Below are 57,671 nucleotides of genomic sequence, written 5' to 3'. Positions count from 1 at the left end.
CTTTTAAATGCTAAAGTAGTCGAGTAATTCACCTTTAAAATGGTGAAAAATTTGATTATCTTTGTAAGAAATTTTATATAAATGAAAAATAATGATAAAATTTCTGAGTTAGCGATTACGTTTGATGACGTATTGTTAGTCCCCTCAAAATCTACAGTTTTACCTCGCGAAGTTGACCTAAAAACACGACTTACCAAAAACATCGAACTTAACATTCCGATTCTATCTGCGGCGATGGATACCGTTACCGAAAATGAAATGGCTATAGCGCTTGCCCGAGAGGGCGGCATCGGCATAATTCACAAAAATATGTCAATCGAAAGACAGGCAAGTGAAGTCGATAAAGTTAAACGAAGCGAGAGCGGAATGATTTTAAATCCGGTTACACTTACATCCGATAAAACAATTGGCGAAGCTCTGCGAATGATGGAGCAGTTTCAAATTTCAGGTTTTCCGGTTATAGATAATAACGGAATGCTGATTGGAATATTAACAAACCGCGATTTAAGGTTCGACCCTGACTTAAACGCTAAGGTCGGCGATATCATGACCAAGACAAATTTAATCACAGCGCCTGTCGGTACAAACCTCGAGCAAGCAGAAAAAATTCTTCAAAGATTTAAAATAGAAAAGCTACCCGTTGTTGATAAGAATGGAAAGATAAAGGGTCTCATTACATTTAAAGACATTATTAAGCGCAGAAAATTTCCTTTTGCATGCAAAGATAAATTCGGACGCCTGCGCGCAGGCGCGGCTGTCGGAATTGCTGCCGATACGCTTGACCGTGTTGGCGAGCTTGTGAAAGCCGGAGTCGATGTTGTGATTGTCGATACCGCTCACGGGCATTCGCAGGGTGTTGTCGATATGGTGAAGAAAATTAAAAAACGGTTTGACGTTGACTTGATTGCAGGTAACGTTGCAACAGGCGAGGCGACTTATGACTTAATTGAGGCAGGTGCCGATGGAGTGAAAGTCGGAATCGGCGCAGGTTCAATCTGCACGACACGTGTTATCGCAGGGGTTGGTGTTCCGCAGATGACAGCGATTATTGAGTGTGCAAAGATGGCACAAAGATATAAAATTCCTGTCATCGCTGACGGGGGCTTAAAACAGACGGGCGATGTTCCGAAAGCAATTGCAGGCGGGGCGGACTCGGTTATGATTGGCGGTATGTTCGCCGGAACTGATGAGTCACCGGGCGAGAAAGTTTTATATGAAGGACGTTCGTTCAAAGTATACCGCGGAATGGGCTCGCTTGAAGCAATGAAAGAGGGAAGTAAGGACAGGTATTTTCAGGATGTAGAAGACGACATTAAAAAACTTGTTCCTGAAGGTATCGAAGGAATTGTTCCTGCAAAAGGTCCGATTGGTGATACGATTTATCAGCTTATCGGCGGATTGCGTGCAGGAATGGGTTATTGCGGCGCAAAGAACATAAAGGAAATGAAATACAAAACCCGTTTCGTTCGGATAACAAACGCCGGATTAAAAGAATCACATCCTCACGACATCCGCATAACAAAAGAAGCCCCGAATTATTCAATAAAATAAATTATGAAGAAAAAATATATAAATAATAATTTGACAGAATTTTCTGTGATGGAGCAATTGGTTGCTTATGTAAGTCATAATGCAAACGAAAACAAAGAAAAATGTGTACCTGTTTTTAAAACTTCAGATTTTTGTTTATATAATTCCGATTGTTTAAATGTTCTTGCTCATTTCCCTGATAATTATGTTGATATGATATTTGCCGATCCACCTTATATGCTTTCAAATGATGGTTTTACATGTCAAGCGGGACGGATGGTTTCTGTTAATAAAGGAAAATGGGATAAGAGTAAAGGGTTTGAAGAAGATTTAAAATTTCATGAAGCTTGGTTAAGTGATTGTAAAAGAGTTTTAAAGCCCGAAGGGACAATATGGGTAAGTGGTACTTACCATAGTATATATCAATGTGGTTTTTTGTTGCAAAAATTAGGTTATCACATTTTAAATGATATAAGTTGGTTTAAACCAAATGCTGCCCCGAATTTGAGTTGTAGGTTTTTTACAGCAAGTCACGAAACTTTAATTTGGGCTCGGAAAGATATAAAAGCAAAACATATTTTTAATTATGAAGTAATGAAGAATGGTAAGTTTGGGAAAGATTTTTTAAAAATTCAGGATAAACAAATGCGATCTGTCTGGGCAATAGGTACTACAAAACCTGAAGAAAAAAAATTTGGAAAACATAATACTCAAAAACCGTTGGAATTACTAACTCGTATTATATTAGCTTCAACCAAAAAAGATAATATAATTCTTGATCCCTTTAACGGTTCAGGAACAACCGGAATTGCGAGTAAGATTATTGGAGAAAGAAAATATATTGGAGTTGAGTTAGAGAAGAATTTTATTGACATAACTATAAAAAGATATAATGAATTATCATTTAATGAAGAAAGCTCATTAAATTTTAAGTCTGCATAATGATAACAAGAGTTAAAGCTGTAGAAATATTAAACGGTCTGATTGGAATCGATTTATATGAAAAAGCTCAATCCTTTGGTGTAACAGTTCAAAAAGGTGACAAGATAAATAAGGGATGGAAAGGGCATACGTTAGAATTATTAGCAGGATTAACAAACAATAGTTCAAGAGCGCCTAATGGATTAGATTTTGAATTAAAATCAGTTGCATATATTGAAAAAAATGGGATATTAATTCCAAAAGAAACAATGGCTATAACTATGATAAATCCAAGCGAGTTAGAAAAATATGAATTTTATGAAAGTGCTTGTTGGAAAAAATTAAAATCAATTGTCTTTTGCGCTTGTAGATGGAATGGTAAACATAATATATGTTCTGAATTATTAAAAGTTACATCATTCGATTTTGCGGATTCAAGATTATTATTAGATGAGATAAAAGCAGATTATGATTTTATAAGAAATAAATTAATTACTCAAGGGTTTGATGCATTAACTGGCAGGGATGGAAAATGGATTCAAGCTAGAACGAAAGGTCCCGGACACGGTTCTAAATCTAGAGCTTTCTATGCTCGAAAATCTTTATTAAAAGAAATTATTAATTTTACATAGTTCAACAAACAAAAGCGGCACATCACCGCTTTTATGTTTTCTATAGATTAAATTTTTAATCTAACAATTTTATTTAATCAACATTCCCGCCAAGTCGGGATTTCTGTCTATATGATTTTCTTATTTAATCAACAACATCTTTTTCGTTTCAACGAACTTATCCGTCGTCATTCTGTAGAAATAAATTCCCGATGAAAAGTTTTCAGCGTTCCAGTCGAAGCTATAGCTTCCGGCAGTTAATTCTTTATTGATTAATACTGCAACTTCTTTTCCTAATGAATTATATACAGCAAGTTTAACATTCGATTTTTCTTTTAAATCAAATTTTATGTTTGTTGTAGGGTTAAAAGGATTTGGATAATTCTGATATAAGGAATGCTTATCAGGCACAACATTGCTTACCGGGTCAATGCCGACAATATCAGTATATTCTCTTCGCCAGACCGAGCTTCCCATTGTTCCTGCAATTATGTATCCTTCGTTTATTAATAAGCTGTTAATGGTTTTATCTTCTATTCCCTGATTTTTTTGAATCCAGCTCTCACCGTTGTTCTTTGATAAATAAACTCCCGTGCTTGTTCCTGTAAAAATGGTAGAACCGTAGGTTGCAAATGTAAGCACCGACATATTGCTCAATCCTCTCGGAATCCATGTTGAACCATTATCTTGAGAAAAATATAAACCTTCTCTTGTCCCTGCAAAAATATTACCGCCGAATACAAGTAAATAGTTTATCCATTTATCATTTAATCCGGATGAAAACCAGTTCACACCCTCATTTGTAGTTGCAAGGATTCCGTTCGGTGTTCCTGCAAATAATTTATTTCCCGAAATGCAAATAGTTTTTATTATAATATCAGGAAGTGGAATAATTGTCCATGACCATTGAGTTCCTCCGTCTGTGCTTTTGCGTATACCCCAAAGTTCAGTACAATAATATATGTCGGGACCATTTTTGATAATTTGATTTACAAATGGAATTCCGGATCCCACCCAGGTATAACCATAATTTGTAGAACTATACATGCCTAAATTAGAAGCGGCAAATATTTTTGATTCTGTTGTAAGTAACGATTTAATCGGTCCATCCCCAACTCCATAGTACCAGTGTGTATTGTTTACCCATGATAACCCATTGTCTTTAGAAGTATATACACCTCGGTTATATGTACCTGCATAAATCAATCCATTAGTTTGAGCAAGTGAATATACGCTCTGATTATTTAATGAAGTCTGCGACCAGTTAACTCCATTGTTCGACGAAAAAAATATTCCAAAATTAGTTCCGCCAAAAAAAACATTATTATGAATATAAACCTGGTTAACAGATGAACCAATTATTGAAGTTTTCCAGTTTAGACCATAATTTGTCGATACATAAATTCCCGGGTGAATGCCTCCCATTAATATATTTGGACCATTTGATGTTAATGATTTTATGAAACTAGTTGGAGCATTCGCATCTGACCAATTAGCTCCATTGTTTGTAGAATAAAACAAACCGTCTCCATAAGTTCCGGCATATAATATGGAATTTGTTGCGGTAATGCATAAAACATTAAAAGAATTTAAAGAAGTTGAAGTCCAATCTAAGCCGTTATCGGATTTTTTTACACCTCCGGGAGTTCCTGCAAAAATAGTTGAACCTGAAACTGTAAGAGAGTTAATCATGCCGCTTGCCAATGAAGTTTGATGCCAGCTTATTCCCATATCAGAAGTATATAGAATTCCGTTGTTATAGGTGCCTGCAAAAATATTAGAGCCTGAAATTGCAAAGCAAAAAACACTTACATTGTTTAAAGATGACTGGTCCCAGGTCTGTCCTTCGTTTGTTGAGGTATATATTCCGTTTGCATCCGTGCCGATAAATAGTTTATTGCCCATTATGGTCATGCAATTTGCTGCAAGGTTATACATTCCTTTCTGTATCCACGTCACTCCGTTATCAGAAGAATACGAAACTCCTCCTCCGCTTTTTGTGCCGGCAAAAATTTTATTTCCAATTGCTGCGAAACAAGTTGCGCTGCCGCCGGGTATTCCCGTTGCCTGTTCCCATTGAGAGTATGAAGTTGAAGTGATAAAAAGAACTGCTAAAAGAATTAATAACCTTTTCATTGTTTTACGGGGTTTAGTTAATAAAAAGATTAAAAGAGTAAAATAAAAAACCCTCTTTTTTGCGAATTTTAAAAAAGAGGGTTTAAAGAAGTTCAGGAAAATATTTTATTTAATCAACATCATTTTCCGTGTCTCAACAAATTTGTCGGTCGTCATTCTGTAGAAGTAAATTCCTGATGAAATATTTGTTGCGTTCCAGTCGGCAGTATAACTGCCCGGATTCATTTGATTATTCACCAATGTTGCAATTTCTCTTCCGTTTATGTCATAGATGCTTATTTTTACATTTGATAATTCAGGAACATCAAATTTAATATTTGTAGTCGGATTAAAAGGATTCGGATAGTTATGATATAACGCAAACTTATCAGGTATTAATTCCGAAATTTGCTGAATGCCAACGCTTGTTCTCTTAAGAGAAACGATTATGGTATTGTTGGTTTGACTGGAGTCGAGACTTGTAAATACCCATGCCCTGCTTGAAATCCATACGGAATCACCAACCGTTCCGATTGCTGCTGCGAGTGAATCCAACTGGCTGATTCTTAAACTTGCTATTGTATCATTTCCATTATTGTTGCTTGTGTATTCATAGTCTGGATTGTTTCCTGCTTTTCTTAATCTCAGTTTATATGTGAATCCCGAAAGTGTGCCCGGTTTTGTCCAGATAAAATGAACCAATGTTGAGTTATTCGGAGATGTTTGTATTTGTGTAAACTGTGTCGGTGTAACAATTCCGAAAGATGAAAATTGGAATTTTACAGTAAAAGCATCGCTTGTGTCTGCAATTGATGGATTAGATGAATTAACAATTCTGATTTTACACTGATTAGACGTTGCAATATAAGGAGCAGTCCAGTTATAAAATCCTAAATCTGCATTTACATTGGAAGCAATTGGGTTCCAGTTATTTCCGTTATCGGATGAAAAGAACAGGTTAACCGTTCCACCTGCTGCAGCTGTAACCCACATAATTCTGCAAGAACTATTGACTCCCAATTGTAAATTAGCAACCGGATAAGATAGAATAATTTGCTCTGAGGCAGTTGTCATGCAGGGAGCTGATTCAGCTCTCAATCTTATAAGCTCTTTTGGCAACGGACCGAATCCTTTATCAAGGTCAATACCTGCTGCAGTTAAATGGCAATAGCTCATTATCGTGCCGACTCTTGCAATCGGAGGTCCTGAATAACAACTTCCTTCTACTTCATAGCATGAATCAATTGCACCGCCTGGCCAGCTGCAGCTATGGGTATGAGGTGAGCCGAAGTTATGACCAAGTTCGTGTGCAACTACCATTATATCCCATGAATAAACCGGGAAGTTGCTGACAGTTCCCGTTGTGTTGCTGTAACCGTATCCCATTCCTGTTGATGTCGAAGCGCATAACACATTTAACCAGGCAATCCCTCCCAATCCGCCAAATTTTCTTGAAATCATATGTGCAACGGTTCTTTGAACACCTTGCTGCGTAGAATTCCATTGTGTTCTGAACTGGTTAAGATACGCATTTGATGTAGTCGCGGTATAAGGGTCTGCAGTAGTCCAGATTCTTATATAAGGTACTTCGAGTTTCACCCGCGCTTCTCTCAGGTAAATAGCAGAAACGGTTGACATAATAGACATAACATAATTAGTTACGTTAACCGTGGAGCTGTTATACATTGAATAAGTAAAATTATCTATCTCAAGCGCAATTTTTGCGGTAAGAATATTATTACCCATTTCGCTATCGCGCATTTCTTGTAATTTTTTCCCGACATCAGCGCTTATGTTATCTTCTCCTGCATAACAAATGAAAGGATTGTTAACCTTCATTTTATTTGCCTGATAAAAAACATAATCGTTTTCAGAAGTGCGGTTGTCTTTAATTTTCCCCAATACAAACGTCGCAGATTTAGTAATTAAAATACCTCTTACCTCATCATTGCCGATTGTTAGGGTAACGAGGGAATTTTCAAATCCCGGTATATTTCCGGTATATGCAACAAAGCTGTTTTTAACATCAGCTTCAGTTTCACCTTCAGAAGATTTTTCCACGACTTTTGCATCATGAGTAAAAACATTGAATTTTTGAAGAGTGATATTTATTGACTCAGTTGAAGAAACAGGAAAATTAACGTTAATGTTTTCGGGTTTCGTATTTAAAATTGAATTTTTATCGGAAATGTTTACACTGATGATTTTATAATCATCCGCATATTGATTTAATTCATTAAATACAGGACTTGACGAAGAATTAATTGTAAAGAATTGTGAAAATGATGCCTGCTGACCATATGTACTTCCGGAAATCAGCAGCACTAAAATAAGAATGATTTTTTTCATAGATTAAAGAGAGTAGTTAAAATAGGTTAGGCTTTTAACAGGTTAAAGGTTGTTTTTAATTAGTTATTCCGATTAAACTACTGCTTTTTAATAAATTATACAATCCTTTTAAATTATTATAAATAGCTTCCTTAATATAAAAATTGACTACTAATAAGAATTTTTAAAGAAGTTTAGTTGTGTTTTAAAATCTTTATATTTATTAAAATTAAATTTTAAAAAATGTATCATTCTCTCGAAGAATTTTATAAGGATTGGGCTTATGAAAGCTCGGCTACATTAAAGTTGTTGAATTTGCTAACTGATGAGTCGTTAAATCAGCGGGTAACTCCTGACAGCCGCTCACTAGGATTTCTTGCCAATCATCTTGCGCATACAATTGTCGAGATGCCTGCTCTTACCGGAATAAAGGTTAAAGTTGATTGCTCGGCCACAGAGCCGCCATCTTCTGCTAAAGAGATTGCCGAAATTTATAAAAAGGCATCGGATTCCTTAATCGAGGAGATTAAAAAGAACTGGAACGATAAAACATTGGAACAAGAAGACAATATGTATGGTGAAATATGGAAGAGGGGATATACTTTGTATTGTCTTATTCTTCACCAAACTCACCACCGCGGACAAATGACCGTATTAATGAGACAGGCAGGATTGAAAGTTGTTGGAATGTATGGTCCTGCAAAAGAAGAATGGGCAGAAATGGGTATGCCCGCGATGGAATAAAATTCACAAATAAATTGTTAGTATTATAAAATAAAAATTAATTATGGCAGAAAATTTTGGAACAACACGTTATGAAGCGCCGGGACAAGTACTGGCAAGCTCAACCGTATCGAGAACTTTCTTATTCAACGTATATAACTGGATGGCTCTGGGTCTGGCTATCACAGCTCTTATTTCGTATTTCGTTGCGCGAAGCGAAACATTAATGACCTTATTTTTTGGAAATCCTGTATTGTTAATCGGTGTTATAATAATGCAGTTTGTAGTTGTGCTTGCGCTGAGTTTTGCATTAAATAAAATTCCGCCGGTTGCTGCGGTGGCAGCATTTTTCTTTTATGCCGCATTGACAGGGATAACTTTTGCGTCACTGTTTATTGTTTATACCGGCGCATCTATAGCTTCGACGTTTTTTATCTGCGCAGGAATGTTTGCAGGAGTGAGTGTATTCGGATACATAACCAAAATGGATTTGTCAGGAATGGGAACATTTCTTTTCATGGCATTGATTGGTTTAATCTTAGCTTCGGTTGTTAATATATTCCTAAGCAGTTCAACACTTTACTGGATTATTTCTTATGCGGGAGTTTTAATTTTTGTCGGCTTGACAGCATATGATACACAGCAGATTAAAAAAATGTCTATGAATATCGATGCTGATTCAGATACCGGGAAAAGAGCTGCGATTTTCGGAGCATTAAAACTTTATCTCGATTTCATTAACCTGTTCTTGTTGTTACTCAGAATAATGGGTGACAGAAGATAAAACTATTTTTTGTAGAGACGCAAAATTTTGCGTCTCTACATTTTTATTCCGCCCATCTTCTGATTACAAATCTCTTTCCTGAAGTTGTTTCCCAATCATTTACAGCTGTTCGTTCACTCATAACGCTCTGCAAGCGTGAGAGCAAATCTGATTTATGAACTCCCGGGTCAGGTGTGCTTTCGATTACTGTGTTTTCATCGAGAACGATTATGACATGACCGTTCCACACAATTAAATCAAGGGGTCGAAGCTTTGATTTAATTTCGCTTGCCGATAGTCCCTGAATTTCGACAGGTGAACCATAGGTTATCAATGAAGAAGTATTTCTTGGCGTAGTTCCGCCCGTTGCCTGATAGATTAATCCCGAACAGTCAACTCCGCGAAGTTTCCACAGGGATTCTGTATTCTCGGATAAATTTGTTTTCGGCTGGTAATATTCAAGCATTTCTGAAATTCCGTCTGCAACATTTCCGCCCCACATATACGGGTAACCATCCATTGTTTTCAGATTTTCAAGTATAATTTCATTTTTTGGACGAAGCTGTTCTCTATCCTGAATTTTGGTATCAATTAAGGTAACAAATCTGCTGTCAATATAAAAATCTCCTTTATATTGATAATCGTCCGTTGTCACTCTATACATATCATATCCGTTTTTGGGAATAACTTCGAGAATGTTAAATACGGTATTGGGAAATGCAATAAATTCCATTTCACGTATCAACCCTTTGTTATCAAGCTTGACACGATTGCCTTTATTTCCGCCGAATACCGACTCAAAATCAGGTGTATTCAAAACAGGCGTAAAAATTTTTGCAACGGCATATTGCTGCGCCGATGCATCCTGAAAAAACAATAGGAGAAGAAAAAGGGATAAAAAAATATTAGAAGTTCGCTTCATAAGTAAATATTATTTCTTAAATATTAATATTAAATTGTTAATTATTTTGTTCCGCTTCAATGTAAAATTAAGCGTAATTAACTGTAATAAATGAATTTTTAACCGAAATTATTTGAATGAAAAAAAATATTTATAATTATCTCATAATCATTGTTTGCGTTGTTGCCGCTTATTATAATTCGCTTCAGAATACTTTCGTATTTGACGATGAAAGCGTAATTCTCGGTAACCAGTCATTGACTTCCTTATCAAACATTCCGAAATTTTTCACCGGAGAAGAAGGGTTTCATAAGATAATAGGGAAATATTACCGTCCTATAGTTTCATCTTCATATAATATTGATTATGCAATATGGCAGTTAAATCCGTTTGGGTATCATCTTACAAACCTGCTCATTCATTTAATCGCTACATTAATTTTATTCAGGTTGCTTCAGATTTTATTTTATAAATATAAATACGGCGCATTAGCAGCTTTGCTTGGCACAATCATTTTTGCGGTTCATCCCATTCATACCGAAGCAGTAAGCTGGGTAAGCGGAAGGACTGACTCCTTCGTAACGCTGTTTTTCTTCGCAGCGTTTTTATATTATCTTAAATACATAAACTTTGATAACACAAACAAACAGGATGAGCCGAAATATCTGGCGCTCTCGCTGATTTTTTACGCGTTGGGTTTGCTTACCAAAGAAATGATAATAACGTTTCCGGTTGTAATTATTTTATTTGATTGGATTTACAGACAACAACCATTAAGCAGTGTATTAAAAAATTTCAAGACGTATTTGTATTTTATAGTACTTTCAATTGTTTATCTTATTGTCCGTTATTTCGCTCTGGCAAATGTTCCGGACAGGTTGAATTATATGTATTTCATTAATGATAATTTTGTAACTGTGGCGGGAACGATGCTGAAAACAGTTCCGCTTTATTTTAAGCTATTGTTTTATCCGCATCCGATGCTTTATCATTATAACGGTGTTCTATCCGACGCAAATTCATTTTCTGAACTAACTGTTATACTCTCGTTTGTATTCCTTCTGAATCTTATCATAGGAGCTGTTATTTTATATAAAAAATTCCCGGAAATTTCTTTTTGTATTATATTTTTCATTATATCACTGCTGCCGGTTATGAATATCATTCCGACAATGAATTTAATGGCGGAAAGATTTTTATATATTACGTCATTTGCAGTTTCTTTACTGATTGCATATATATTTGCCAAGGTCATCAATAATGAAAATAAAAATGTTTTAGTTGTGATTGTTCTGATTATATCCGGAATATATTTTTATTTAACTGTCCAGCGAAATATGGATTGGAAAGACAATGATACTTTATACGCAACGGGAGAAGGAATTGATGGTTCCGTTTTGCTTGTCAATGCCGGGAACTTATACGCAAATAAACAGCAGTATGATGAAGCTGAAAAACGTTTTAGAAAGGCAATTGAGGTTAGATATAATTCAGTTCTCGCTCACCATAATCTCGGATTAGTATATTTATTGAGAAACCAGCTTGATTCTGCCGAGATGGAAATTAAAAAAGGAATTGAAATAGATTCACTTGCGCCTGACGGTTATTTTCAGCTTGCGCAGATTTACAAGACACAGGGAAAAATTGATAAAGCTATTGAACAACTTGAACGGCTTCAGAGCTTCTCGCCAAATTACAAAGAATCCATTATGCTTATCGAGACACTCAGAAGAGTGCCTCAAGATTCAACTACGAAATATTTTGATATGAATTCAGATCAGATGCAGATATTCAATCTTGAAAGAAAATCTTTTGAAAGTTATCAGCAGCAAAAATATACAGAAGCAATAAGCTATCTTGAAGAATTAATAAAGCTTGACCCGAGTAAAAAATCGGGATACCTGAATAATATGGGCTTATGCTATAGAGAAATGGGTGATTTAGATAATGCAGAAAAGTGTTTTAATGAAGCATTATCGCTTGACGAAAAAAATGTTAATGCAATTAATGGGCTTGCCGAAGTACTTTTGCGGAGAGGCAAAAAAAGCGAGGCAATTAATTATTACAAAAAAGTTTTAGAGATAAATCCAACCGATGCTTATGCAAAACAGCGGCTGGATTCTCTTTCTCAATAGCTTAGAAAGCTTAGAACTCTTCTATGTCCGGTTCTTGTTCTTGCTGCTCACGTCTTGGTTTTTTTGTTCTTGTGCGGTTCTTGTCTTCGGTTCCGAATTTATAAGTTACCGATAAAGTAAACACTCTTGAATCGCGCAGTCTCGAAAATGTTTGTGAATATAATCCTGTATTAATTGTGCTGTTGAAATTCCCTGCATTAAACAAATCTGAAACACGGAAATTGAAGCTCAATTTTTTGTCAAGAAAATCTTTTCTTAAAGCAACATCAAATATATTGAAACCATCCATTTGTCCCTGCGGTGTTATTCTGTCACCTGTATAAAAATAAGTTATCTGCAAACCCGCATCCCAGGGTAAAGTCACATTTGCAAACATTCTTCCGCTAAAGGTGAATCCGCTGTTAGTGCCGAGAGTGTCGGATTCAATTTCCTGTTTATAATAACTAACACTACCATTCAAATTAATTATTTTCGCAATTGAAGCATTTAAAATTAATTCTCCTCCGTATGATTTTTCTTCTGATGCGTTAATAGGATAGCTAAGTATAACATTACTGTCGATAAGCTCGGTTACTCTCGTGATTTTATCTGTCGTCCATTTATAAAATACGGAAGGAATTACGGCAACAGTGTTAAAAAATTTCGAAAAGTTAAGTTCAAATGAATTTACAAATTCAGGAGTCAAATCGGGATTGCCTCTCGACTGCGAAATGGGACTCTGAATTCTTGTGACAGGTGAAAGTTCACGGTAACCCGGTCTTCTGACTCTTCTTGAATAACTTAGGTTTACTTCTTCGGTCATGCCCAAAGTTTGCGATAAGCTTATGCTCGGAAAGACATCGAATCTGTTTCTGCTGGCTTCGGAATTAAAATTAAACTGCTGGACTTTAAATGTAGAATATTCGCCGCGAAGTCCGACTGAATATGCAAAGTTATCTAATCTGCTTGTATAAATTCCATAAACCGCTCCGATGTTTTCAGTAAACTTAAAATTATCTGATAATGCCGGGTCTAAAACATACTGGCTTGTTGTGTTATCAAAATTATAATAAAAATTCTGACCTTCACGGTCTCTCCAGTTATATCTTATACCCGTTTCGAACCGTGTTTCTTTGCTGAACGGATGAACATAATCGCTCTGCAAAACAACCTGATTATTTTTATCGGTTGAGTTATTTTGTGTAATTTCATTCTGCTGACCTGTAGGAAAAATATATTGAGTCGTTTTTGTTTCTAAATCATTGTCCTTATCAAATGAATAACTTAAGTCTGTTATGAAAGTCTGCTTTGGGTTTTTAAATAACTTGTTAAAGGTAATATTAGCGCCGTAATCTTCTCCATCATCGGTTCCTTCTGACTTAGTAATTGAATTTTCGGTCAGAGCATTGCTTGTATTATATATGAACAGGTTATCCGTGTCACCATTTTTGCGGTTGCTCTTTCCGTAGTTTCCACCGAGTGATAGAATGTCATTTGGGCTTAAGAAATACTCAAATTCTGCCCGCGCATTATGTCCTTCACGCCGCATTCTTCCGTCGGAATTTTGATTTGATAAATACTCATCAGGATTAAAAAAACTTGTGCGCGATGAAGTACCTGAAAAAGGCATGTTCCTTATCCTGTAATCATACGAACCGGATAAATTATATTGGTTTGTTTTTCTATAGTTCATATTAAAATTCGAACCATATTTATCGCCCGTCCCGCCGTTTAAACCTATCTGACCGTTAACACCTGAATCATCAAACTTCTTCAGAACTAAATTTATAACACCTGTTGAACCTTCAGCTTCGAATTTAGCAGATGGATTTGTAATCACTTCAACAGATGAAAGCTGGTCTGCAGGCATTTGTTCTAGAATCCTTGTAATATTTCCATGAACAGGTCTGCCGTTAATCATAAATTTTATTTTTTGACCTCCGCGCAAGCTCACGTTGTTATCTATGTCGACACTTATTGAGGGCAAATTTTTAAGAACGTCTATCACCGTTCCGCCGGTTACATTCATGTTGTTTTCAACATTAAAGATTTTCTTCTCGGCATCGAACTCTATGAAGCTTTTTTCGCCTTCGACGACAATTTCTTCAGTCTCTGTTCCTGAGTTCATATAAATCGTATCAAGGTTAATTATTTTTTGTGAAGCATCCGTCAGGTTTATATTGGTCCCTTTGCGGTTATATCCTGCAATGCTGAGTATGAGGCGATACCTTCCCTGCGCGATGTTCTCGATAATAAAATATCCCGTTGCATCAGTTCCTGCTCCACCTGAAATCGACGAATCAGGTTTTATTAATTGCACTGAAACTCCTTCAAGAGGTGTCTTGCTGATGTTGTCATAGACATATCCTTTTATGACGCCGTCATTAAATGAATTTTGGGAATAAAGATTTGAGAAGCATAAAGTTAAAAACAGAATTAGTAGGGTCGATTTCATTTAGTTGATATTAATTTCAGTTACAATTTAAGTTATAAAAAATTCTTTCTTAATATAGAATTGGATATATAATATAGACAAATTTCCATACTTTTAGTTTAATTTTAAAACCAAAAATTAGGGTTAAAAAATCCGGCTCCATTTGTCATTCCTGCGAAAGCAGGAATCCCATTACATAACCTTTTATGAAGTTTTTATCGCTTTTATTCTTTATACTTTTTTTAAGTAAAGTTTCATTTGCACAGGTCGGCAAAGTTGAAATTGATTCCGCTAATAATGACAAACTCACTTCAATGGTTCAGTCAATCGAGCTTCAAGTTACAAAAGGTGATATCTTGGGGATTTCATTTGACTTTGATAGGTATTCAAGCCGGACTCAGACATTATATGCGTTAATATTAAAAGTTTCGACAGGCAGTGTTTTAAGCTTTGTTGAAAGAGACAGCTGCATATTTACAATCAATAAAAACATATCCTTCGCATTAAAAAGCGTTTATGTGGATGCATTTTTTAAGGACACTACTTATAACAACTGGATTCATTTTGACTATCCGCAAAATATTTTATCGCTTTTGCAAAAAATAAGTTCACTTGAAATAAAATTATATAATCTCGGTCAGATTTATGAAGCCAAAATGCGGGAGGAAGATGTGCAAAGGTTTAATGAGTATATGAAGGAATATATAACTTTAAAATAAAAAGTAAATTAGGGATATTTATTCAATTCGGGATGTAGATCAGTTGGTTAGATCGCACGTCTGGGGGGCGTGAGGCCGGTGGTTCGAGTCCACTCATCCCGACAAAATTATAAAACAAAGTCAAATCTAATGAAAAACCTATCATTATTAGCACTATTATTTCTTGCTATGGTAGCGCTTAGCTCATCTTCAACTGCAAAAATTAATTTCGATAAACCGCAGTCAGGCGATAGTGCAATCTGTGTTGTATCGGGTGAAACTATCGAGGACGGCAAAGGTACAAAGCTGATGTATCTTGGCAAAGAATACAATTTCTGTTGCGAAGGGTGCGTCGGTGAGTTCAAAGCGGCATCAATTAAATATACAGATGGTAAAGCCATTTGTCCTATCTGCAATCACGATGACGGTAAAGAGTCTATTACTTCAACCTATAATGAGACAGCTTATTATTTTTGCACTAAAGGATGCAAAGAAAAATTCGAGAAAGACCCTGAAAAAGTTTTAGAAAAGTATAATCAGTAAAATATAAGTAAGCAATGACAACGGATGATTTCAATCCTGATAGTATTTCAGAGCTGACGTTCACTGACATTTCACTTGGCCCTGTTTATCTTGTCTCGAGAAATTTGGAAAGAACAATAAACGCTTATTCTGATTTTCTCGGGTTTGAAATCTTAAAGCAAGATGATGATTATATCTCATTTGGTCTCGACGGAAAAGAAATTCTGAATTTTAAAATCGACCCTGATGCGCGCGCCAAAGCACCGACCGATGCAGGGTTATATCACATTGCAATTTTACTTCCCGAGCGCCGCGACCTTGCCAAATTTGTGCAGATGCTCATTGATTCAAATATCAGATTTGCCAGCGCTGACCATCTCGTGAGCGAAGCGATTTATCTATATGATTCCGATGGACTTGGGATAGAAGTTTATTGGGACAAACCAAGCTCTGAATGGGTTTGGGAAAATGACAAAGTAAAAATGGATACCTTGCCAATAGATATCGATGTTTTGCTTGATGAAATTGAAGACATAAACGATGTCTGGGATGGCGTTCCGGCCGGAACGAAAATCGGACATATTCATTTGCAGGTTCCTGATTTAAAAACAGCAGAAGATTTTTACACGAAAACTCTCGGCTTGAATTTAACAAGCACTTTTCCTGGAGCATTATTTTTAGCCGCCGATGGTTATCATCATCATATCGGTTTAAATAATTGGCACACTAAAGGAATTGCTCAATCAGATGATAACGTTGCCGGACTAAGAGCATTTGACATTACAATTCCGGACCCGACAATTTTCGAATCATTCAAAAGAAGAGTTTCAAAGCTTCAGCCGAACATAGGAATTAATGACAACGAAATTGAATTAAGAGATATTTTGAATAACAGAATACTTGTAAAAACACTCTCAGAATAAACCCGAATAATGTCCGAAAAAAATACGGCAGAGAAAATTTATACAGAACAAAAGTCAGATAGAGCATCATTCACTGTTCACGATTTGCCAAAAAGCGAACGTCCTCGTGAAAGATTAATTGAAAATGGCGCTGACAGCTTATCATCTGTTGAACTTCTGGCTGTAATCCTCGGTCGCGGCATAAAAGGCGAGTCTGTGATGACAACAGCGCAGAAACTTCTTACAAAATTCGGTTCATTAAACGCAATTCTTGAAGCGTCATTTGAACAGCTTACTTCAATAAAAGGAATAGGGCAGGCAAAAGCCTGCCAGCTTATTGCGTTATTCTCGATTGCGAAAAAATATCATCGCGATAAAATCGAAAAAGAAAAATTAAGATTGGACAAAGACGGCATCACCTGTCCGGAAGATGCTGTTGAGCTGCTTAAAAATTCTTTACCCAGTGACAATAAAGAATATTTTTATGTGCTGTCCTTTGATGTCAGAAACAGATTGATTGGTTATGACAGGATTTCGGAAGGAAGCTTAAGCGCAAGCGTTGTTCATCCGAGAGAAACATTCGAGTCTGCAATAAAAAAACATGCGGCAAGAATAATTGTCGCGCATAATCATCCTTCAGGAGACACTTCGCCCTCAAAGGAAGATATAAACATTACCAAAAGATTATTTGATGCAGGAAAGATTTTAGGTATAGAACTTATTGACCATATTATCTTTTCAAAAACATCTTACTTCAGCTTCAAAGAAAAAAACCTCATTTAATAATTGGCAATGTGCAATTTACAATGAGCAATGAAAAACAATATTAATTAAAAGCTAAACCGGATTTAATTGTTAATTGCTAACTGTTAATTGCAAATTGGTTAAAAGCCGTCTTCTTCGTCATATCCATCACTGTCATATTCATAAAACATCATTGTTTGGTAAAACTTTTCCCCGTCTTTTGAGATTATCATACCGCCTTCAGGTTCCCAGTCATCATCCATAAGTTCATTTACTCTCAATTCAAGCTCTTCGATTGTTTCAGCTGCAACTATTTTATACCGCATTTTACTTTTAAATTGTTATTCAATATTATTAATTTACTTTTTAATATCTCTAAAATCAATTATCATAAAACAACTTTAAACCACTTATATAAATGAAAACCAAAATTTTCTCATTTTTCCTGATTGTTTTTACAGTGTCTGTTTTCTCAAATTCATTCGCGCAAACTTCAAATAATGAATATACAGACTGGAATACTTCATTGAAAAATTACGCAGGAATTTACCAATATTGGACAGAAAATCAAATGGGTTCGGGTAATAAAATTTATTTTTATGTAATTTTTACTTATAAAAATGATTCCTTGCAGATTGCTATGATGGACCAGCAAGCAGGAGTAATCCAGAACGTTACTATTCAATCAATTTCAGGCAATACGGTTAAAACAAATTTATTCACCGGGAAATTTATCATTGGTATAAGCGGGGATAAAGGATTTTATGTAACGGAGGGAAGCTATAACGGATATTTTTATGACAAGACAAATTCAAATGGAGCAAAAAACAGAATAAGACAAATCAAAGCCATCTCAAAACAATAAAGTTTAAAAGAAACTAATTGGAATACAAAGATTATTATAAAATTCTCGGAGTAGATAAAAACGCAACCGCCGACCAAATAAAATCAGCATACAGAAAGCTGGCGATGAAATATCATCCTGATAAAACAAAAGGTGACAAAGCTGCAGAAGAAAAATTCAAAGAGATAAACGAAGCAAACGAAGTTCTTTCAAATGCTGAGAACAGAAAAAAATATGACCAGCTCGGAGAGAACTGGAAATATTATCAGCAGTCGGGAGGCAATGCGCAAGATTTTGACTGGTCGCAATATGCGCAGGGCGGACGAGGACAAGGCGGTAGAACATATACTTATCAGGGCGACCCGAATGATATGTTCGGCGGAGGCGGAGCAGATTTCTCTGATTTCTTTGAATCCATTTTTGGCGGAGGCGGGTTTGGAGGAATGGGCGGCGGAGCACGAGGCAGACGAGCAGGCGGTCGTTCGAGTATGGCATATCAAGGACAGGATATGTCCGCAAGTCTTGAAGTTACTTTGCAGGAAGCATTTACAGGAACGGAAAAAGTTTTTAATCTCGAAGGACAGACCATTAAGCTCAAGATAAAACCCGGAATAAAGGACGGGCATGTTCTTAAAATGACAGGCAAAGGCGGTCCGGGAATGAACGGCGGACCTAACGGGGACTTGTTGATTACAGTTAACATTATGCGGGACCCTGTCTTTGAACGAAAAGGAGATGACCTTTATGCAAACTTAGATGTGGATGTTTATACTGCGGTGCTTGGAGGCAAAGTAGATTTTAAGACATTGAAGGGAACAATCAAAGTTAATATCCCGAAAGGGACTCAATCGGGAAAAACTTTAAAGCTTCAGGGTTTGGGAATGCCTGATTACAATAACCCGATGAATTCAGGAAATTTATTCTTGAAAATAAACATCCGTGTCCCTGAAAATTTATCCGAGAAAGAAATTCAATTGTTTACAGAACTCCAAAATCTAAGAAAATAAAATGACTCTACAAGAATACACTAATGTCCTACCCGGCTGGATGAAGTATTTCGGGTTTGAAGAAGTTCCGGTTCACCCTCAATTCAATGCTTTAAAAATTTTCAGACGCACTAAATTTGAAGCAACAAAATTTGGAAATGAAGCTGTCTATTGTTTTGTAAATCACGTTCCTGAAACTATCACATACAATGAGCTGTCACAAATCAGTTCAACAAATTTCAGTTATGCTGCAGGAACTTTAATGTCGCATTATAATGACGGGGTGCGTGGAATCGGCTCAATGCTCGTAGTGTTTAACTTGTTTTTAGTTGAGAAAATTTCTCAGGAGCAGTATAGATTCTCGACGGATTATTGTCCAAAGCATTTCGCCGCAGCGGAATTCCCCTCTGTGTTAGATTTAAGCACATCGAATATTTATTATTATCAGAAAACTCCGGTTTGGGGGTGGGCATATTATAACGGTTACCGTACCCGTTCATTCCAGTTTTTCTCTCCTCAGTCTTGGGCGAGAGTTGGGAAGTAAATAAAATTATTACGTTAGTCTTGTCATTCCCGCGCAGGCGGGAATCCAAAGATTAATGATTTATAGAATCTATTGTTTTAATATTCTAAGGATTTTATAAATTTAACCGGATTTTCTCTGCGGCAAAAGTTTTCTTCCTTTTATATTTTTTTCAATTTGACTATTTTTAAATTACACCTGCGGAAATGGCGAAATTGGTAGACGCACCATCTTGAGGGGGTGGCGCCGTTTGGCGTGAGGGTTCAAATCCCTCTTTCCGCACTCTTTTCCCATCTTTTCTCTTATTTTCCTAATTAATAACAATAGTTTTACAAGTTCCGTAAATTATATTCGTAGTCGAAAGCATTTTCCAGGGACGGTTTTGCTGAGCTTTCGTTCAACGAACCCTAAAGGGTTCGGCTACATAAAATAAATTTATAGATTATGCTAAAGATAATTTCATTTTTAGTGTTAAGCTTAACTGCATTTGCAAGCGGATGTGGTCAGACAAATAAAACGGATTCAACCTCACCGATTTTATCGCGGGAAATAAGAATCAGTGACGGCTGTGAAGACTGTACTCTGATTTTTGAAGGAATGCCATCGTTTGAGAATATGCTTTCTGAAACTTCAATTGCAAATTCAAATGAACCGGGTGAACCGCTTGAAATCAGCGGAACGATTTTTATGCCGGATGGCAAAACTCCTGCGCCTGATATTTTATTATATATTTATCATACTGACAATAAGGGTCTTTATTCACAATGGGATACCCAGACTGTCGGAAAGCGGCACGGTCATTTGCGCGGCTGGATGAAAACAGACAAAGAAGGGAAATATAAATTCACAACAATCCGTCCTGCATCATATCCTAACAGCAATAATCCCCAGCACATACACCCAATCATAAAAGAACCCTACAAAACCGAATACTGGATTGATGATTATTTATTTGAGGACGACCCGTTGATGAAAGGAGGGCTGCCTTCATATATACAGAACCGCGCCGGAAATGGGATTATAAAGGTTGCCAAAAACGAAAATGGAGTATGGATGGGAAAAAGAGACCTGATTTTAGGATTAAATATACCTAATTATAGATAAGATTTTCATTTATTTCCCTTGAATATGTTGTATTTTCTACATATTTTAATCCCTTTGCAAAAAGTTAATATTTAATTTACACAATTGACTAACAAACATTACGAGACCTACATCATCGCAGACGGTAACTTTGAAGATGCCGCAGTTGAAGAAATTATTTCAAAATACTCAAACTTACTCAAGAAAAACAAAGCTGAAATAATTAATACCGAGAGGATAGGAAGAAAACGTCTTGCTTATCCGATCAACAATAAACAAAACGGCTATTACGTTTGCATAGAGTATAATGCTCCTGCAAATGTTGTTGCCATACTTGATAAAACCTTCAGAATTGATGAAAATGTTATGAGATATTTGACATTATATTTGGATTCTAAGACACTGAAAGAAAGGAACGATCACTTCACCAGGAAAGCTCAGTACTTGGCGAAGTTACAGAATGACGCTGCTGCTAAGGAAGCCGGAGACGCTGAAAAACTTACCTCCCAAACTTCCACTGAAACATCTCAGGCAAAATCAGGCGACGCTGTCTCTGTTTCTTAAGCTAGGTATGTAATATGATTTTTTTGAATTAACTGAATAACTAATTAAAACTACCATATTTTTTTGGAGGTAAACAATGGCTGAATTTAAGATGCCTGAACTGAACTCTGTTATCGTAGCAGGAAACCTTACCAAAGACCCTGTTTTCAGACAGACTACTACCGGAACTCCGGTTGTGAATTTCCATATCGCAAGCAACAGAAGATTTAGAGATAAAAATGACGAATGGAAAGAAGATGTTTGTTATGTTGGAATTGTTGCATGGAACAAGCTTGCTGAAAGCTGCAGAGACAAACTCAAAAAAGGAAATGCTGTTCTTGTTGACGGAGAGCTTCAGAGCAGAACCTTCAAAACTGAAGACGGTGCAAGCCGAACAGTAGTTGAAATCAAAGCAAGAAGAATTCAGTTCCTCAACAAAAGAGGCGCTCAAGGCGGAGATGCTGCATCACACGATGAACCTTCAGTTTTCTCTGATGACAGCTTTGACCAGCTGCTTTCTCCTGAAGATTCAGATTTGATTAAACACTAATTTTTATAAATAAATTTAGTTATTAAAACCATATCCTCTTAAATTAAAATAAAAGAGGGATTATATATTATGAAAGTTATATTAAGAAAAGACTACGAACATCTTGGACAAACAGGTCAGGTTGTTGAAGTAAAAAAAGGATATGCGAGCAACTTCCTTATCCCGAACGGCATTGCTGTAATTGCAAACGATTCAAACAAAAGACATTCAGAAGAAGTTACGAGACAGCAATCAAGGAAAAGAGAAAAAGAACTTGATGAAGCCAAAAAGCTCGCAGGTGATTTATCCAATGTTTCTGTTGACATAGTTGTTAAGACAGGTGAAGAGGACAGACTTTTTGGTTCTGTAACTTCGCAGATGGTTCATGATGCGCTTGTTGAAAAAGGATATTCTTCTCTCGATAAAAGAAAAATCTCTATCGGAGAACCGATTAAAAAACTCGGTGAGCATGAAGTTGACATTAAGCTTCATCATTCAGTGGTGGCAAAGATTAAGGTGAACGTGAAAAAAGAAGGACACGAGATGGGAAACGGTGTAACTGAAGAAGCTGCTGAAGTTAATGAACAGACAGGCGAGACTTCAGAAAAAGAAACACCGGCATCCGTTCAGGAATAAATTAAATAAATTTGAAATAATTCAGAGGGTTTGTTCCGAGAGGAGCAAACCCTTTTTTGTTTTATACTTGCTCTCATTCCTGCGAGGTATGAATCTAATTAAATAATTGATTATGAGAATTCTAAATAGAGATACTGACGAAGCAATCAAAGATGTTGGGATATACCTGACAAAAGAGGAAGTAGAAAGTTTAATAAATTATTTGCAACATTTATTAGAACATCCTGAATATCATCATTTTCACTGCAGAGCAATTGATGAAGGAAATACTGGATATAAAGAAATTACAGGGACAATTTATTCTGAGGATAATATGCATACTTTCGATCCAAGAAGTAGGAAACTGATTTTAGAAGATAGATAAACTTATTGTCATCTTGAACAGTGAAGGATCCCCAAACGAAGGGGGACTCTTCGCTCCGCTCAGAGTGACACGAAGGTTTTAAAATTTTCCATATTAAATAAATATTAATTATAGTATTTTTGTTTATATGAGTAACAACGAAGAAGTCACTTCGGTGACTAATGGCGCAAGCAACGGGCATACACAATCAAAAGAACTTTCCGCAGTAACAATACGCTTTGCAGGTGATTCCGGTGATGGAATGCAGCTCACAGGCAGTCAGTTTACAAATACAACGGCAATTTTCGGAAACGATGTCGGAACGCTTCCTGATTTCCCGGCAGAAATTCGCGCTCCAGTCGGAACGACATACGGAGTGAGCGGTTTTCAGCTTCAGTTTTCCAGCAATGATATTTTTACCCCCGGTGACGAGGTAGATGTTTTGGTTGCAATGAATCCCGCTGCTTTGAAAGTTAACATAAAAGATTTGAAAAAAGGCGGAGTGGTAATTGTTAACTCCGATTCATTTGACAATAAAGGTCTTCAGCTTGCAGGCTACACCGTAAACCCGCTTGAAGATGAAACTTTGGATGATTATGAAGTTCATTCAATACCCATAACTAAAACAACGCTCGAAGTTCTGAAGGAACTTCATCTTTCCCAGAAAGCGGCAGTCAAATGTAAAAACTTTTTTGCATTGGGTTTAATGTACTGGTTGTATGAACGCTCTATGGAAGGAACTCTGAACTGGATAGATTCAAAATTTTCTAAAGACCCTTTAATTGCAGAAGCAAACAAACGCGCTTTAAGAGCAGGATATAACTTCGGGGAAACATCTGAAATATTTTCCGCAAGATATCAGGTGCGGGCGGCTAAGCTTCCTTCAGGGACTTACAGAAGCATAAGCGGGAACGAAGCGCTTGCATTGGGTTTAGTATCAGCTTCAGTCAAAAGCGGACTAAAGCTTTTGCTTGCAACGTATCCTATTACTCCGGCTTCGGATATTCTTCATTACTTATCTAAATATAAAAATTTTGGAATTATAACTTTTCAGGCGGAAGATGAAATTGCAAGCGTTACTGCAGCGATTGGAGCATCTTTTGCAGGGGGGCTTGGTGTTACATCAACAAGCGGTCCGGGTGTTGCATTGAAAACCGAGGCAATTGGTCTTGCAGTAATGACGGAACTTCCGTTATTGATTATAAACGTTCAGCGCGGCGGACCATCGACAGGTCTTCCGACAAAAACCGAACAGGCGGATTTAATGCAGGCAATTTATGGTCGTAACGGCGAATGTCCTGTTGCTGTCATTGCTCCGGCAACTCCTTCGGATTGTTTTTATATGGCTTATGAAGCAGTAAGAATTGCAACACAGTTTATGACTCCGGTTATGTATTTATCGGATGGATTTCTTGCAAATGGCTCCGAGCCGTGGAAAGTTATAACGTCGGATTCACTTCCTGAATTAAAAGTAAATTTCAGAACGGAGACGGAAGGATTTTTCCCGTATCTGCGTGATGAAAACCTTGCTCGTCCATGGGCAGTGCCGGGAACTCCGGGACTTGAACACAGAATCGGGGGACTTGAAAAACAAAACATTACAGGTAATGTGAATTATGACCCCGATAATCACGAAGCGATGGTTAAGATTCGCGCGCAGAAAATAAAAAACATTCAGAACATAATTCCGAAGCTTGAAGTTCATGGTGAACAGGAAGGCGAGTTGCTTGTTCTCGGATGGGGAAGTACTTACGGTCCTATTGTCGCTGCCTGTGAGAACACAAAAGCAAAAGGAAAGAAAGTTTCTTATGCACATTTAAGATATTTAAATCCGATGCCTGCAAACATTGGTGAAGTAGTGAGAAAGTTTAAAAAAGTTTTAATTCCTGAAATGAATTTAGGGCAGTTAAGCAAAATAATAAGAGCAGAGTTTTTAGTCGATGCAATCAGCATGAATAAAGTGCAGGGGCTTCCGTTCAAAGCAAAAGAAATAGAACAAAAAATAACAGAGATTTTAGGTTAGTAGGACAGACATTCCTGTCTGTCCCGACAGGCAAGAATGCCTGTCGTACTAATAAAACGAAACCTGAAGGTTTCGGCTACAGTATAAAAAATAAGAAGTAAAATATATGGCAGACACAACAGAAAATAAACCGGCAATAGAAACAAAAGTTTATACTGCAAAAGATTTTTCATCAGACCAGGACGTAAGATGGTGTCCTGGCTGCGGTGATTACTCAATTCTTGCGCAGGTCCAAAGAACTTTACCTGCTCTCGGCATTACAAAAGAAAAACTCGTATTTGTTGCAGGTATTGGATGTTCGAGCCGTTTTCCATATTATATGAATACCTATGGCTTCCATACAATTCACGGTCGCGCAACAGCAGTCGGAACCGGAATTAAATGCATGAACCCCGATTTATCGGTATGGATTGTCGCTGGTGATGGTGATTTGCTCAGCATTGGCGGTAATCATTTCTTGCATATACTTAGAAGAAACGTTGATGTTAATCTTTTGCTTTTTAATAATAGAATTTACGGTTTAACTAAAGGACAATACTCGCCAACCTCGGAGCTTGGAAAAATTACCAAGTCATCACCTTACGGAACAATCGATGCTCCTCTTAATCCCGTATCACTTGCGCTTGGAGCAAATGGAACTTTCATTGCGCGTTCGATGGACAGAGACCCGAAACATTTGCAGGATATAATTACGAGAGTTGCTAAGCATAAAGGGACTTCCTTCCTCGAAATTTTTCAGAACTGCAACATTTTTAATGACGGAGCATTTTTCCTATATACTGAAAAAGAAACAAAAGCCGACAATGTTTTATATCTTGAACATGGCAAGCCTTTAGTCTTTGGAACGAATAAAGATAAAGGAATAAAGCTTGACGGTTTCACACCTGTAATAATAGACTTAACAGACGGTAAATGGAGCATCAATGATGTTCTTGTTCATGATGAGAAATCACGCGATCTTGCGTTCATATTAAGTTCATTCGCCGAGCATACCGGTTTCCCTGCGCCTGTTGGAGTTTTCTTAGACATTGAAAGACCGACTTACGAACAGGAACTTTATCATCAGATTGAAAGACACATCAGTTCGAAAGGTCAAGGCAATCTCGATGAGATTCTTAGAGGAACTACCACCTGGACGATTAATTAACAATAATTTTGACTATTAATTGAAAAGCCCTGCTGAGAAATCGGCAGGGCTTTTTTATTTTATATATATTAAAAAAATATCTTATGGTTTTGGAACGCTTACAAAATTTCCTTCGGTAATTGTATAATCAACTCCTGTCTGGTCTTTTGCAGTAATAGTAAAATTACCGCTTATAGTCGTAGTAGTTATTTCTGTAAGATTTACAGTGCCTGAAAGCCCTTGTATATTCGTGACACTTCCTCCGTCATTGATAAAATATTGAAAAGTTGCTCTATTACTTGCAGACGATGACGTATCCACATTATATGCTCCTGTTGAATTGCCATATATATCAAGTTCAATATTTTTGTAGTTAGCTCCGCTGCCTTCTTCCCAAGGTATCCTGTTACGTGAAGGTGGTGTTGTCCAGTTAGCATTCATCGTATATTGTGTCCCATTCATTTTGAAACAGAGATTCGAACCGCTGCAAGCCCCTAGTATTGGAGTCAAAGGATTATTCTTATCGCATGCAGCTAACCCGATAAAGCCGGCGAGAATAAAACAAATCAGGAGATAATTTAAAATCTTAATTTTTACTTTCATTTTTATTTCATGTTTTAATTAATAAATGATGTCTCAAAATTACTTTTAAACATAATATCCTGCAATCAGAAATTTTGCTAATTGTGAATGAAATTTAATATCAAAAACTTGACTGGTTCATTAAATATCAGGAAGAAATTTATAAATCAGATAATAAAAAACCCGCTTTGTGAGCGGGCTTTTTATTTAATAAATTCCGGAGAGAGGGTTTTTAGAAATCAAATCCTAATGAAATATAATATTTCGGCTTACTCCATTTATGAAGATTTGTACTCCATGCAACATCAAATTTTAACGGAAAATTCAGGAATATAAGACGTGTTCCAAGCCCTGTACCAATTAATAAATCTTTTGTCTGGAAGCTTCCTGTCGGACCTTTTTCAAAAAATTTTAAAGATTTATCATCACTCCAGGCTGTTCCAACATCGACGAATGCAACACCTTGGATATTCTGAAATCCGATAGGCAGCAATCCCAATACAATATATTTAAATATTGGATATCTAAATTCAAGATTCATCAATGCGTACTTTGAGCCTGACTTAGCATCATAATTATATCCTCTAAGCGGAAGACCTGCTGAAGAGAATGCAAATTCTTCTATGTTGCTGATAGGAACATTTGAGTTCTCAAAAGAGCGGTTAATCCAGTTTGGAGTTCCGCCGATATAAAATCTGACCGGATTCGGTCCGTAACTTGCTCCTCCCGCAAAACGAGCCGCGAAGCTATAATCATCACCCATTTTAAAATATGTTCTGTAATCAAGTGTTCCGGTTACAAAACCAATTCCATTTTCACCAAATTTAGGCGACGCAAATGCGCTTAAATTATATCGTGTTCCTCTTTCGGGTGCATAAGTATAATAACTAAACTCGGTATTATCATGCACAAAACTTACCGAAGGAACTAAAAACGTTTTTTCTGTCAAAGGTTCATTAGAGTTGTCAAGATTCTCTCTTGATATATGGCTTAATCCAAGACTTCCTTCGATTCTTTTGAATCTGCTGAAGGGATAACTTGCCATAACTGTTCCGCCGAAATTTCTGTACCTGTATAATTCATCGCCTCTTCCCAAACCATTGTTGTATAAAACAAATCTCGCAGTATGGAACAGAGCAGCTCCATAGTCAATTCTTTTTGGCAAATAATAATATGCCACTGCATAATCGCTATTCTTCAGGTCAATCACCATTGACGTAATAATATTTATCCTGTGATTTCCAAGCATGTCACTGAGAGATATTTGCGCAACTCCCTGAACACCATAAAAACTTGAATAATCGGCATTTCCATAAACCAAGTCAGGTGAAAACTTTACTTTATATTTATGAATTCTGAATGAACCATCAGGATTCACGTTATTCTCTACATAAAAATTCATATTTGTAGCATAAACGGAATCAACAACCTTATTCTGAGCAATCGTATCTGAATTAGCAAATTTAATTTCAATATCCTGACCATAAAGAGTGGTTGAATCAGTTCCTTTTATTAATTTTAAAGTATCGATAATGAGCTCAGCACTGTCACTTGATTCCATTACCTGATATAAGGTATCTTTTTCTTTTCCGGTTGAATCAACAATTGCAGTAACTTCGGTTTCTTTTCCAAACAATCCTTCCATTACAAATCTTTCTTTCACAAACTCTGTTGGAGGCAATTCACTAATTGGCAATGTTTTGTCAAATGGATTGGACATTGAAAAAATATCATAACCGCCTTTGTTCAAAGAAACAAAGAGCATTCTTTTCCCGTCTTTTGAAACTGTTATCTGGTCAATGGGATTTAAAGAATTTGTAACGGGTCTGTCAACCGAATTTCCCAAGGAATCGGTTTCTCTTAAATATAAATTTGTGATTCCGTTTACATCCGAAACGTATAACATTTTCTTTCCGTCTGCACTGATTTGTGCATCAGTCTGAACTGAATATTCTATATTTGTTTCTCTTGTTACTTCTCTTGTGCTGATATCGATTTTATATATATCCTTGCCGTCATATTCATAGTTTGCCATATTAAAATTAGCAGGGATTTCATTTAAGTTTGTATAACCGTTTCTATCTGAAGTCCAGTAAATAAATCTTCCATCAGGTGACCATGTTGGTTTTTCATCTGAAAAAACATCATTGGTTAAATTAACCGATTTCTTCGTCGCCATATCATAAACATATACGTCAGTTTGTTTAGAAGTCATTCCGATATAAGCAATTTTCCCCCCGGAAGGCGCCCAGCTTAAATTAGCTATTTCAAGACTTTCAATAGGAAGACGTGTTTCGTCGGAGTTTTTTATATCTATTAAATAAACTGCATCTTTACTTTGGGTTTTTGAGCTGATTGCAAGATATTTTCCGTCAGGTGACCATGTAAGACCGGGGGTAAGGATATTTAATTCTTCAAAATCAGTGGAAGTATTTCCTGATAAAACTTTTTCAATTATCTGACCTGTTGAGGTTCTTGCCAGCCAAACATCGAACAACCCGTCTCTGTTTGAAATGAAAGCAAACATCTGACCATCAGGTGAAATTGTCGGAGCAATGTTATAAAATCCTCCATCTTTTTCATGGTCGGTTAATCTCTGCGCGAAGTCTGTAACCTCTTCACGTGTATCTATTTCAGGCCAGTATCTTTTCTTTAAATCTTTATGCCATTTTTCCGATAACTTTTCGGTTCCCATCTTATAGGTTTCCTCGAAGCCGGCTTCGACATCACCCATTGCTTTTATGTTGTTCATCAAATCACCAATCTTATCATTTCCGTAATTATCGGCAAGAAATGCAAAAAAACTTTGTCCTGCTCTGTAAGCAAGATAGCCGTTTGCGTACTCAATAGGAGGCAGATAATTATTTATCACAAGGTCACGTATATACATATCCGTCGCTTTATCCAGACCATACAAACTCTGAACTTCCGCCATTCCCTCACTAAACCAGAGGGGAAATACCAAAGTAATGTTTCTTGAAATAATATTCTGAATAGAGCCTCCATAAAACATGTCATTCATAAATGCGTGAACTAATTCGTGATGGATAACATGCCTGAACTTTTCGTAATCACCTTCAAACGGAACTACAACGCGGTTTTTGAAAAGCTCTGTAACACCGCCGACACCTTCGGGAAGGAATTCATCAACTACGTTATTTTGTTGAAACTCATTATGAGAGTTAAATAATATAATAGGAATTCTGTTTGATATACGGTAATCTAAGTTTGTGCTCAATTGGACTAATGAGCTTTCTGCAACCTGAGCTGTATATTCTGCTATGTAGTTACCACCCTGGTAAAAATAAATATCAAAATGTTTTGACTGAATATATTTCCATTCAAATTCCATGTATTGGACTTTATTTTTGCCGAATTGGGAATATGCGGGTGATTGAGAAATTAAGAGGGTTGAAATTGTTAACAGAAAGATTAATAAGAATTTCGATTTCATTTTTTTAATTTTATACTTACAATTAATTTAACAAGTATTTATTTATCTATAATTATCCTTTCCTTTGACATAAAGAACATATGTTTAGTTTAAAAAATTCTTTAAAACTTTGGTAATTTAACACTTTTAAAACAAAAATACACTGATTTTTTATTAAAATAAAAGTAAATTGTCCATTCTAATATTGCATCCTGATTTTCAATAATGGTAAGAAAAATAGAATTTGACGAACATATTCTGGATAATGGTCTCACTTGCATCCTGCATAAGAACTCCAAGAACCCTCTAATAAATCTAACACTCGGTTATAAGGTTGGTTCCAAAGATGAACTGCCCGGGAAAAAGGGAATTGCTCATTTGTTTGAGCATATGATGTTTCAAGGATCAGAAAATATCTCAAAAACCGAACATTTTACATACATTCAGAAACTCGGAGGCAACTGCAACGCTTTTACAATGCAGGATTTGACCGCATATCATGAAACTTTGCCATCTAATCAAATTGAAACTGCTCTCTGGCTTGAATCCGACAGAATGAACTCTTTAAATATTTCTGAAGATAATCTTTCGAATCAAAAGCAGGTTGTGATTGAAGAAAAAAAGCAAAGATACGATAACTCGCCCTATGGAACTGCGTTATTAAATATATATAAAAATGTTTTTACGGATTCACCTTATGAATCGCCGGTGATTGGTTTCGAAGAAGATATTAATTCTTTTAGTGTTGACGAAGCAATAACCTTTCATAACAAATATTATTCGCCGCAGAACGCAGTGTTGTTTCTGACAGGTGATTTTGATGATGACAAGATTTTAAAAACAATCGACGCGTATTTCGGTAATATAAAGAACAAAGATAATCCCGATGAAGTGGGTAAGTTTTCAAATAGAGAATTAAAAGAATCAAAGAAGATAATAGTGAAAGACAAAATTACATTACCGGGATTGTATATGTGTTATAAGATTCCTGAGTACGGTTCATTTGAGGAGTATACATTAGAATATCTTACAACGATAATATCAAACAGCAGGAGCAGCCGGTTATATAAAAAACTTGTCTATGAAAAAAATATTGTGAAATCCATTTATACGGCAAAAATGATGCTGAAACATTGCGGTGTTTTGTTTTTCAGAAGCATTGTCAATGACCCGAAAGATATGGATTATGTTGAAAAATCAATTTATGAAGAATTAAACTCAATAGCAGAAAATGGTGTTTCAGAAGAAGAGTTTGAGAAAGTTAAAAATGAAATAGAGTTTCAAAACGTGACAAATCTTTTTACATTGAAATCAATTTCACTCAACAATCTGATTAATACTTTATATTTTAATGACCCTGATTTAATTAATACAAAAATAGATAAGTTTCTGGAAGTGAAAATTGATGACATTAAAAAAACAGTTAATGACTGGCTTGTGAAGAAAAATAATTTTGTGATGCATTATCTTCCTGACAAAAAGTAATATTAATTTATATTAATTTAATTGACTCCAAATTTTCCGCAAATAAATTTTAAGCATTTCACACTTCCTAACGGGTTAAAGGTGCTTTTACATCAGGACAAAAAAATTCCGGTTGTGACTGTGCAGACAATGTTCCATGTCGGTTCAAAGGATGAAGCAGAAAACAAATCGGGACTTGCTCATTTGTTCGAGCATCTGATGTTTGAGGGAAGTCCTAACATTCCTGCGGGACAATTCGATATGTTGTTAAATCAGCGGGGCGGTGACAGCAATGCATATACGACATGGGATGTTACCAGCTATCATTTAACTCTACCTTCGCAGGAACTTGAGTTTGCATTATGGCTGGATACGGACAGGTATTATGGATTTAACATAAATGAAACTGAACTTGAGACTCAGAAGAAAGTTGTGCGTGAGGAAAAGAATACTCACATCGATAACTCGCCTTATGGCTCACTTGAAGAAGAGAGCGCAAAAAGATTATTCACTACATCAGGGTACAGACGTCCGATTATCGGATATATGAATGATGTTGATAAATTGACGCTTAAAGATTTAAAAGATTTTTTTGAAACAAACTACTCGGCAAATAATGCGGTGCTTTCAATTTCGGGAGATATTGATTATGATAACGCTACTGAGCTTGTTTATAAATATTATTCGAATTTAAAAAATTCAGATAAGCTGAACAAAAAATCATATTTTGAAAAAGAAATAAACGGTGAAATTCGTGATGTAATTTATGACAATATTCAGCTTCCTGCCGTATTCATAATATATAGAGTGCCGAAGTTTGGAAGCAAGGAGTGGTACTCGTTTAAACTAATTGCAAAAATTCTTGCAGAAGGCGACAGCTCGTTTTTGAACAAAGCATTGGTTTATGATTCTCAGATGCTGAATGAAATTTTTATTCACGCAATGGGTATTGAAGACGTGAGCATATTCTCGATTAACGGATTCCTGGATTTGAGCTCAAATCCGGATGAGGTTATAACTGAAATAGATAAGTATGTTTCAAAGATTAAATCGGGTGATTTTTCAGATGAACATCTTGTAAAAGCAAAAAATAAGATTGAAACCGATTTATACAAAACAAATTATCTGCAAAGAAGCATATCGGATAAGCTATGTTATTATTCGACGGTGCTTGATAACCCAGGTTTGATAAATACGGAAATAAAAAAATATCTGAACGTTACGAAAGATGATATTGTTGAAATGTCAAACAAGTATCTCGATAATTCGAAACGCGTAGTTTTAACTTACCTTCCAAAAGATTAAAATAAATTTATGAATTTTGAAAATATGAACGAGTATCATCTTGACAGGAGCAAGCCGCCGAAACCGGGCATTCCAAAGGATGTAAAGTTTCCGGAATTTTTTGAGACCAAAACTGCAAGCGGCATTACAGTGCTTGTTATTCAGGACAATATGCTGCCCGTTGTAAACGTTCGATTTGTTTTTAAGGCGGGTTCATTTCATGACAGCATTCCCGGCGTATCTGCATTTACCGTTGATATGCTTTCAAAAGGCACATCGAAAATGACTGCAACTGAGATTGCTTCAAAGATTGATTTTTACGGCGCAACATTGTCTTATGGAAGTGACTATGATGTTAATTATGTCAGCATATATACTTTAAAAAAATATTTTGATAATGTATATAATATCACGAGTGATATTATAAATGATGCAATCTTCAGTGATGAAGAAATAGACCGTTTGAGAACACAAAAAATAAATTCAATACTCAGCTTTAAAGATGAAGGCGAGTATCTTGCTTCGAGAGCTTTCAAAAAATTTGTGTATGGAAAAAATACTTATGCAAATCCTGTTGAAGGTGATGAGCATACTCTCAAGCAAATAAACAGAGAATCACTCATAAACTTTAACAAGAACTTTTTTACTTCTGAAAATTTGATAATTGCGTTTGTCGGTGATATTTCTCCTGATGAAGCGTTGAAATATGTTGAGAGATTAGAGCAGGGAAGCCAAACCTCGAACGTGAAACATGAAACAAAAACAGATTCACAGTTGACAATAAACAATTCACGTTCAAAAGTTTTGCTTGTTAATAAACGCGACGCGGTTCAATCATCATTGAAAGTCGGCCGTATATCAAAAAGCAGGAGTGATGTGGACTTCTTTCCGCTCACTATTATGAATAATATTCTCGGAGGTTCATTCACTTCGAGAATAAACTCTAATCTTCGTGAAAGAAATGGATATACATACGGTGCGCGTTCATATTTTGAACTGAAAAAATATTCCGGTGATTTTTCCGTTGAGACCGAAGTCAAAGGTGATATAACTGCTAATGCCGTTAATGAAATAATATTTGAAATAAAACGGATGCGTGATGAGTATGTTAGTGATGCTGAGCTGTCAATTATGAAAAATTACATCACTGGAAATTTTCCGCTTCAGCTTGAAACTCCCGGAGCGATTGCATCACGTGTAATTGCTTTGAAACTGTTCGATTTGGAAGATGATTATTATCAAAAATATATTTCAAACGTAAACGCAGTTACGAAAGAAGACGTGAAAAAAGCCGCTGAGGAATACCTGCATCCCGATAATCTTGTCTTATCCATTGCAGGCAACGTGAAAGAACTTGAAAAACAAATGAAACAATTCGGTGATATTGAAGTAGTAACTATATAACAAAAGGCAAAAGTAAAAAAGCAAAATATTAATATTAAAACTTTGCGACTTAGAGTCTTCGTGGCAAGGAATTGAAAAATAAAATCAACGAATGCAGTCAAACACTTCCGATGTTCAGCTTGTAAAAGAACTCAATTTAAAATATTCAGAGCTTAAAAAAGAAATTGCGAAAGTAATAGTAGGGCAGGAGTCCATTATAGAGCAGATTTTCATTGCCATTCTTTCGCAGGGGCATTGCATGTTAATTGGTGTTCCCGGTCTTGCAAAAACTCTTATCGTAAAAACGCTTTCTGATGTTCTTGATTTGAAGTTCAACCGCATTCAGTTCACACCTGATTTGATGCCGTCTGATATTACAGGTATGGAAATTCTTGAGTCAACCCGCGAAGGTGAAAAAGCATTTAAATTTATTCAAGGACCAATTTTTGCAAACTTACTTCTTGCAGATGAAATAAATAGAACTCCGCCGAAGACACAATCGGCGCTTCTTGAAGCGATGCAGGAACATAAGGTAACTGCCGCGGGAGTTACATATACTCTCGATGAACCTTTCTTTGTTCTTGCAACACAAAACCCGATTGAACACGAAGGAACATATCCGCTTCCCGAAGCACAGCTCGACAGGTTTATGTTTGACATTCGTCTTGACTATCCGACATCCGAACAGGAAATCGAAATCGTTCAGAAGACTACAAGCTCGTATGTCCCGCAGGTTAAACATATTTTCTCAAAGGAAGAGATTATAAAATTTCAACAGCTTGTAAAGAAAGTTCCTGTTGCTGATGATGTGATTAAATACACCGTAAACCAAGTTTCAAAAACCCGTCCGGGAAATCCCGAATCTCTCGATTTCATGAAAAAATATATAAGCTGGGGTGCAGGTCCGAGAGCATCGCAGTACCTAATACTCGGAGCAAAAACAGTTGCCGTTCTCGACGGCAGATACTCACCAAGCATAGACGACGTGAAGAAAGTCTCAAAGCCAGTTCTTCGCCATCGTCTCATCGCAAACTTCAACGCCGAAGCCGACGGAGTGAACGTGCTGGATTTGATAGATAGATTGTTTGCATAAAATTTCTGCATTAAATTTATTGTTGAAAAAAATAAATTTATTTTTCATTTTATGCAAAATTAAATTATGCGTCAAATTTTACCCGGTAAAATTCTTTTAATCGTAATTTCATTTTTCATTTTTTTATTTTCATTTAAAGATACTTCCTCACAATCTCAATTTCTTGATATTGTCTGGTTAAAGAATGGACAGTATATAAAAGGATTGATTATTTCCGGTTCAACGAACGAAAAATTTAAGATTATTGATATATATGGTAGAGAATATTCAATTGAGTGGGCTGAAATAGACCGTATAGAAAAAGATAATTATACTAAAGAAAGATTTTTGGGATATGCGAAAAATTATATTGATTCATCAGCGCTGAATAAACCATATTCACTTATTCTTAAAGGTGGATTTATGCGTGTTATGAATGCAGTTTCCAATAATGTTAATTTTAATATTATAGCTTCATACAGCATAAAAAACTTTTCGATTGGTGTAGGCGGCATGTATTCCAAAATTGAAAAAAATCAAATTTTCCCTATTTATCTAGATGGCAGATATACTTTTAATTATACAGCAATAAAGCCCTTCTTTTTTGTTAACACAGGTTATGGATTAGGTTCAGATGGAAAAAAAGGCGGTATGTTTGCTATGGGTGCAGGTGTCAGATATCAATTGACTACTGTATTTTCAATTCTTACTGACATATCATATTATTATCAGGCAGTTGATTATGAAAGTCAGGGAGTTAAATTTAAAATACGATATGATTGCGCTTTAATAAATGCAGGAATACAATTTTAAAATATTAATCAAAAATTTTATTTTTATCATTTTAGTATCCGCCGGCATTTTTGTATCAATTAACGGTTGTGAAAACCCATTAGAAACGGGTTACTTTGATCCAAGAATTATGATTACAGATGCAAATGGGAATATTTTAGGAGGGGATACAACTGCATGGTGCAAAACAACAAATCCGTCTTATACAATATTTGCTGTTCAGTTTGCATATCCAAATCCAACTAAGGACGGTAAGACACAGATATATGTTATCAATAATCAGGACGTGAGAATGACTCTTTACTTCGAAGATGGAAATATTGCATACAATAGTAATTACGGTTATAACTTTTATACATTCTTAATTGATGGAAGGAAGTTCGATTATAAAAATACCGTTAAGAAGTTGTATATAAAAACAAGCGCAGGACAGGAATGTTCGGGTTATATACAATTTGATTAAATAGTTTTTTACATCTTTATCTTCTTCACCAGCTCGGGTTTGCCGACTTGCGCGGGATTGTCGGGACCTGAACCTTCTTCAATCCACCGCACATAAACTTCCAGTTCACCGTTACCTTGAGTTACCCAATAATCATTTCCACCGCCTGCCCACCATCCGCGGCAAGATACAAGCGCGTTGCTTGGAATTTCATAATCTTTGTAAATTTCTGCCGGTGTTTCCGAGACTAACATATTTTCTTTTATAATAAAATTTTTCTGACCGTTTACAACGAGATAAACTTCAGTTATCGGCGCACCGAACTCCGCTTCGCCAACCTCTTTGAAAACCCACTCCAGTTTTGGAGTTGGCTTTTTTTCGTTAGTCTGTTGTGTTTGTTGAGGTGTATTATTTTGAGTTTGCGTTTGTGAGGAATTATTCTGCTGAGTTTGATTTTGTCCTGAGCTTGAAGTATTGTCGCTCGATGGTTTATTCATATCTGACCCACACGAAAATTTACAAGAACTTATGAGCAAAGACATTACGAAAAGAATGATTAAGTTTCGCATTTTAAAGGGTTTATTTGATGCCTCAAATATAGCTAAAATCAATTTGTTTTTAAACATTTTTTAATAAATAAAAACTTCAATTTTTAAACGAAATTGGTGTCAAATAAAGAAAAAGAAATTCATCGCTTCCTTCAGAATGACACCCTTAATAATCATTTAAAAATTAGATAATATCTTGGCAATAACCCATGATAGATGGTTTGACTTTCGTGGATATTTTGAGTAATTTGATGTTTTGCCAAAAAATGGGACTTTAAATCTCCCTTAAATTACAGCGATGGCTTTACGAAAACTGAAACCGGTAACACCGGCAACGAGATTCTATTCTATATCTTCATTCGAGGAGATTACAAAATCAACTCCGGAGAAATCACTTCTTGCTCCATTAAAAAAATCAGGCGGAAGAAATAATCTTGGTCGTGTAACTTCAAGACACAGAGGCGGAGGTCATAAAAGAAGATACCGCGTTATTGATTTTAAAAGAATCAATGCCGAAGATGCAAAAGTTATTTCAATTGAATATGACCCGAACAGAACTGCAAGAATTGCATTAGTTCAATATCCTGACGGCGCGAAGACATACATCATTGCTCCTGATGGTTTGAAAGTTGGTGAAATTCTTAACTCATCTAACGATGCAGATTTGAAACCGGGCAACACTCTTCAATTGAAAAGCATTCCTGTCGGAACGTTCATTCACAATGTTGAATTGAAACCGGGCAAAGGCGGGCAAATTGTTAGAAGCGCAGGCTCTTCAGCGCAGATAATTGCAAAAGATGAAAAATACTGTCAGGTAAAATTACCTTCAGGTGAAGTAAGATTAATATTAGGTGAATGTAAAGCAACTCTCGGAGTAGTAAGCAATCCAGACCACGAGAATATCAGCATTGGTAAAGCAGGTCGTTCAAGATGGATGGGTAAAAGACCTCACGTAAGAGGTGTTGCGATGAACCCTGTTGACCACCCGATGGGTGGTGGTGAAGGTAAAACTTCAGGCGGCGGACATCCCGTATCACCATGGGGCTTGCCTGCAAAAGGTTATAAGACAAGAAAGAAGAAAAATATTTCAAATAAATTAATCGTTAAAAAGCGTAAATAATATAAATGTCTCGATCTCTTAAAAAAGGACCGCATGTTGATTATAAGCTCGTTGAGAAAGTAGATGTTCTCAATAAGCAAAATCAGAAAAAAGTTATTAAAACCTGGTCGCGTGCCTGCACCATAACTCCCGAATTTATCGGACACACTTTCGCAGTTCATAACGGAAATAAATTTATTCCTGTTTATGTAACCGAAAATATGGTAGGACACAAGCTCGGCGAATTTTCTCATACAAGAACTTTCAGAGCTCACTCAGGCGGAAGAAAAGAAGAAAAGGGAGGATAATAAACAATGGAAGCACGTGCAATTAAAAGATTTGTAAGAAGCTCACCGCGCAAGATGAGATTAATTGTTGACCTCATCAGGAATAAGAATGTAGAAGAAGCTGAAGGAATTTTGAAGTTTTCAAAAAAATATTCAGCGGGAATTGTCTCAAGTGTATTGCTTTCTGCATACTCTAATTTGGTTAACAAGCTTGATACAGGTAAGGTTAGTAAAAATGAGGTGATTGTTAAAGAAGCATTTGTTGACGGCGGACCCGTTTTAAAGAGAATGCTTCCTGCTCCTCAGGGAAGAGCTTTCAGAATAAGAAAAAGAACAGCGCATTTAACTCTTATAGTTGAAAACAACGAACAAGAAACTGTTGCTGTAACTACTACTAATAATAAAACAAAAAATTCATAAGGAGTTTAGTTGGGTCAAAAAACACATCCGGTCGGGTTTAGATTAGGCGTAATTAATACGTGGGATTCTAATTGGTACGACGAAAAATCATTCGCACAGAAGCTTAAGGAAGATTCTTTAATAAGAAACTACTTAAAGAAACGTCTTGAAAAAGCAGGAATTGCTAAAGTTGTTATCGAAAGAACTTTAAAGAAAATTACTTTAACGATTCATACTTCAAGACCGGGGTTTGTTATTGGAAAAAGCGGTAAGGAAATTACACAGCTTGAAAGCGAAATTAAATCCATCACAAACAAGGATGTGAAGATTAACGTTTTTGAAATTAAAAAACCCGAACTAAGCGCTCAGCTTGTTGCGGAAAATATCGGCAACCAGCTTTCTAATAGAGTGTCATTCAGAAGAGCAATGAAGATGGCAATTTCTACTTCGATGAAAATGGGTGCGCAGGGAATTAAAGTGATGTGCAGCGGTCGTTTAGGCGGTGCTGAAATAGCAAGAGCCGAGCAGTATAAAGACGGAAGAATTCCGCTTCAGACATTAAGAGCCGATATTGATTATGCATCGGTTGGTGCACAGACTGTTTATGGAATTATCGGTATAAAAGTTTGGATTTGCAGAGGCGAAAAGCTAACTAAAAATACTTATCAGTAAATAAGAAATTAATATTTAGTAGGACAGACATTCCTGTCTGTCTAAGGAGACTATAGATTATGTTAATGCCCAAAAGGGTAAAATTCAGAAAAGCCCACAGAGGAAACAGAAGAGGAAACGCTCAGAGAGGTTCGATGGTTGATTTCGGAAGCTATGGCTTAAAAGCCCTTGAAGCAGGATGGGTAACCGACAGACAAATCGAAGCAGCAAGAGTGGCTTTGACTCGTCACATGAAAAGAGACGGAAAAGTATGGATAAGAATATTTCCGGATAAGCCCGTAACAAAGAAACCTGCTGAAACCCGTATGGGTAAAGGTAAAGGAGCACCTGAGTACTGGGTAGCAGTGATTTTACCGGGCAGAATTATGTTTGAAGTTGACGGTGTTTCGGAAACAATTGCTTCGGAAGCATTAAAGCTTGCTGCGCATAAACTCGCAATCAAAACAAAGTTTGTAAAAAGAATAGACTAATAGACTAAAAGTTATCAAAGTTTTAAGATGAAAATTTATCAAATAAGAGAATTGTCCACGGAAGATTTAAGAAACGCCATACAGGACAACTATGATGCTCTGGAAAATTTCAGATTTCAGAAAGCCACAAGCCAGCTCGAGAATTACAAATCTCTGATGAACACCAAAAGAGACATTGCAAGAATGCTTACAATATTAAAAGAAAGAGAGCTCGGACTAAACAAAGATTTGGCAACAAAAGAACCGAAACCGAAGCCGAAGAAAGAGAAAACGAAAACTGAGGAAGTAAAAGCTTCATCATCTTCATCAGATGAGGAAAAGCCAAAGAAAACAAGAAAGCCGGCTGCAAAGAAATCAGAAAAGACCGAAACAAAAGCTAAAACAAAAAAAGCGAAATCAGAAAATTAATCATAAATGACTGAAGCAACAACAAATACTAAAGATACTACTGTAAAAAGAAGCCAGAGAAAAACCAGGATAGGAAAAGTTACAAGCAATAAAATGGATAAAACCATTACAGTTGCTTTTGAAATTCGCGTTCAGCATCCTTTGTATAAAAAGTTTTTCAAGAAGACTACAAAGTTTAAAGCTCATGATGAAAAGAACGAATGCGGAATCGGCGACACTGTGAAGATTATGGAAACAAGACCGCTAAGCAAAGATAAAAGATGGCGGCTGGTTGAAATCATAGAAAAAGCTAAATAGATATTTAAAAAGATACTCCTGTATCGGCTTTTTCTGAAAAGTTCGGACAGGTTAGATAAAGCGCAGGTAATCACCTGCTTTTTTATCTGTAAAAATTTAACGAAGAATAAAAGTAAGTTTAAAATGATACAGGAAGAAACAAATCTCGTAGTGGCTGATAACTCGGGGGCAAAATCAGTCAGATGTATAAGAGTTTTAGGCGGCTCCGACAGAAGATATGCGGGAGTTGGTGATATAATAGTAGTGTCGGTGAAATCTGCAATTCCGGGCGGAACAGTGAAAAAAGGCGAAGTTTCAAGAGCTGTAATCGTAAGAACAGCTAAAGAGACTAAAAGAAGAGACGGAAGTTTCATAAAGTTTGATGAAAACGCAGCGGTATTGATAAATAATCAGAATGAACCGAAGGGAACGAGAATTTTCGGACCTGTAGCAAGAGAGTTAAGAGAAAAATCTTTTATGAAGATTATCTCGCTTGCTCCTGAAGTAATATAAATTTGAAATAGAATCGAAAGATGAAAAAGAGAATACAAAACAGCACGAAACCAAGACTTAAAACTAAGCTGAAGAAAAATGATACCGTTAAGGTTATTTCCGGCAACGACAGAAATGCTACCGGAAAGATTTTATATATAGACAGAGAAAAAGGAAGAGTTATTGTTGAAGGTGTAAACATAATAAGCAGGCACACAAGACCGAATCAAAAAAATCAGCAGGGTGGGATTGTAAAAAGAGAAGCGCCGATTCATATTTCAAACGTGATGCTGATGGACCCTAAATCAAATGAGCCGACAAGAATCGGGATGCGTTTGATTGATGATGAGACAACAGGAAAAACCAAGAGAATGAGATACGGAAAGAAATCAGATGAAATCATTCTTTCATAAATTATTTAACTGAAACGAGAAGCAGTAAGTAAACAATATGGCTAAAACAAAACAAGATCGTAAAAAAGACGACGAAGTAAAAAAGTCTAAACAAGGCGAAGGTAAAAAAGCTGACGAAGGAAATTTTGTAGAAGAGAAAGTTCCTGCAAGATTGCTCGAAACTTATCAGAAGAAAGTTGTTCCAGAGCTTATGAAAAAATTCGGTTATACAAATCCGAATCAAACTCCTAAGCTTGAAAAAATCTGCATCAATGTTGGTGTAGGCCAGGCAATGCAAGACCAGAAGTTAATTGAGACAACTGTAAAAGAAATCGAAGCAATTACAGGTCAAAAGCCTGCAGTTGTAAAAGCAAAAAAATCGGTTTCTAACTTTAAGCTTCGTGAAGGTGTGAATATCGGTGTTAGAGTAACTTTGAGAAATGCAAGAATGTATGAATTCCTTGACAGGTTCATCAGCATTGCAGTTCCTAGAATAAGAGATTTCAGGGGGCTGCCTGATAAAAGCTTTGATGGCAGAGGAAATTATACAATAGGTATTAAAGAGCAGGTTATATTTCCTGAGATAAATGTAGATAACGTGAACAGAATTTCCGGTATGGACTTAACTTTTGTTACATCCGCAAAAAGCGATGAAGAATCATACGAGCTTCTGAAGCAGTTCGGAGTTCCGTTTGTTAATAAAAACAAAAACTAATGGCAAAGAAATCAATAGTCGCAAGACAGAATAAAAGAATAGCTTTAGTAAAGCAGTATAACGAAAAGAGAAAAGAGCTTAAGAAAGCAGGTGATTACGAAGGATTACAAAAACTTCCGAGAAACAGCAGTCCTACAAGATTGCATAACAGATGCAACGTAACAGGAAGAGCGAGAGCATATTACAGAAAGTTTGGTGTATCAAGATTAGTATTAAGAGAACTTGCGCTTTCCGGTAAAATCCCTGGAGTAAGAAAAGCAAGCTGGTAAAAAATTAAAACAATAAAAATCGAAGTATATATATGTCAATGACCGACCCAATTTCAGATTTTCTTACAAGAGTAAGAAATGCAATAAAAGCTGAAAAGAAAACCGTTGATATTCCGGCATCTAAATTCAAAAAAGAAATTGCCGAGATATTAAAGAATACAAAGTACATAGATGATTACAAAATGATTGATACCGAAAACAAGAGGTCATTCATTTCGATTAAGCTGAAGTATTCAGGCGGTGAGAGTGTAATAACCGGTTTAAAAAGAATCAGCAAACCGGGTATAAGAAGATATGTTGAGCATGCCAGCATTCCGAGAGTCAGAAACGGCCTGGGCATTGCCTTAATCTCAACATCAAAGGGTTTGATGACCGACTCGCAGGCGAGAAAGCTTGGCGTTGGCGGTGAAGTTGTTTGTGAAGTCTGGTAATAAATATTAAACAGTATTAATTTATAAAATAAGAGCATCATGAGTCGTATAGGAAAAAAACCGATAGCTTTAGCAAAAGAATATCAGGTTACAAAAAACGGTAGCATAGTTGAAGTTTCAGGTCCGAAAGGAAAGCTTCAGATGGAAATGAGAGATGATATAAAGATGGAGATAAAGGACAATGAAATTATTTTTTCAAGAAGCAGTGAAAACAAAAATGTAAGAGCATTGCACGGATTATACAGAGCTTTGCTTCAGAATATGATTACCGGTGTAACCGAAGGATTTTCAAAGAAGCTTGATTTGGTTGGTATCGGATACAAAGCCGAGTTAAAAGGAAACAATATTGTTTTTGCTTTAGGGTATTCACATCCTATAGTTTTCACAGCTCCTTCTGATATTAAAATTGAATTACCTGCACCGAACAATGTAGTTGTTTCGGGTATTGATAAGCAGTTAGTCGGTCTGGTTGCCGCGAAAATTCGCGAGTTGAGACCGCCTGAGCCGTATAAAGGAAAAGGTATTAAATATTCTGATGAAAGAATCAGAAGAAAAGCCGGTAAGACCGCTTCAAAATAATTATAACATTTATAATTTATATCATTAATTAATAATTTTAGATAGTCATGCAAAAAGTAGATAAACTAAAAAAAAGACGCGAAAGAATAAAATATAAAATCAGAAAGACTGTATCGGGTAATTCTGACAGACCAAGACTTGTAGTATATAGAAGCGCAAAGCATATTTATGCGCAGTTAATTGATGATGTAAACTCGAAAACTCTTTTCGGCATGGGTTCTAATTCAAAGGAAATCCAGGAAAAATTATCATCTTCAAAAGGAAGTGTTGAGAAAAGCAAAGCCATTGGTAAAATGATTGCCGAAAAAGCTTCAGGACTTAAAATTACAAACGTTGTCTTCGACAGAAACGGATATTTGTATCACGGAAGAGTAAAAGCTCTTGCCGATGGAGCCAGAGAAGGTGGTTTAAAATTTTGAAAAAAATCGCTATTTTTAATGTTTGCTTTCTCGGGTCGTCTAATGGCAGGACAGCGGCCTTTGGAGCCGTACGTGGAGGTTCGAATCCTCCCCTGAGAACCAATTTTCCCGCAATTATAAAAAATAATTGAGGATTTTTTTATTAGTAATAACAGATATTCTATTTAATATTTAATGGCAAAAATAAAAAAACTTACTGTTAAACCCGCTGAGCTCGAGTTAAAAGAAAAACTTGTTAAGGTTGGCAGAGTTGCAAAAGTAGTAAAAGGCGGAAGAAGATTCAGCTTTAATGCAGTCAGCGTTGTCGGAAACGGTTCCGGTTACGTTGGTGTCGGTCTTGGAAAAGCAAACGAAGTTACCGATGCAATTAAAAAGAGCGTTGAAGATGCAAGAAAGAATTTAATCAAAGTTCCAATCAGAAAAGGAACGGTCCCTCATGAAATCATCGGAAAATACGGCGCGGCAAAAGTTATGTTGAAACCGGCTGCACCCGGAACGGGAATTATTGCAGGCGGTGGTGTCAGAGCTGTTCTTGAATCAGTTGGTGTGCAGGACGTTTTGACAAAGCTTCTCGGTTCTTCAAATCATCATAATGTAGTTAAAGCTACCATAGATGCATTGAGAAATCTAAAAGATGCAAAGACAACTGCTGAGCAAAGAGGAATGACTCTTGCTGAGCTTTTCAATAATTAATTTATAATTAATTTTTTATTTAAGACTATATGAATCTTAAAATCACACAAATCAGAAGCGCTATTGACAGACCAAAAGACCAGAAAGCAACTATTGAAGCGCTTGGCATCAGAAAGTTAAATAATTCTGTCATTAAAAAAGATACTCCTCAGATAAGAGGGATGATTAGAAAAGTAAATCATCTTGTCAAAGTTGAGGAAGTAAAATAAATAATACACGATTAATAGATTATAATATTATAATAATGGACATACTAAGTAATTTAAAACCTGCAGAAGGTTCACGCAGGAAAATAAAGAGAGTCGGAAGAGGTCAGGGTTCGGGACACGGTGGAACTTCCACAAGAGGTCACAAAGGTGCGAAGTCGCGTTCAGGTTATAAGAACAGAGCATGGTTTGAAGGTGGTCAAATGCCTCTTCAAAGAAGACTTCCGAAGTTCGGATTCAAGAATGTTAACAGAGTTGAAGTAAACATTATTAACTTAGGAAAGTTACAAAAGCTTATCGACAGCGGAAAAATTTCCGAGACAAAAATCGATAAAGAATATTTATTAAAGAGCAAAGTATTATCAGGAAAGAACGTTCCGTTGAAAATTTTAGGTGAAGGTGAGTTTAAAGCTAAAATAGAGATTACTGCCGATTCTTTCAGTAAATCTGCAAAAGAAAAAATAGAAAATCTTGGAGGAAAAGCCATAACCTTATGAGTGGTTTTGTAGAGAGTTTCAGGAATATATTTAAGATTGAAGAATTAAGGACACGAATTTTTTTCACTCTTGCGATTTTAATTGTTGTTCGTATCGGTGCTCACATAACTTTGCCGGGAATCAATGCTTCGCTTTTAACTCAGGCAAACCTGAACCAGGCAAATAATACTTTGTTTGGTCTTTATGATATGTTTGTGGGAGGTGCATTCAACAATGCAGCCGTTTTTGCATTGGGAATTATGCCTTACATCAGTGCTTCGATTATTATCCAGCTTCTTGGCGCTGTGTTTCCTTATTTCCAGAAGCTTCAGAAAGAAGGTGAAGAGGGAAGAAAGAAAATCACACAGCTTACAAGAGTCGGAACTGTTCCGATTGCTGCGCTTCAGGCATGGGGCGTGAGTGTTTCTCTTGCAAGCAGGGAAGTTAACGGTATCAGCATAATAAGTCCGGAAATGTCGGGAATGTTATTTACAATCTCGACTGTTATATTTCTGACTGCGGGTACGATTTTTATGATGTGGCTTGGCGAACAGATAACCGACCGCGGTATCGGAAACGGTATATCGCTGATTATCTTCATCGGTATCATTGCAGATTTCCCATTCGCATTATTTGATGAGTATCAGATAGTTGCTTCAGGTGTAAGAAACATCATAATAGAGATTTTATATGTAGCGTTATTCTTATTAATAATAGCAGGAGTTATTGCGGTTACAGTCGCAACAAGAAAAATTCCTGTTCAGTATGCAAAGAGGGTTGTTGGAAGAAAAGTATTTGGAGGTGTTACGCAGTATATACCGATGAAAGTTAATCAGGCAGGTGTTATGCCTATTATATTTGCTCAGTCAATTATGTTTATCCCAAGCACGGTGTTGTCATTTTTTCCTGACAGTGCATTTATGCAGGGTATATCAAAATATTTTGACCCGACAAGCTTAACATATTCATTGGTGTTTGCTTTATTGATTATCTTCTTTACTTATTTCTATACCGCAATTGCTTTCAATCCGAAAGACGTTGCAGATAACATGAAAAAGCAGGGTGGATTTATTCCGGGAGTTAGACCGGGTAAACCGACTTCAGATTATATTGATAATATTCTGACAAAAATTACTTTGCCGGGTTCGATATTTCTTGCAATTATTGCAATCATTCCGACATTTTTGATGATGATGGGAGTTACTACAGGTTTAGCGCAGTTTTTTGGCGGAACAAGTCTTCTAATTATCGTTGGTGTTGCGCTTGATACATTGCAGCAGATTGAATCGCATTTGCTAATGAGACACTATGACGGATTTATGAAGGGCGGAAAACTTAAGGGAAGAAGATAATAATCTCTTCGCATAATGGGTTTGATTAAAAACGATAGAGAAATAAATTTAATTGCAGAAAGCTGTAAAGTAGTTAAAGATACGTTAGACTTTATAAAAGATTTTGTTCGTGAAGGTGTTTCAACATACGAGCTCGATGATTTAATTGAGACAAAGATAAAAAATTTGGGTGCGCAGCCTGCATTCAAAGGATACAAGGTAAAAGGAAAAAGATTTCCTTCATCGGCTTGTATCTCGATAAATGATGAAGTAGTTCACGGCATTCCGAGTAAGAATGTTGTTTTAAAAAACGGTGATATAATTTCGATAGATATAGGTGCTTATAAAAACGGATATTATGGTGATAGCGCTTACACTTTTGCAGTAGGTGAAATTTCGGATAAGAAGAAAAAGCTCTTAAAAATTACGGAAGAATCTTTATACAAAGGAATCGAGCAGGCAGTTGAAGGAAATGACGTTAACGATATTTCCGTTGCTGTTCAGAATTATGTTGAAGGTTCAGGATTTTCAATTGTGCGCGAGTTAATCGGACACGGTATCGGGAAAAATCTTCACGAAGAGCCCCCGGTTCCTAATTATTACAGCCCGAGTAACAAGTACAAACTAAGAAAGGGTATGGTGATTGCAATCGAGCCGATGGTAAATTACGGCACTGCGAGAGTCCGCACAAAATCAGACGGATGGACGGTGGTAACATCGGACGGAGAGCCGTCAGCTCATTTTGAGCATACAGTTTTGATAACAAATTCAAAACCGGTAATACTTACTAATTAATGGGTAAACAGGACGTAATAAAAGTTGACGGAATAATAACGGAAATTCTTCCCAATACTTCATTTAAAGTAAAGCTTGAAAACGGACACGAGATTTTGGCGCATATATCGGGAAAGATGAGAATGAATTTCATAAGAATTTTACAAGGTGACAAAGTTTCTGTCGAGCTTTCACCCTATGATTTAACAAAAGGCAGAATAACTTACAGATATAAATAACAGGCAGGTAATAAAAATATGAAAGTAAGAAGCTCAGTAAAAAAGATGTGCGACAAATGCAAAATTATAAAACGAAAAGGTGTAATTCGTGTTATTTGCACAAACCCAAAACATAAACAAAGACAGGGATAATAAATGGCAAGAGTAGCAGGTATAGACTTACCAAAAAATAAAAGAGCAGTAATCGGTTTGACCGCCATCTTTGGCATTGGAAAATCTACTGCCGAGAAAATTCTCGATAAAGTCGGAATAGACCACAACAAGAAAGTTGCTAACTTAACTGATGATGAAGTTAATCACATCAGAACCGAGATTACCAACGAGTATAAAGTCGAGGGTTCTTTAAAGTCTGAAGTTGCGATGAATATCAAGAGGCTGACCGACATAGGAACATACAGAGGAAAGAGACACAGAAAAGGACTGCCGTCACGAGGACAAAGAACAAGAACAAACTCAAGAACCAGAAAAGGTAAGAGGAAAACAGTTGCAGGCAAAAAGAAAGTAGCAGCTAAGAAATAACAAATAATAATTATAGCAAGTGGCAAAAACATTCAAAAAAACTAAGAAAAAACTTCACATAGATGCTAACGGTGTAGCGCATATCAAAGCTACATTCAACAATGTTATTATTACATTGACTGATTCTCACGGGAATACGATTTCATGCGCATCTTCAGGCAAGATGGGATTCAAGGGCTCAAAGAAGAATACTCCTTTTGCCGCTCAGATGACAGCAGAATCATGCGGTAAGGAAGCTTATGATGCGGGTTTAAGAAAAGTCGATGTATTAATCAAAGGTGTTGGTTCGGGAAGAGATGCTGCAATCAGGTCTCTTGCTACAGTCGGCATAGAAGTAACATCTATAAAAGATATTACTCCGCTTCCGCACAACGGTTGCCGTCCTCCGAAGAAACGAAGAGTGTAACGAAGAGTATAAAAGTTTTAAAATTATCAGACAGGTAATTTATCTGTCTTAACAAAACGAAGTTAGAAAAAATAAATGGCTCGATATACAGATGCAAGCTGCAAGCTTTGTCGCAGAGAAAGAACAAAGCTATTCCTCAAAGGAATAAAATGTTATACTGACAAATGTCCAGTTGGAAGCGATAAGAATTATCCTCCGGGTCAGCATGGTCAATCAAGAAGAGCAAGAATCACAGACTATGCAGTTCAGTTAAGAGAAAAACAAAAAATCAGAAGAACCTACGGACTGCTCGAAAAACAGTTCAGGGATTATTTTGTTGAAGCTGCAAGAAGAAAAGGTGTAACGGGAGATAATCTAGTTCAGCTTCTTGAAACAAGATTTGACAATACATTATACCGTCTCGGACTTGCTCCTTCAAGAAAAGCCGCAAGACAGCTGATAACTCACAGACATTTTACTGTCAATGGAAGAGTTGTAAATATTCCTTCGCTTATGCTGAAAGTTGGTGACGTAATTAAAGTTCGCGAGAAAAGCAAAAAAATGGAAATCTTCCATGAAGCAATGAAAAGAATGAAAGACAATATGGTTGTGCCATGGTTAGCGCTTGATAAAGCCAATATGGAAGGCAAATTCCTGAAAGCCCCTGAAAGAACAGACGTTCCTTTCGTAGGAAACGAACAGTTAGTCGTAGAGTTATACTCAAAATAAGATTATAAAAATGATATGCCTCATTCCGTTTTCAGAATAAGACGGAACAGGTATTGCTTTATTTTTAACAGGGATTAAAAATAAAAATTAAAAGACAAATTAAGAAATGAAGATTAATCACTTACAACTACCGGAAAACGTCATAAAAGAAGAATCTTCTTTTACCGATACTTTTGGAAGGTTTGTTATGCAGCCTTTAGAAAGAGGTTATGGAATTACTCTTGGAAATTCTTTAAGAAGAGTTTTAATTTCTTCTCTTTCCGGTACCGCTATTATTGCTATAAAAGTTAATGATGCGCCTCATGAATTCACAACATTAAAAGGTGTAGTTGAAGATTTATCCGAAATTATCCTTAATCTGAAGGAAGTTAGATTTAAGGACATAACCGGAAAAGGTCATAAAATTGAAATGAACATTAAAGGAGCTAAGGAATTTACCGCAAAAGACATTCAAGATGCAACTGCGGATTTTGAAATTCTTAATCCTGACCAGCATATTGCAACTCTTAACAAAGATGCAAACTTAAACATTGAATTAAGATTAGCTCAGGGAATCGGATATATTCCTTCTGAAGAGAACAAAAAAGTTGACCTGCCTTTAGGTTTCATAACCGTTGATTCTATTTTCTCTCCGGTAAAGAGAGTTAACTATGCGCTTGAAAATACAAGAGTAGGGCAAAAAACAGATTATGAAAAATTAACTCTTGAAATTGAAACTGACGGTTCCATCAATCCTGAGGAAGCATTATTCCAGGCAGCAAGAATATTGAGAGACCACGTTCAGTTGTTTATCAATTTGAAACCGGAAGCAGAAGAAAAACCGAAAGAAGTTGAATCTGAGCACGATGAAGAATTTGAAAAAGTTAAGAAAATATTATTAATGCCGGTTGATGAATTAGATTTATCTGTCCGTTCACAAAACTGTCTGCGTTCAGCAAACATAAAAACAATCGGTGACTTAGTAAGCAAGAATGAGGCAGAGATGCTTCATTACAGAAACTTCGGAAGAAAATCTCTTGCTGAGTTAGGCGAGCTTATCGAAAGCTTTAACCTTAATTTCGGAATGGATGTAGATAAATACATCAAAGAAGAAGAAAAGTAAAAAGAATTCTGAACTAAAAGACAGGTGCAAGCCTGTCTTTTTTATTTTAATAAATTGTAATTTGTAAACACACATAGATTATGGAACACAGGAAAAAAGGCCGCAAACTAAAAAGAACAGCAAGCCACAAAAAAGCAATGATGGCTAATATGTCAGCTTCTTTGATTAAGGCAAAAAGAATAAACACTACAGTTGCTAAAGCAAAAGAGTTGAAGATTTATATTGAACCGTTGGTAACGAAGGCAAAAAATGCTCTCAGCGACCCTACGAAGAGTGTCCATTTGAGAAGAGTTGCAAGAAGATTTTTACGTGATGATGCAGCTGTTGCGCAATTATTTAATGATATTGCTCCTATGGTCGGCAACAGACCGGGCGGATATACAAGAGTCGTGAAAGCAGGTTTCAGAAAAGGTGATGGCGGTGATGTAGCCATAATCGAGTTTGTAGATTTCAATTACGTCGTTGAAAAAGAAAAACAAATCGACGAAAAAACCAAAGCAGAAGATTCAGGAAAAACGGGTGATAAGAAGGAAACGAAAAAAGAAGTAAAAGCAAAAAAAGAATCGAAAAAAGCTCCTAAGAAAGAAAGTGTGAAGAAGGAATCAGGACCTGATGTTAAAACCAGAAAGACACGTAAAAAAGTTTAATTAAAAATTTCGTAATCATTCAGCGTCATACAGGGCGTTATAAACCGTAATGAAAATTTCCACTGCTGAATTTATAGAAAGTATATACGACTTAAGAACCCTGCCAAAATCCGTTTTGTCCGAATTTGTGCTTGTCGGAAGGTCTAACGTTGGTAAGTCATCACTCATAAATACTATCTGCAATAAGAAAAAACTCGCAAAGGTCGGCTCAGTGCCGGGCAAAACGCGCCAGCTTAATTACTTCCTCATCAATAAAGAATTTTATATTGTTGATTTGCCGGGTTATGGCTATGCAAAAGTACCTGAGCAAATCCGCGCCGGCTGGAGAAAGCTTGTTGAAGACTACATCAGCGAGCGTGCAAACGTAAACATGGTTTTTGTTCTTATTGATTCGCGCCATGACCCGACTTATCTCGATGAGCTTATGGTCAGCTGGCTTGAGTATTATGAAATTCCTTACGCTATAATTCTTACCAAAGCAGATAAGATTTCCAAAAACAAAATGGAAAAACAAATTTACAGAGCTTCAAAAATTGTGAACAACGAAGACCTCTGCAAAGATTATATTCCTTTTTCAATTATTACCGATGAAGGTAAAGATGAGATTCTTAATCTGATTCAGGATGCTCTCGAAAATAAATTCCGCCAGAACGCTTCATCTGAAGATGACGAAGAGGAAGATTCATAATTAATCATTCATAAAAATGATTAAGATTCTGATAGCCGACAAAATTAACCTCACTCACTTACCCCTCTTCCCTAAAAATAAATTTCACATAACCGCTTTTGATAATATTCCTAATTCCGAAATAATAAAAAAATATAATGATTACGACGTCTTAGTCATTCGCAGCATAAGAAAAATCGGCAAGAAATTTTTATCAAAGGCAAAATTTAAAATCATTGCCACAGTCTCGAGAGGCACTGACCATATTGATGTAGCCGAAGCAAAAAAACAAAAAATAAAAGTACTGAATATTGAACGCGGCAACAGTCTCGCAGCCGCAGAACATACGCTGGCGCTGCTTCTTGCAGTTTCAAAAAATATTATTTTTTCGAATAAATGTGTCAGAGAAAATCGATTTACTGCTTATGATTATGAAAGATTTGAGCTTGAAGGGAAAACTATTGGTATCATTGGATTCGGCTCTATAGGAAGTCTGGTCGGAAAATACTGCAAAGCGCTTGGAATGAAAATTCTTGTAAATGATACAGATAAAAAAGTCATTGTAAAAAACAAAAACTTTAAGTTTGTAAGTTTAGATTATCTCCTTGAAGCGTCAGACATCATTACAGTTCACATACCACTTGAAAACAATAAGAATTTTTTATCGAAAGATAAATTAAGAAAATTAAAGCCGTCGGCAATTTTAATTAATACTTCCCGCGGTGAAGTATTAGATGAAAGTTTTTTGATTAAACTGCTCAAAGCAAAAAAAATAAAATCAGCGGCTCTTGACGTTTTCAAAAACGAACCTCTCATTAACAAGCAATTCTATGGGTTACCGAATGTTTTACTCACCAATCATATCGCAGGAAAAACTACTGAAAGCTCCTCAAAAATGACTAAAGAAATATTTATAAGAATAAAAAATCTTTATCAAAATATTTAACGATTTCTTAATAAATTTCTTTGTAATAATATATAATGACAACAATTTTTCTTTCTCATATTATTGAACTAAAATAAGCTTAAAAATAGGACGGTTTGTAATAAAATATTATCAAAATGTCAAATTATAATAATTAAATTATATATTGACAACATTTTACAATACTGTTATATTGTTACAAATTTAAATTTTAATTAGTTAAAATTTAATAAATCCAACTAAAAACAAAGGAGAAAAAAATGTTTAAAAGGTTACTATTCTCATTATTTATCTCGATTCTACTTGTAGGAAGCCTGCAGGCGGGATCAAGATATACGCCTGAGCAGATGAAATATTTTTCACAGATCAGGTATCAAATAAAATTAACAGGGGATTCATATGGTGGTCAAAGACTTGATGCTCATCATACAAATATACCTGGTACAGTAAATACCCCCGACATAATTGTTCCATCAAATTACACTTTTGGACTTACCTGGACGGGAAACGTAACAACAAAATGGACTCAATGGCAATCATTTTATGATTTAGCTTCAAACGGTTCAACAATGCAAATCTGGCAAAATCCATCAGACCCGGATGAACTTCACTACGTTCAAACCTGGTCACCTGACAGCGTAACAGGTTCAACAAGCTTCTTAACAAGAACAACCAAATATTATTTTTCAAGTGATAGAGGTGTTACATGGAGCTTTATTGCAGACATAGTGCCTCCAACAGGTATTGCTTCAGGTTTTGCTTCTGTAACAGGAACTTCAGAAGGAATTGAATTAATAGGTATTCACACAAATGTAGGCACTCCGGCTACAACAAGAGGACAATTTTTCTATGATGCATTCCCTGGCTTAGGTTCTTTTACAAGACTTGATCCGGGTCTAAACCCAAGTAGTCTTGGTTGTATATGGGTAAGAATGGTTGCAACTGCAAACGTTTCATTGACAAATAAATTTGTATTTATCGGTTCAGTGAACGGTACTGACTACACTGCAAGAAACGTTGCTACTTCACTTTCATCAAGTGCATTCACAGGGTTCCAGCAAATCACAGATGCTGACCAGGCAGAAACTTATTCTCTTGCAAGAGGTGATGACGGAAGAATCGGTATTGCATATATTGGTGCTGTTGTAGATCAAGGTGACGTATTTTTTATGGAGTCAACAGATAACGGTTCAACTTTTTCAACACCTATAAAAGTTTTCAATAGAAATGAAGCTGATACACAATCAGCAGGTGGTTTAAGAGGAATTAATTTGGCATATTTAGGAAATTCTCCAAAAATGGTTTTTGAGACAGTTGCTCAAACTCCTTCAGGTTCATATTTCCCGGGTCTTCCTAATGATATAAGATTCTGGTCATCATCTTTACCTGGTGCAGATCCTAACAGAACTATCCCGATAATTATTTCAGACACTAACGTAACTATCGGACCAAATGGTGTTCCTTATGCACCTAATACAGGTATCAATGACGTATTTGCTCCGGTTTGCCGTCCGGTTATCGGAAAATCAGGCGGAACATTATTTGTGGCATGCCAGGTAGCAACAAGTGTTGTTGACCCAAATAGAGACTCAACCTGCTTCAGAGCTTTATATTTAACTGCTTCAGGAAACGGCGGTTCTTCATGGAAAAGTCCGGAAAGAATTTCTCCAACAACCCCACAATATGACTGGGTATGGCCGTCAATGTCTCCAATGAATGACGAAACCGGAAGTTCTCATTTCTTGAATATGGCTGCAGTTACAACTTCTTCTCCTGGTTCAAACGTTAACGGAACAGGATTTACTCCTCGTTCAGCATACTCACATTATTTAAGAGTTGAAGTTCCGAAACCGGTTGGAATTGAAAATTTATCAGGAGTTGCAAATAGCTTTAGCTTAGCACAAAATTTCCCAAATCCGTTTAACCCTTCAACTTCTATCAGATTTGCTTTACCGAATGCTTCTAATGTTGTATTGAAAATTTATGACATAAGCGGTAAAGAAGTTGCTACATTAATAAACAATCAAGTTGTTTCAGCAGGACTAAATGAAGTTACATTTAATGCAAAAAATCTTGCCAGCGGAATTTACTTCTACTCAATCACCGCAGGTAACTTCAAAGACACCAAAAAAATGATGTTAATTAAGTAAAATAATTTTTAAATTTGTAAAATTAAATTTAGCAACCCTCATAATAAGAAATTCTTATGAGGGTTGTTTTTAAAAAGTCATTTAAACATATATTGGAGGAAAAAATGAGGGATAATACCTTTTACAAAATTATTTCCCTTTTTATTTTTAGTTTACTTTTCATTCCTTCCATCTCTTTCGCACAATCAACAGGTAGTATCGGCGGTACTGTTTTAGATGAGAACAGTGTGCCGTTACCCGGTGCATCCGTGAGAATAGAAGGAACAAATTCCGGTGCAATAACCGATGATGAAGGAAAATATATAATTCTTAATGTCGATGTCGGTACTTATAATGTTGAAGCATCCTATGTTGGTTATACTGCGGTCAAACAAACCGGAGTTAGGGTTTCAGTTGACCAGAGAAGTGAAGTAAATTTTCAGTTTACTTCAGGAATAACAACTGAGGAAATTGTTGTTGAGGCACCGAGAAAAGGTATTGATGTAGAACAATCAGGAAGAATTGTTACATCAGACCAGATTGATAACAGCGGTATTAGGGGAATTAATAACATAGTTTCCAAAACCGCCGGTGTAGTTCAGGATGAGCGCGGCGGCGCTATTAACGTCAGAGGTGGTAGAACAAATGAAACAATCGTTATTGTTGATGGTGTTCAGACAACCAATCCTCTTGACGGAACAAACAGAGCAAATGTACCAAATTCTCTTTTACAGGAAATTTCAGTTTTAACCGGAGGTTTTGGTGCGGAATACGGTAACGTTCTTTCAGGAGTTATCAATGTATCTACCAAAGGTGGAACTGACAGATTCACTGGATCTGTGGAAGCCATTACAGATGAGCTCATTACCAAAATGGGCAATACCAGAAAACAAGGTTATAATTTATATAATGTTACACTGGGCGGTCCATTGATCCCGACAAAGGATTTAGCAAGAGTTGTTAATTTTTACGGAAGTTTTGAAAGAGTATTCCAAAGAATAAACGGTCCGTCATGGGCATTTAATAATCTCCAAAAATTATATCCGGGCGGCGTAGTTAATGATGATGATTTTTCTTCATATTCATATAACGGCAGATTAAATTTTAATCTTTCAGAAATCAAAGATTCAAAAATTCCAATTGACTTAAGATTTGGTGCATCTATTTTTAATTCAAGACAACGCGCATTTTCTACAGCTAATGTTATTGCCGTTGACCCGGTAACAGGGTTGATGTCAACTAATTCAGACAGAAATGGCGTTCAGGTTAATGATGATTATCAATTCTTCGGAAGATTTATTCATAATGTTTCTAATAAGTTCTTTTATGAGTTACAAGGTTCTTACTATAAATATTATAACGAGGAATTTGACCCGTTATTCGGGGACAATGTCTATTTATATGGCGACACAAATTATAACCCGGCTGCAACAGTCCAGGGTTCCGGTGGAGCTGCCGATCCAAACCTTGCTTCTTTATTCAATTATAAAGGAACAATCAGAAATCTTTATCAAAAACTTGACATAAGCTATATCGGCGGTAAAATGGATGCTACATGGGCAATTCTTACAAAGAGTTATGGTGACCATGAAATAAAATTCGGTGCTGAATATAAATATAATACTTTGAAAAAAATGCAGGTTACACCTTCTCCGCTTGCTGACTTAACAGTTGATGCAAGAGACCGATGGTGGGGTACTAACCAGGCATCTTTGAACACTTATGGCTATGCTATAACAGACGCTCCAACGGGAACGGTAATTGCAACCGGCACAGAAACAGACGGCACTCAGGAGAAACATCCGTTAACAGGTGGTTTTTATATCAGAGACAAAGTCAGTTTCTCAGACTTTAATTTCAACGGCGGTCTGAGAATAGATTTTCTTGATGTAAACGATGAAGTATTAAAAGACATTACATATGACGTAATGGGTCCTGACGGTGAGATTGCATCACCTGATGACTTCACACAATCAAAAGCAACGGTTGAAGTATCGCCAAGGCTCGGATTTTCATTCCCAGTTACCGACAGAACAATATTTGTCGCGCAATACGGAAAGATGATTCAGATGCCTCAGTTAAATCTTCTTTATGTATCAAAAGAGACTTTAAGAAGATTCCTATCTACATCATTACAAGATGTTGTAGAGAACTCATCACTTCAGCCAACAAAAGTTACACAATATGAAATTGGTGTAAAACATCAGGCAGGTGATTACATTGACATGGGAATAACTGCATTTTATAAAGAATCAACAGACCTTATCGGAGCAGGGAGAGTTGAAGGACCTGCAAACAGGATTCCTAACGGTTTTGCTACATATTTAAATAATGACTTTGCAATAGCAAGAGGAATGGACTTTTATCTGTCAATGAGAAGATACAATCGTCTTGCAGTTGACCTTGCATATACACTTGCATTCTCAAGCGGAACAGGTTCGGACTTTAACTCAAAGTTCCTTCTTGCAAACAATCTTGACCCGACAACGGGACAGACACTTCCAAGATTTGTATATCCTCTTGACTATGACCAGAGACATACAGGAAGTTTGAATATGGATTACAGATTTGGTTCAACTGACGTTCCAAAGGGCTTTGCAGGTGAAATATTGAAAAACTTTGGTATAAATGTTCTCTTTACGTTCAACAGCGGCAGACCATACCAGAGAAAACAGCCGTCAACCTCGGCAACGGGAACGGGTGTGGGAGAGCTTCCTCTTTCATCAAAGAATGAAGTATATACAGACTGGAGATACAGAGTTGACTTAAGAATAGATAAGACGGTTGATATATGGAAGACAAGCTTAAACTTCAATATTTATGTAATTAATTTGCTTAACAGTGAGATTATTAATGCGGTATATCCGTCAACCGGAACTCCGAATGATAACGGATTCTTACAGACTCCTACAGGTGCATCAAGATATGAGACAAATGCATTCTTCAGAGAATACTGGCAGGAAAGAATCAGTGTAAGAGGAAACTGGGGACCGCCAAGA

65 protein-coding genes and 3 tRNA genes (1 of these 68 running past the window's edge) are annotated in these 57,671 nt (G+C 36.3%); 60 read left to right on the top strand and 8 right to left on the bottom strand.

Annotation, left to right across the window (positions count from 1 at the left end; all coding sequences use genetic code 11):
* The 4 genes from VHP32_12575 to VHP32_12560 form a co-directional block, all read left to right on the top strand.
* Positions 1-27 carry the end of a M23 family metallopeptidase gene (locus VHP32_12575; GenBank protein HEX2788723.1) on the top strand. 834 nt of this gene lie to the left of the window's left edge, so only the last 27 of its 861 coding nucleotides appear in the window; the start codon falls outside the window, past its left edge; its stop codon occupies positions 25-27.
* Positions 28-81: 54 nt separating this feature from the next.
* Positions 82-1,551 carry an IMP dehydrogenase gene (gene guaB, locus VHP32_12570; protein HEX2788722.1) on the top strand — a complete coding sequence of 490 codons (1,470 nt, stop codon included), beginning with the start codon at positions 82-84 and terminating at the stop codon, positions 1,549-1,551.
* Between the two features lie 192 nt (positions 1,552-1,743).
* Positions 1,744-2,472 carry a site-specific DNA-methyltransferase gene (locus VHP32_12565; protein ID HEX2788721.1) on the top strand — a complete coding sequence of 243 codons (729 nt, stop codon included), beginning with the start codon at positions 1,744-1,746 and terminating at the stop codon, positions 2,470-2,472.
* Entirely contained in the window at positions 2,472-3,083 is a 612-nt protein-coding gene (locus VHP32_12560) for a MutH/Sau3AI family endonuclease (protein ID HEX2788720.1), read from the top strand. Before VHP32_12565 ends, VHP32_12560 begins: the two co-directional genes overlap by 1 nt.
* Positions 3,084-3,203: 120 nt before the next feature.
* Here VHP32_12560 and VHP32_12555 read toward each other — a convergent pair whose 3' ends face one another.
* Together VHP32_12555 and VHP32_12550 are read right to left on the bottom strand one after the other, a co-directional pair.
* Entirely contained in the window at positions 3,204-5,198 is a 1,995-nt protein-coding gene (locus tag VHP32_12555; protein ID HEX2788719.1) for a T9SS type A sorting domain-containing protein, read from the bottom strand.
* A 105-nt stretch (positions 5,199-5,303) separates the two neighbouring features.
* Positions 5,304-7,526 carry a zinc-dependent metalloprotease gene (locus tag VHP32_12550; GenBank protein ID HEX2788718.1) on the bottom strand — a complete coding sequence of 741 codons (2,223 nt, stop codon included), beginning with the start codon at positions 7,524-7,526 and terminating at the stop codon, positions 5,304-5,306.
* A gap of 222 nt (positions 7,527-7,748) precedes the next feature.
* On the opposite strand from VHP32_12550, the gene VHP32_12545 reads away from it, so the two are divergent.
* Together VHP32_12545 and VHP32_12540 are read left to right on the top strand one after the other, a co-directional pair.
* A complete protein-coding gene (locus VHP32_12545; protein ID HEX2788717.1) occupies positions 7,749-8,249 on the top strand; it encodes a DinB family protein in 501 nt (166 codons plus the stop codon).
* Between the two features lie 43 nt (positions 8,250-8,292).
* A complete protein-coding gene (locus VHP32_12540; protein ID HEX2788716.1) occupies positions 8,293-9,012 on the top strand; it encodes a Bax inhibitor-1/YccA family protein in 720 nt (239 codons plus the stop codon).
* 43 nt (positions 9,013-9,055) lie between these two features.
* Here the strand turns inward: VHP32_12540 and VHP32_12535 are convergent, their stop codons facing one another.
* On the bottom strand, positions 9,056-9,913 hold the full coding sequence (locus VHP32_12535) for a peptidoglycan endopeptidase (GenBank protein HEX2788715.1): 858 nt from the start codon (positions 9,911-9,913) through the stop codon (positions 9,056-9,058).
* 116 nt (positions 9,914-10,029) lie between these two features.
* On the opposite strand from VHP32_12535, the gene VHP32_12530 reads away from it, so the two are divergent.
* A complete protein-coding gene (locus VHP32_12530; protein ID HEX2788714.1) occupies positions 10,030-12,027 on the top strand; it encodes a tetratricopeptide repeat protein in 1,998 nt (665 codons plus the stop codon).
* Between the two features lie 10 nt (positions 12,028-12,037).
* Here the strand turns inward: VHP32_12530 and VHP32_12525 are convergent, their stop codons facing one another.
* Positions 12,038-14,461 (bottom strand): outer membrane beta-barrel family protein, encoded by a 2,424-nt coding sequence (locus tag VHP32_12525; protein HEX2788713.1) that lies wholly within the window; start codon positions 14,459-14,461, stop codon positions 12,038-12,040.
* Between the two features lie 185 nt (positions 14,462-14,646).
* Between VHP32_12525 and VHP32_12520 the strand changes: the two genes are divergently transcribed.
* The 5 genes from VHP32_12520 (at position 14,647) to radC (ending at position 17,345) form a co-directional block, all read left to right on the top strand.
* A complete protein-coding gene (locus VHP32_12520; protein ID HEX2788712.1) occupies positions 14,647-15,159 on the top strand; it encodes a hypothetical protein in 513 nt (170 codons plus the stop codon).
* Between the two features lie 28 nt (positions 15,160-15,187).
* Positions 15,188-15,261 (top strand) — tRNA-Pro (locus VHP32_12515).
* 27 nt (positions 15,262-15,288) lie between these two features.
* Positions 15,289-15,681 (top strand): YHS domain-containing protein, encoded by a 393-nt coding sequence (locus tag VHP32_12510; protein ID HEX2788711.1) that lies wholly within the window; start codon positions 15,289-15,291, stop codon positions 15,679-15,681.
* A 14-nt stretch (positions 15,682-15,695) separates the two neighbouring features.
* Positions 15,696-16,583, top strand: a complete 888-nt coding sequence (locus tag VHP32_12505) for a VOC family protein (GenBank protein HEX2788710.1) — start codon at positions 15,696-15,698, stop codon at positions 16,581-16,583.
* Positions 16,584-16,592: 9 nt separating this feature from the next.
* Positions 16,593-17,345 (top strand): DNA repair protein RadC, encoded by a 753-nt coding sequence (radC, locus tag VHP32_12500; protein ID HEX2788709.1) that lies wholly within the window; start codon positions 16,593-16,595, stop codon positions 17,343-17,345.
* Positions 17,346-17,446: 101 nt separating this feature from the next.
* Here radC and VHP32_12495 read toward each other — a convergent pair whose 3' ends face one another.
* A complete protein-coding gene (locus VHP32_12495) occupies positions 17,447-17,632 on the bottom strand; it encodes a hypothetical protein (GenBank protein ID HEX2788708.1) in 186 nt (61 codons plus the stop codon).
* A 92-nt stretch (positions 17,633-17,724) separates the two neighbouring features.
* On the opposite strand from VHP32_12495, the gene VHP32_12490 reads away from it, so the two are divergent.
* The 11 genes from VHP32_12490 to VHP32_12440 all read left to right on the top strand — a co-directional run bounded on the left by VHP32_12490 (position 17,725) and on the right by VHP32_12440 (position 25,963).
* Positions 17,725-18,171: a hypothetical protein gene (locus VHP32_12490; GenBank protein ID HEX2788707.1), complete on the top strand. Its 447-nt coding sequence runs from the start codon at positions 17,725-17,727 to the stop codon at positions 18,169-18,171.
* Positions 18,172-18,188: 17 nt separating this feature from the next.
* Positions 18,189-19,157: a J domain-containing protein gene (locus VHP32_12485; protein ID HEX2788706.1), complete on the top strand. Its 969-nt coding sequence runs from the start codon at positions 18,189-18,191 to the stop codon at positions 19,155-19,157.
* A 1-nt stretch (position 19,158) separates the two neighbouring features.
* Complete coding sequence (locus VHP32_12480; GenBank protein ID HEX2788705.1) at positions 19,159-19,680, top strand: hypothetical protein; 522 nt, start codon at positions 19,159-19,161, stop codon at positions 19,678-19,680.
* A gap of 179 nt (positions 19,681-19,859) precedes the next feature.
* Positions 19,860-19,941: transfer RNA gene (locus tag VHP32_12475), tRNA-Leu, on the top strand.
* A gap of 162 nt (positions 19,942-20,103) precedes the next feature.
* The gene (locus VHP32_12470; protein ID HEX2788704.1) at positions 20,104-20,763 is read left to right on the top strand and encodes an intradiol ring-cleavage dioxygenase; all 660 of its coding nucleotides are present in this window, start codon (positions 20,104-20,106) and stop codon (positions 20,761-20,763) included.
* Positions 20,764-20,847: 84 nt separating this feature from the next.
* A complete protein-coding gene (gene rpsF / locus VHP32_12465) occupies positions 20,848-21,306 on the top strand; it encodes a 30S ribosomal protein S6 (protein HEX2788703.1) in 459 nt (152 codons plus the stop codon).
* A gap of 76 nt (positions 21,307-21,382) precedes the next feature.
* A complete protein-coding gene (gene ssb / locus VHP32_12460) occupies positions 21,383-21,835 on the top strand; it encodes a single-stranded DNA-binding protein (GenBank protein HEX2788702.1) in 453 nt (150 codons plus the stop codon).
* A gap of 69 nt (positions 21,836-21,904) precedes the next feature.
* The gene (rplI, locus tag VHP32_12455; GenBank protein ID HEX2788701.1) at positions 21,905-22,450 is read left to right on the top strand and encodes a 50S ribosomal protein L9; all 546 of its coding nucleotides are present in this window, start codon (positions 21,905-21,907) and stop codon (positions 22,448-22,450) included.
* Between the two features lie 112 nt (positions 22,451-22,562).
* A complete protein-coding gene (locus VHP32_12450) occupies positions 22,563-22,814 on the top strand; it encodes a hypothetical protein (protein HEX2788700.1) in 252 nt (83 codons plus the stop codon).
* 127 nt (positions 22,815-22,941) lie between these two features.
* Positions 22,942-24,816 carry a 2-oxoacid:acceptor oxidoreductase subunit alpha gene (locus tag VHP32_12445; protein ID HEX2788699.1) on the top strand — a complete coding sequence of 625 codons (1,875 nt, stop codon included), beginning with the start codon at positions 22,942-22,944 and terminating at the stop codon, positions 24,814-24,816.
* 106 nt (positions 24,817-24,922) lie between these two features.
* Entirely contained in the window at positions 24,923-25,963 is a 1,041-nt protein-coding gene (locus tag VHP32_12440; GenBank protein HEX2788698.1) for a 2-oxoacid:ferredoxin oxidoreductase subunit beta, read from the top strand.
* A gap of 81 nt (positions 25,964-26,044) precedes the next feature.
* On the opposite strand, the gene VHP32_12435 is transcribed toward VHP32_12440, so the two are convergent.
* Entirely contained in the window at positions 26,045-26,545 is a 501-nt protein-coding gene (locus tag VHP32_12435; GenBank protein ID HEX2788697.1) for a DUF6252 family protein, read from the bottom strand.
* A 211-nt stretch (positions 26,546-26,756) separates the two neighbouring features.
* Entirely contained in the window at positions 26,757-29,978 is a 3,222-nt protein-coding gene (locus tag VHP32_12430) for a biopolymer transporter Tol (protein HEX2788696.1), read from the bottom strand.
* A gap of 204 nt (positions 29,979-30,182) precedes the next feature.
* Here VHP32_12430 and VHP32_12425 point away from each other — a divergent pair, with 204 nt between their 5' ends.
* The 6 genes from VHP32_12425 to VHP32_12400 all read left to right on the top strand — a co-directional run bounded on the left by VHP32_12425 (position 30,183) and on the right by VHP32_12400 (position 36,415).
* Positions 30,183-31,442: a pitrilysin family protein gene (locus VHP32_12425; protein HEX2788695.1), complete on the top strand. Its 1,260-nt coding sequence runs from the start codon at positions 30,183-30,185 to the stop codon at positions 31,440-31,442.
* A gap of 81 nt (positions 31,443-31,523) precedes the next feature.
* Positions 31,524-32,726 carry a pitrilysin family protein gene (locus VHP32_12420; protein ID HEX2788694.1) on the top strand — a complete coding sequence of 401 codons (1,203 nt, stop codon included), beginning with the start codon at positions 31,524-31,526 and terminating at the stop codon, positions 32,724-32,726.
* A gap of 9 nt (positions 32,727-32,735) precedes the next feature.
* Positions 32,736-34,109, top strand: coding sequence for a pitrilysin family protein (locus VHP32_12415; GenBank protein HEX2788693.1), 1,374 nt, complete (start codon positions 32,736-32,738; stop codon positions 34,107-34,109).
* 91 nt (positions 34,110-34,200) lie between these two features.
* Positions 34,201-35,181, top strand: coding sequence for a MoxR family ATPase (locus VHP32_12410; GenBank protein HEX2788692.1), 981 nt, complete (start codon positions 34,201-34,203; stop codon positions 35,179-35,181).
* A gap of 66 nt (positions 35,182-35,247) precedes the next feature.
* Entirely contained in the window at positions 35,248-35,973 is a 726-nt protein-coding gene (locus tag VHP32_12405) for a hypothetical protein (GenBank protein HEX2788691.1), read from the top strand.
* Positions 35,954-36,415, top strand: a complete 462-nt coding sequence (locus tag VHP32_12400; GenBank protein HEX2788690.1) for a hypothetical protein — start codon at positions 35,954-35,956, stop codon at positions 36,413-36,415. The genes VHP32_12405 and VHP32_12400 overlap by 20 nt, the downstream gene beginning before the upstream one ends.
* 8 nt (positions 36,416-36,423) lie before the next feature.
* Here VHP32_12400 and VHP32_12395 read toward each other — a convergent pair whose 3' ends face one another.
* The gene (locus VHP32_12395; GenBank protein ID HEX2788689.1) at positions 36,424-36,891 is read right to left on the bottom strand and encodes a hypothetical protein; all 468 of its coding nucleotides are present in this window, start codon (positions 36,889-36,891) and stop codon (positions 36,424-36,426) included.
* 349 nt (positions 36,892-37,240) lie between these two features.
* Here VHP32_12395 and rplB point away from each other — a divergent pair, with 349 nt between their 5' ends.
* The 31 genes from rplB to VHP32_12240 form a co-directional block, all read left to right on the top strand.
* Positions 37,241-38,062 (top strand): 50S ribosomal protein L2, encoded by an 822-nt coding sequence (gene rplB, locus VHP32_12390; protein HEX2788688.1) that lies wholly within the window; start codon positions 37,241-37,243, stop codon positions 38,060-38,062.
* Between the two features lie 5 nt (positions 38,063-38,067).
* Entirely contained in the window at positions 38,068-38,349 is a 282-nt protein-coding gene (gene rpsS, locus VHP32_12385) for a 30S ribosomal protein S19 (GenBank protein ID HEX2788687.1), read from the top strand.
* A 6-nt stretch (positions 38,350-38,355) separates the two neighbouring features.
* Positions 38,356-38,748: a 50S ribosomal protein L22 gene (gene rplV / locus VHP32_12380; GenBank protein HEX2788686.1), complete on the top strand. Its 393-nt coding sequence runs from the start codon at positions 38,356-38,358 to the stop codon at positions 38,746-38,748.
* A gap of 9 nt (positions 38,749-38,757) precedes the next feature.
* Positions 38,758-39,399: a 30S ribosomal protein S3 gene (rpsC, locus tag VHP32_12375; protein ID HEX2788685.1), complete on the top strand. Its 642-nt coding sequence runs from the start codon at positions 38,758-38,760 to the stop codon at positions 39,397-39,399.
* Between the two features lie 59 nt (positions 39,400-39,458).
* The gene (gene rplP, locus VHP32_12370) at positions 39,459-39,869 is read left to right on the top strand and encodes a 50S ribosomal protein L16 (protein HEX2788684.1); all 411 of its coding nucleotides are present in this window, start codon (positions 39,459-39,461) and stop codon (positions 39,867-39,869) included.
* Positions 39,870-39,896: 27 nt separating this feature from the next.
* Positions 39,897-40,277: a 50S ribosomal protein L29 gene (gene rpmC, locus VHP32_12365; GenBank protein HEX2788683.1), complete on the top strand. Its 381-nt coding sequence runs from the start codon at positions 39,897-39,899 to the stop codon at positions 40,275-40,277.
* Between the two features lie 6 nt (positions 40,278-40,283).
* Complete coding sequence (gene rpsQ, locus VHP32_12360) at positions 40,284-40,574, top strand: 30S ribosomal protein S17 (protein ID HEX2788682.1); 291 nt, start codon at positions 40,284-40,286, stop codon at positions 40,572-40,574.
* A 123-nt stretch (positions 40,575-40,697) separates the two neighbouring features.
* A complete protein-coding gene (gene rplN, locus VHP32_12355) occupies positions 40,698-41,066 on the top strand; it encodes a 50S ribosomal protein L14 (GenBank protein HEX2788681.1) in 369 nt (122 codons plus the stop codon).
* Between the two features lie 20 nt (positions 41,067-41,086).
* A complete protein-coding gene (rplX, locus tag VHP32_12350; protein ID HEX2788680.1) occupies positions 41,087-41,458 on the top strand; it encodes a 50S ribosomal protein L24 in 372 nt (123 codons plus the stop codon).
* Positions 41,459-41,495: 37 nt separating this feature from the next.
* Positions 41,496-42,152, top strand: coding sequence for a 50S ribosomal protein L5 (gene rplE / locus VHP32_12345; protein ID HEX2788679.1), 657 nt, complete (start codon positions 41,496-41,498; stop codon positions 42,150-42,152).
* Positions 42,152-42,421, top strand: a complete 270-nt coding sequence (gene rpsN / locus VHP32_12340) for a 30S ribosomal protein S14 (GenBank protein ID HEX2788678.1) — start codon at positions 42,152-42,154, stop codon at positions 42,419-42,421. Before rplE ends, rpsN begins: the two co-directional genes overlap by 1 nt.
* 32 nt (positions 42,422-42,453) lie before the next feature.
* Entirely contained in the window at positions 42,454-42,852 is a 399-nt protein-coding gene (rpsH, locus tag VHP32_12335) for a 30S ribosomal protein S8 (GenBank protein ID HEX2788677.1), read from the top strand.
* A gap of 39 nt (positions 42,853-42,891) precedes the next feature.
* Complete coding sequence (gene rplF, locus VHP32_12330) at positions 42,892-43,431, top strand: 50S ribosomal protein L6 (protein HEX2788676.1); 540 nt, start codon at positions 42,892-42,894, stop codon at positions 43,429-43,431.
* A 47-nt stretch (positions 43,432-43,478) separates the two neighbouring features.
* Positions 43,479-43,850 (top strand): 50S ribosomal protein L18, encoded by a 372-nt coding sequence (gene rplR, locus VHP32_12325; protein HEX2788675.1) that lies wholly within the window; start codon positions 43,479-43,481, stop codon positions 43,848-43,850.
* A gap of 28 nt (positions 43,851-43,878) precedes the next feature.
* Positions 43,879-43,952: transfer RNA gene (locus VHP32_12320), tRNA-Gln, on the top strand.
* A 72-nt stretch (positions 43,953-44,024) separates the two neighbouring features.
* The gene (gene rpsE / locus VHP32_12315; GenBank protein ID HEX2788674.1) at positions 44,025-44,543 is read left to right on the top strand and encodes a 30S ribosomal protein S5; all 519 of its coding nucleotides are present in this window, start codon (positions 44,025-44,027) and stop codon (positions 44,541-44,543) included.
* A 29-nt stretch (positions 44,544-44,572) separates the two neighbouring features.
* On the top strand, positions 44,573-44,752 hold the full coding sequence (gene rpmD / locus VHP32_12310; protein HEX2788673.1) for a 50S ribosomal protein L30: 180 nt from the start codon (positions 44,573-44,575) through the stop codon (positions 44,750-44,752).
* A 35-nt stretch (positions 44,753-44,787) separates the two neighbouring features.
* Positions 44,788-45,246, top strand: coding sequence for a 50S ribosomal protein L15 (gene rplO / locus VHP32_12305; GenBank protein HEX2788672.1), 459 nt, complete (start codon positions 44,788-44,790; stop codon positions 45,244-45,246).
* Positions 45,243-46,577 carry a preprotein translocase subunit SecY gene (gene secY / locus VHP32_12300; protein HEX2788671.1) on the top strand — a complete coding sequence of 445 codons (1,335 nt, stop codon included), beginning with the start codon at positions 45,243-45,245 and terminating at the stop codon, positions 46,575-46,577. The genes rplO and secY overlap by 4 nt, the downstream gene beginning before the upstream one ends.
* A 15-nt stretch (positions 46,578-46,592) precedes the next feature.
* Complete coding sequence (map, locus tag VHP32_12295) at positions 46,593-47,351, top strand: type I methionyl aminopeptidase (protein HEX2788670.1); 759 nt, start codon at positions 46,593-46,595, stop codon at positions 47,349-47,351.
* Complete coding sequence (gene infA / locus VHP32_12290) at positions 47,351-47,569, top strand: translation initiation factor IF-1 (GenBank protein HEX2788669.1); 219 nt, start codon at positions 47,351-47,353, stop codon at positions 47,567-47,569. The genes map and infA overlap by 1 nt, the downstream gene beginning before the upstream one ends.
* Before the next feature lie 18 nt (positions 47,570-47,587).
* Positions 47,588-47,701, top strand: a complete 114-nt coding sequence (rpmJ, locus tag VHP32_12285) for a 50S ribosomal protein L36 (GenBank protein HEX2788668.1) — start codon at positions 47,588-47,590, stop codon at positions 47,699-47,701.
* Positions 47,702-47,704: 3 nt separating this feature from the next.
* Positions 47,705-48,088: a 30S ribosomal protein S13 gene (rpsM, locus tag VHP32_12280; GenBank protein ID HEX2788667.1), complete on the top strand. Its 384-nt coding sequence runs from the start codon at positions 47,705-47,707 to the stop codon at positions 48,086-48,088.
* A 19-nt stretch (positions 48,089-48,107) separates the two neighbouring features.
* The gene (rpsK, locus tag VHP32_12275) at positions 48,108-48,494 is read left to right on the top strand and encodes a 30S ribosomal protein S11 (protein HEX2788666.1); all 387 of its coding nucleotides are present in this window, start codon (positions 48,108-48,110) and stop codon (positions 48,492-48,494) included.
* A 75-nt stretch (positions 48,495-48,569) separates the two neighbouring features.
* Positions 48,570-49,202, top strand: coding sequence for a 30S ribosomal protein S4 (rpsD, locus tag VHP32_12270; GenBank protein HEX2788665.1), 633 nt, complete (start codon positions 48,570-48,572; stop codon positions 49,200-49,202).
* Between the two features lie 106 nt (positions 49,203-49,308).
* A complete protein-coding gene (locus tag VHP32_12265; GenBank protein HEX2788664.1) occupies positions 49,309-50,304 on the top strand; it encodes a DNA-directed RNA polymerase subunit alpha in 996 nt (331 codons plus the stop codon).
* A gap of 80 nt (positions 50,305-50,384) precedes the next feature.
* Complete coding sequence (gene rplQ, locus VHP32_12260) at positions 50,385-50,951, top strand: 50S ribosomal protein L17 (GenBank protein ID HEX2788663.1); 567 nt, start codon at positions 50,385-50,387, stop codon at positions 50,949-50,951.
* Positions 50,952-51,000: 49 nt separating this feature from the next.
* The gene (gene yihA / locus VHP32_12255) at positions 51,001-51,639 is read left to right on the top strand and encodes a ribosome biogenesis GTP-binding protein YihA/YsxC (GenBank protein HEX2788662.1); all 639 of its coding nucleotides are present in this window, start codon (positions 51,001-51,003) and stop codon (positions 51,637-51,639) included.
* Between the two features lie 16 nt (positions 51,640-51,655).
* Positions 51,656-52,564, top strand: coding sequence for an NAD(P)-dependent oxidoreductase (locus tag VHP32_12250; GenBank protein ID HEX2788661.1), 909 nt, complete (start codon positions 51,656-51,658; stop codon positions 52,562-52,564).
* A gap of 239 nt (positions 52,565-52,803) precedes the next feature.
* The gene (locus tag VHP32_12245; protein HEX2788660.1) at positions 52,804-54,693 is read left to right on the top strand and encodes a T9SS type A sorting domain-containing protein; all 1,890 of its coding nucleotides are present in this window, start codon (positions 52,804-52,806) and stop codon (positions 54,691-54,693) included.
* A 104-nt stretch (positions 54,694-54,797) separates the two neighbouring features.
* Positions 54,798-57,671, top strand: a 2,874-nt coding sequence (locus tag VHP32_12240) for a TonB-dependent receptor (protein HEX2788659.1), incomplete at its 3' end; no start/stop codon positions are given.

Source organism: Ignavibacteria bacterium (assembly GCA_036262055.1).
Classification (GTDB): domain Bacteria; phylum Bacteroidota; class Ignavibacteria; order Tepidaquicellales; family Tepidaquicellaceae; genus DATAJP01.
Note: the sequence above shows the minus strand (reverse complement) of the source record. Positions and strands in the feature narration are given on the sequence as shown.

Bases quoted from the DNA above. Each gene is read 5' to 3' on its own strand.
- guaB (HEX2788722.1), top strand. From the start codon at position 82: ATGAAAAATAATGATAAAATTTCTGAGTTAGCGATTACGTTTGATGAC.
- VHP32_12565 (HEX2788721.1), top strand. From the start codon at position 1,744: ATGATATTTGCCGATCCACCTTATATGCTTTCAAATGATGGTTTTACA.
- VHP32_12560 (HEX2788720.1), top strand. From the start codon at position 2,472: ATGATAACAAGAGTTAAAGCTGTAGAAATATTAAACGGTCTGATTGGA.
- VHP32_12555 (HEX2788719.1), bottom strand. From the start codon at position 5,198: ATGAAAAGGTTATTAATTCTTTTAGCAGTTCTTTTTATCACTTCAACT.
- VHP32_12550 (HEX2788718.1), bottom strand. From the start codon at position 7,526: ATGAAAAAAATCATTCTTATTTTAGTGCTGCTGATTTCCGGAAGTACA.
- VHP32_12545 (HEX2788717.1), top strand. From the start codon at position 7,749: ATGTATCATTCTCTCGAAGAATTTTATAAGGATTGGGCTTATGAAAGC.
- VHP32_12540 (HEX2788716.1), top strand. From the start codon at position 8,293: ATGGCAGAAAATTTTGGAACAACACGTTATGAAGCGCCGGGACAAGTA.
- VHP32_12535 (HEX2788715.1), bottom strand. From the start codon at position 9,913: ATGAAGCGAACTTCTAATATTTTTTTATCCCTTTTTCTTCTCCTATTG.
- VHP32_12530 (HEX2788714.1), top strand. From the start codon at position 10,030: ATGAAAAAAAATATTTATAATTATCTCATAATCATTGTTTGCGTTGTT.
- VHP32_12525 (HEX2788713.1), bottom strand. From the start codon at position 14,461: ATGAAATCGACCCTACTAATTCTGTTTTTAACTTTATGCTTCTCAAAT.
- VHP32_12520 (HEX2788712.1), top strand. From the start codon at position 14,647: ATGAAGTTTTTATCGCTTTTATTCTTTATACTTTTTTTAAGTAAAGTT.
- VHP32_12510 (HEX2788711.1), top strand. From the start codon at position 15,289: ATGAAAAACCTATCATTATTAGCACTATTATTTCTTGCTATGGTAGCG.
- VHP32_12505 (HEX2788710.1), top strand. From the start codon at position 15,696: ATGACAACGGATGATTTCAATCCTGATAGTATTTCAGAGCTGACGTTC.
- radC (HEX2788709.1), top strand. From the start codon at position 16,593: ATGTCCGAAAAAAATACGGCAGAGAAAATTTATACAGAACAAAAGTCA.
- VHP32_12495 (HEX2788708.1), bottom strand. From the start codon at position 17,632: ATGCGGTATAAAATAGTTGCAGCTGAAACAATCGAAGAGCTTGAATTG.
- VHP32_12490 (HEX2788707.1), top strand. From the start codon at position 17,725: ATGAAAACCAAAATTTTCTCATTTTTCCTGATTGTTTTTACAGTGTCT.
- VHP32_12480 (HEX2788705.1), top strand. From the start codon at position 19,159: ATGACTCTACAAGAATACACTAATGTCCTACCCGGCTGGATGAAGTAT.
- VHP32_12470 (HEX2788704.1), top strand. From the start codon at position 20,104: ATGCTAAAGATAATTTCATTTTTAGTGTTAAGCTTAACTGCATTTGCA.
- ssb (HEX2788702.1), top strand. From the start codon at position 21,383: ATGGCTGAATTTAAGATGCCTGAACTGAACTCTGTTATCGTAGCAGGA.
- rplI (HEX2788701.1), top strand. From the start codon at position 21,905: ATGAAAGTTATATTAAGAAAAGACTACGAACATCTTGGACAAACAGGT.
- VHP32_12450 (HEX2788700.1), top strand. From the start codon at position 22,563: ATGAGAATTCTAAATAGAGATACTGACGAAGCAATCAAAGATGTTGGG.
- VHP32_12445 (HEX2788699.1), top strand. From the start codon at position 22,942: ATGAGTAACAACGAAGAAGTCACTTCGGTGACTAATGGCGCAAGCAAC.
- VHP32_12440 (HEX2788698.1), top strand. From the start codon at position 24,923: ATGGCAGACACAACAGAAAATAAACCGGCAATAGAAACAAAAGTTTAT.
- VHP32_12435 (HEX2788697.1), bottom strand. From the start codon at position 26,545: ATGAAAGTAAAAATTAAGATTTTAAATTATCTCCTGATTTGTTTTATT.
- VHP32_12430 (HEX2788696.1), bottom strand. From the start codon at position 29,978: ATGAAATCGAAATTCTTATTAATCTTTCTGTTAACAATTTCAACCCTC.
- VHP32_12425 (HEX2788695.1), top strand. From the start codon at position 30,183: ATGGTAAGAAAAATAGAATTTGACGAACATATTCTGGATAATGGTCTC.
- VHP32_12415 (HEX2788693.1), top strand. From the start codon at position 32,736: ATGAATTTTGAAAATATGAACGAGTATCATCTTGACAGGAGCAAGCCG.
- VHP32_12410 (HEX2788692.1), top strand. From the start codon at position 34,201: ATGCAGTCAAACACTTCCGATGTTCAGCTTGTAAAAGAACTCAATTTA.
- VHP32_12405 (HEX2788691.1), top strand. From the start codon at position 35,248: ATGCGTCAAATTTTACCCGGTAAAATTCTTTTAATCGTAATTTCATTT.
- VHP32_12400 (HEX2788690.1), top strand. From the start codon at position 35,954: ATGCAGGAATACAATTTTAAAATATTAATCAAAAATTTTATTTTTATC.
- VHP32_12395 (HEX2788689.1), bottom strand. From the start codon at position 36,891: ATGAATAAACCATCGAGCGACAATACTTCAAGCTCAGGACAAAATCAA.
- rplB (HEX2788688.1), top strand. From the start codon at position 37,241: ATGGCTTTACGAAAACTGAAACCGGTAACACCGGCAACGAGATTCTAT.
- rpsS (HEX2788687.1), top strand. From the start codon at position 38,068: ATGTCTCGATCTCTTAAAAAAGGACCGCATGTTGATTATAAGCTCGTT.
- rplV (HEX2788686.1), top strand. From the start codon at position 38,356: ATGGAAGCACGTGCAATTAAAAGATTTGTAAGAAGCTCACCGCGCAAG.
- rplP (HEX2788684.1), top strand. From the start codon at position 39,459: ATGTTAATGCCCAAAAGGGTAAAATTCAGAAAAGCCCACAGAGGAAAC.
- rpmC (HEX2788683.1), top strand. From the start codon at position 39,897: ATGAAAATTTATCAAATAAGAGAATTGTCCACGGAAGATTTAAGAAAC.
- rpsQ (HEX2788682.1), top strand. From the start codon at position 40,284: ATGACTGAAGCAACAACAAATACTAAAGATACTACTGTAAAAAGAAGC.
- rplN (HEX2788681.1), top strand. From the start codon at position 40,698: ATGATACAGGAAGAAACAAATCTCGTAGTGGCTGATAACTCGGGGGCA.
- rplX (HEX2788680.1), top strand. From the start codon at position 41,087: ATGAAAAAGAGAATACAAAACAGCACGAAACCAAGACTTAAAACTAAG.
- rplE (HEX2788679.1), top strand. From the start codon at position 41,496: ATGGCTAAAACAAAACAAGATCGTAAAAAAGACGACGAAGTAAAAAAG.
- rpsN (HEX2788678.1), top strand. From the start codon at position 42,152: ATGGCAAAGAAATCAATAGTCGCAAGACAGAATAAAAGAATAGCTTTA.
- rpsH (HEX2788677.1), top strand. From the start codon at position 42,454: ATGTCAATGACCGACCCAATTTCAGATTTTCTTACAAGAGTAAGAAAT.
- rplF (HEX2788676.1), top strand. From the start codon at position 42,892: ATGAGTCGTATAGGAAAAAAACCGATAGCTTTAGCAAAAGAATATCAG.
- rplR (HEX2788675.1), top strand. From the start codon at position 43,479: ATGCAAAAAGTAGATAAACTAAAAAAAAGACGCGAAAGAATAAAATAT.
- rpsE (HEX2788674.1), top strand. From the start codon at position 44,025: ATGGCAAAAATAAAAAAACTTACTGTTAAACCCGCTGAGCTCGAGTTA.
- rpmD (HEX2788673.1), top strand. From the start codon at position 44,573: ATGAATCTTAAAATCACACAAATCAGAAGCGCTATTGACAGACCAAAA.
- rplO (HEX2788672.1), top strand. From the start codon at position 44,788: ATGGACATACTAAGTAATTTAAAACCTGCAGAAGGTTCACGCAGGAAA.
- secY (HEX2788671.1), top strand. From the start codon at position 45,243: ATGAGTGGTTTTGTAGAGAGTTTCAGGAATATATTTAAGATTGAAGAA.
- map (HEX2788670.1), top strand. From the start codon at position 46,593: ATGGGTTTGATTAAAAACGATAGAGAAATAAATTTAATTGCAGAAAGC.
- infA (HEX2788669.1), top strand. From the start codon at position 47,351: ATGGGTAAACAGGACGTAATAAAAGTTGACGGAATAATAACGGAAATT.
- rpmJ (HEX2788668.1), top strand. From the start codon at position 47,588: ATGAAAGTAAGAAGCTCAGTAAAAAAGATGTGCGACAAATGCAAAATT.
- rpsM (HEX2788667.1), top strand. From the start codon at position 47,705: ATGGCAAGAGTAGCAGGTATAGACTTACCAAAAAATAAAAGAGCAGTA.
- rpsD (HEX2788665.1), top strand. From the start codon at position 48,570: ATGGCTCGATATACAGATGCAAGCTGCAAGCTTTGTCGCAGAGAAAGA.
- VHP32_12265 (HEX2788664.1), top strand. From the start codon at position 49,309: ATGAAGATTAATCACTTACAACTACCGGAAAACGTCATAAAAGAAGAA.
- rplQ (HEX2788663.1), top strand. From the start codon at position 50,385: ATGGAACACAGGAAAAAAGGCCGCAAACTAAAAAGAACAGCAAGCCAC.
- yihA (HEX2788662.1), top strand. From the start codon at position 51,001: ATGAAAATTTCCACTGCTGAATTTATAGAAAGTATATACGACTTAAGA.
- VHP32_12250 (HEX2788661.1), top strand. From the start codon at position 51,656: ATGATTAAGATTCTGATAGCCGACAAAATTAACCTCACTCACTTACCC.
- VHP32_12245 (HEX2788660.1), top strand. From the start codon at position 52,804: ATGTTTAAAAGGTTACTATTCTCATTATTTATCTCGATTCTACTTGTA.